The sequence below is a fragment of the Arthrobacter sorbitolis genome (assembly GCF_054510995.1).
This window is the reverse complement of record NZ_JBTNDM010000009.1, coordinates 55,786-111,364: the sequence shown is the minus strand read 5'-3', so window position 1 is coordinate 111,364 and position 55,579 is coordinate 55,786. Positions and strand designations below refer to the sequence as shown.

At 70.8% G+C, this 55,579-nt stretch carries 51 protein-coding genes, 1 tRNA gene, 1 other RNA gene and 2 riboswitches (1 of these 55 cut by a window edge); of the genes, 29 read left to right on the top strand and 24 right to left on the bottom strand.

Annotation, left to right across the window (positions count from 1 at the left end):
- Window positions 1–12: 12 nt before the first annotated feature.
- The 4 genes from ACX80K_RS14490 to ACX80K_RS14475 all read left to right on the top strand — a co-directional run bounded on the left by ACX80K_RS14490 (window position 13) and on the right by ACX80K_RS14475 (window position 2,068).
- On the top strand, window positions 13–216 hold the full coding sequence (locus ACX80K_RS14490) for a helix-turn-helix domain-containing protein (protein WP_104180526.1): 204 nt from the start codon (window positions 13–15) through the stop codon (window positions 214–216).
- Window positions 217–387: 171 nt separating this feature from the next.
- A complete protein-coding gene (locus tag ACX80K_RS14485) occupies window positions 388–885 on the top strand; it encodes a DUF2975 domain-containing protein (RefSeq protein ID WP_459272598.1) in 498 nt (165 codons plus the stop codon).
- Window positions 885–1,193: a helix-turn-helix domain-containing protein gene (locus ACX80K_RS14480; RefSeq protein WP_459272597.1), complete on the top strand. Its 309-nt coding sequence runs from the start codon at window positions 885–887 to the stop codon at window positions 1,191–1,193. Before ACX80K_RS14485 ends, ACX80K_RS14480 begins: the two co-directional genes overlap by 1 nt.
- Window positions 1,190–2,068: an oxygenase MpaB family protein gene (locus tag ACX80K_RS14475; RefSeq protein WP_459272596.1), complete on the top strand. Its 879-nt coding sequence runs from the start codon at window positions 1,190–1,192 to the stop codon at window positions 2,066–2,068. Before ACX80K_RS14480 ends, ACX80K_RS14475 begins: the two co-directional genes overlap by 4 nt.
- 93 nt (window positions 2,069–2,161) lie before the next feature.
- On the opposite strand, the gene ACX80K_RS14470 is transcribed toward ACX80K_RS14475, so the two are convergent.
- Window positions 2,162–2,761, bottom strand: coding sequence for a hypothetical protein (locus ACX80K_RS14470; protein ID WP_459272595.1), 600 nt, complete (start codon window positions 2,759–2,761; stop codon window positions 2,162–2,164).
- 243 nt (window positions 2,762–3,004) lie between these two features.
- Between ACX80K_RS14470 and ACX80K_RS14465 the strand changes: the two genes are divergently transcribed.
- Window positions 3,005–4,294, top strand: coding sequence for an adenylosuccinate synthase (locus ACX80K_RS14465; RefSeq protein ID WP_459272594.1), 1,290 nt, complete (start codon window positions 3,005–3,007; stop codon window positions 4,292–4,294).
- Window positions 4,295–4,376: 82 nt separating this feature from the next.
- Here the strand turns inward: ACX80K_RS14465 and ACX80K_RS14460 are convergent, their stop codons facing one another.
- Together ACX80K_RS14460 and ACX80K_RS14455 are read right to left on the bottom strand one after the other, a co-directional pair.
- Entirely contained in the window at window positions 4,377–5,156 is a 780-nt protein-coding gene (locus ACX80K_RS14460; RefSeq protein ID WP_459272593.1) for a SurA N-terminal domain-containing protein, read from the bottom strand.
- Between the two features lie 120 nt (window positions 5,157–5,276).
- Window positions 5,277–5,783 carry a DUF427 domain-containing protein gene (locus tag ACX80K_RS14455; protein ID WP_459272592.1) on the bottom strand — a complete coding sequence of 169 codons (507 nt, stop codon included), beginning with the start codon at window positions 5,781–5,783 and terminating at the stop codon, window positions 5,277–5,279.
- 81 nt (window positions 5,784–5,864) lie between these two features.
- Between ACX80K_RS14455 and ACX80K_RS14450 the strand changes: the two genes are divergently transcribed.
- The 10 genes from ACX80K_RS14450 to ACX80K_RS14405 all read left to right on the top strand — a co-directional run bounded on the left by ACX80K_RS14450 (window position 5,865) and on the right by ACX80K_RS14405 (window position 18,070).
- Window positions 5,865–6,671 carry a carbon-nitrogen hydrolase family protein gene (locus tag ACX80K_RS14450; protein ID WP_459272591.1) on the top strand — a complete coding sequence of 269 codons (807 nt, stop codon included), beginning with the start codon at window positions 5,865–5,867 and terminating at the stop codon, window positions 6,669–6,671.
- A gap of 40 nt (window positions 6,672–6,711) precedes the next feature.
- Window positions 6,712–7,779, top strand: a complete 1,068-nt coding sequence (locus ACX80K_RS14445) for a LacI family DNA-binding transcriptional regulator (RefSeq protein WP_459272616.1) — start codon at window positions 6,712–6,714, stop codon at window positions 7,777–7,779.
- A gap of 117 nt (window positions 7,780–7,896) precedes the next feature.
- A complete protein-coding gene (gene araB / locus ACX80K_RS14440) occupies window positions 7,897–9,615 on the top strand; it encodes a ribulokinase (protein WP_459272590.1) in 1,719 nt (572 codons plus the stop codon).
- A complete protein-coding gene (locus ACX80K_RS14435; protein WP_459272589.1) occupies window positions 9,612–10,325 on the top strand; it encodes an L-ribulose-5-phosphate 4-epimerase in 714 nt (237 codons plus the stop codon). The genes araB and ACX80K_RS14435 overlap by 4 nt, the downstream gene beginning before the upstream one ends.
- Window positions 10,322–11,836 (top strand): L-arabinose isomerase, encoded by a 1,515-nt coding sequence (gene araA / locus ACX80K_RS14430; protein WP_459272588.1) that lies wholly within the window; start codon window positions 10,322–10,324, stop codon window positions 11,834–11,836. Before ACX80K_RS14435 ends, araA begins: the two co-directional genes overlap by 4 nt.
- 57 nt (window positions 11,837–11,893) lie before the next feature.
- Entirely contained in the window at window positions 11,894–13,009 is a 1,116-nt protein-coding gene (gene chvE, locus ACX80K_RS14425; RefSeq protein ID WP_459272587.1) for a multiple monosaccharide ABC transporter substrate-binding protein, read from the top strand.
- A 112-nt stretch (window positions 13,010–13,121) separates the two neighbouring features.
- Entirely contained in the window at window positions 13,122–14,651 is a 1,530-nt protein-coding gene (mmsA, locus tag ACX80K_RS14420; protein WP_459272586.1) for a multiple monosaccharide ABC transporter ATP-binding protein, read from the top strand.
- Between the two features lie 4 nt (window positions 14,652–14,655).
- Window positions 14,656–15,891 (top strand): multiple monosaccharide ABC transporter permease, encoded by a 1,236-nt coding sequence (gene mmsB, locus ACX80K_RS14415; protein ID WP_459272585.1) that lies wholly within the window; start codon window positions 14,656–14,658, stop codon window positions 15,889–15,891.
- Between the two features lie 215 nt (window positions 15,892–16,106).
- Window positions 16,107–16,661: an RNA polymerase sigma factor gene (locus ACX80K_RS14410; protein WP_459272584.1), complete on the top strand. Its 555-nt coding sequence runs from the start codon at window positions 16,107–16,109 to the stop codon at window positions 16,659–16,661.
- Entirely contained in the window at window positions 16,658–18,070 is a 1,413-nt protein-coding gene (locus ACX80K_RS14405) for a hypothetical protein (protein ID WP_459272583.1), read from the top strand. The genes ACX80K_RS14410 and ACX80K_RS14405 overlap by 4 nt, the downstream gene beginning before the upstream one ends.
- Here the strand turns inward: ACX80K_RS14405 and ACX80K_RS14400 are convergent.
- From ACX80K_RS14400 to sfnG, 3 genes are read right to left on the bottom strand one after another with little or no spacing between them, the layout of a single operon-like run.
- Window positions 18,060–18,563 carry a CoA-binding protein gene (locus ACX80K_RS14400; RefSeq protein ID WP_459272582.1) on the bottom strand — a complete coding sequence of 168 codons (504 nt, stop codon included), beginning with the start codon at window positions 18,561–18,563 and terminating at the stop codon, window positions 18,060–18,062. The two genes, ACX80K_RS14405 and ACX80K_RS14400, sit on opposite strands and share 11 nt — an antisense overlap.
- Window positions 18,560–19,939 carry an O-acetylhomoserine aminocarboxypropyltransferase/cysteine synthase family protein gene (locus ACX80K_RS14395; protein ID WP_459272581.1) on the bottom strand — a complete coding sequence of 460 codons (1,380 nt, stop codon included), beginning with the start codon at window positions 19,937–19,939 and terminating at the stop codon, window positions 18,560–18,562. Before ACX80K_RS14395 ends, ACX80K_RS14400 begins: the two co-directional genes overlap by 4 nt.
- Window positions 19,939–21,105: a dimethylsulfone monooxygenase SfnG gene (gene sfnG, locus ACX80K_RS14390; RefSeq protein ID WP_459272580.1), complete on the bottom strand. Its 1,167-nt coding sequence runs from the start codon at window positions 21,103–21,105 to the stop codon at window positions 19,939–19,941. Before sfnG ends, ACX80K_RS14395 begins: the two co-directional genes overlap by 1 nt.
- 5 nt (window positions 21,106–21,110) lie before the next feature.
- Window positions 21,111–21,216: riboswitch (SAM riboswitch) on the bottom strand.
- 102 nt (window positions 21,217–21,318) lie between these two features.
- Here sfnG and ACX80K_RS14385 point away from each other — a divergent pair.
- Both ACX80K_RS14385 and ACX80K_RS14380 read left to right on the top strand, forming a co-directional pair.
- Window positions 21,319–21,555 carry a hypothetical protein gene (locus ACX80K_RS14385; protein WP_459272579.1) on the top strand — a complete coding sequence of 79 codons (237 nt, stop codon included), beginning with the start codon at window positions 21,319–21,321 and terminating at the stop codon, window positions 21,553–21,555.
- Between the two features lie 83 nt (window positions 21,556–21,638).
- Window positions 21,639–21,849, top strand: a riboswitch (cyclic di-AMP (ydaO/yuaA leader).
- Window positions 21,850–21,854: 5 nt separating this feature from the next.
- Window positions 21,855–22,796 (top strand): LysM peptidoglycan-binding domain-containing protein, encoded by a 942-nt coding sequence (locus ACX80K_RS14380; protein ID WP_459272578.1) that lies wholly within the window; start codon window positions 21,855–21,857, stop codon window positions 22,794–22,796.
- 101 nt (window positions 22,797–22,897) lie between these two features.
- On the opposite strand, the gene acs is transcribed toward ACX80K_RS14380, so the two are convergent.
- The 4 genes from acs to ACX80K_RS14360 all read right to left on the bottom strand — a co-directional run bounded on the left by acs (window position 22,898) and on the right by ACX80K_RS14360 (window position 27,652).
- The gene (gene acs / locus ACX80K_RS14375) at window positions 22,898–24,850 is read right to left on the bottom strand and encodes an acetate--CoA ligase (RefSeq protein WP_459272577.1); all 1,953 of its coding nucleotides are present in this window, start codon (window positions 24,848–24,850) and stop codon (window positions 22,898–22,900) included.
- A complete protein-coding gene (locus tag ACX80K_RS14370; protein ID WP_459272576.1) occupies window positions 24,841–25,704 on the bottom strand; it encodes an ABC transporter permease in 864 nt (287 codons plus the stop codon). The genes acs and ACX80K_RS14370 overlap by 10 nt, the downstream gene beginning before the upstream one ends.
- The gene (locus ACX80K_RS14365; protein ID WP_459272575.1) at window positions 25,701–26,741 is read right to left on the bottom strand and encodes an aliphatic sulfonate ABC transporter substrate-binding protein; all 1,041 of its coding nucleotides are present in this window, start codon (window positions 26,739–26,741) and stop codon (window positions 25,701–25,703) included. Before ACX80K_RS14365 ends, ACX80K_RS14370 begins: the two co-directional genes overlap by 4 nt.
- A 98-nt stretch (window positions 26,742–26,839) precedes the next feature.
- Window positions 26,840–27,652: an ABC transporter ATP-binding protein gene (locus ACX80K_RS14360; protein WP_459272574.1), complete on the bottom strand. Its 813-nt coding sequence runs from the start codon at window positions 27,650–27,652 to the stop codon at window positions 26,840–26,842.
- Window positions 27,653–27,935: 283 nt separating this feature from the next.
- On the opposite strand from ACX80K_RS14360, the gene ACX80K_RS14355 reads away from it, so the two are divergent.
- Complete coding sequence (locus ACX80K_RS14355; RefSeq protein ID WP_459272573.1) at window positions 27,936–28,352, top strand: CoA-binding protein; 417 nt, start codon at window positions 27,936–27,938, stop codon at window positions 28,350–28,352.
- A gap of 16 nt (window positions 28,353–28,368) precedes the next feature.
- Here the strand turns inward: ACX80K_RS14355 and ACX80K_RS14350 are convergent, their stop codons facing one another.
- Window positions 28,369–29,253: a DUF1206 domain-containing protein gene (locus ACX80K_RS14350; protein WP_459272572.1), complete on the bottom strand. Its 885-nt coding sequence runs from the start codon at window positions 29,251–29,253 to the stop codon at window positions 28,369–28,371.
- 136 nt (window positions 29,254–29,389) lie between these two features.
- On the opposite strand from ACX80K_RS14350, the gene ACX80K_RS14345 reads away from it, so the two are divergent.
- From ACX80K_RS14345 to ACX80K_RS14335, 3 genes are all read left to right on the top strand, one after another.
- A complete protein-coding gene (locus ACX80K_RS14345) occupies window positions 29,390–29,956 on the top strand; it encodes a DUF1990 family protein (protein WP_459272571.1) in 567 nt (188 codons plus the stop codon).
- A 278-nt stretch (window positions 29,957–30,234) separates the two neighbouring features.
- Window positions 30,235–31,146: a hypothetical protein gene (locus ACX80K_RS14340; RefSeq protein WP_459272570.1), complete on the top strand. Its 912-nt coding sequence runs from the start codon at window positions 30,235–30,237 to the stop codon at window positions 31,144–31,146.
- Between the two features lie 61 nt (window positions 31,147–31,207).
- Window positions 31,208–31,921 carry a class F sortase gene (locus tag ACX80K_RS14335; protein ID WP_459272569.1) on the top strand — a complete coding sequence of 238 codons (714 nt, stop codon included), beginning with the start codon at window positions 31,208–31,210 and terminating at the stop codon, window positions 31,919–31,921.
- A gap of 340 nt (window positions 31,922–32,261) precedes the next feature.
- Here ACX80K_RS14335 and purL read toward each other — a convergent pair whose 3' ends face one another.
- The 5 genes from purL to ACX80K_RS14310 form a co-directional block, all read right to left on the bottom strand.
- Entirely contained in the window at window positions 32,262–34,559 is a 2,298-nt protein-coding gene (purL, locus tag ACX80K_RS14330; RefSeq protein WP_459272568.1) for a phosphoribosylformylglycinamidine synthase subunit PurL, read from the bottom strand.
- The gene (purQ, locus tag ACX80K_RS14325; RefSeq protein WP_459272567.1) at window positions 34,560–35,357 is read right to left on the bottom strand and encodes a phosphoribosylformylglycinamidine synthase subunit PurQ; all 798 of its coding nucleotides are present in this window, start codon (window positions 35,355–35,357) and stop codon (window positions 34,560–34,562) included.
- On the bottom strand, window positions 35,354–35,614 hold the full coding sequence (purS, locus tag ACX80K_RS14320; protein WP_459272566.1) for a phosphoribosylformylglycinamidine synthase subunit PurS: 261 nt from the start codon (window positions 35,612–35,614) through the stop codon (window positions 35,354–35,356). The genes purQ and purS overlap by 4 nt, the downstream gene beginning before the upstream one ends.
- Window positions 35,615–35,778: 164 nt before the next feature.
- On the bottom strand, window positions 35,779–36,411 hold the full coding sequence (locus ACX80K_RS14315) for a serine protease inhibitor (protein ID WP_459272565.1): 633 nt from the start codon (window positions 36,409–36,411) through the stop codon (window positions 35,779–35,781).
- Between the two features lie 83 nt (window positions 36,412–36,494).
- Complete coding sequence (locus ACX80K_RS14310; protein WP_459272563.1) at window positions 36,495–37,379, bottom strand: 3-methyladenine DNA glycosylase; 885 nt, start codon at window positions 37,377–37,379, stop codon at window positions 36,495–36,497.
- Window positions 37,380–37,598: 219 nt separating this feature from the next.
- Between ACX80K_RS14310 and ACX80K_RS14305 the strand changes: the two genes are divergently transcribed.
- Window positions 37,599–40,772 carry a S8 family serine peptidase gene (locus ACX80K_RS14305; protein ID WP_459272561.1) on the top strand — a complete coding sequence of 1,058 codons (3,174 nt, stop codon included), beginning with the start codon at window positions 37,599–37,601 and terminating at the stop codon, window positions 40,770–40,772.
- Between the two features lie 330 nt (window positions 40,773–41,102).
- On the opposite strand, the gene ACX80K_RS14300 is transcribed toward ACX80K_RS14305, so the two are convergent.
- On the bottom strand, window positions 41,103–42,389 hold the full coding sequence (locus tag ACX80K_RS14300; protein WP_459272560.1) for an aspartate kinase: 1,287 nt from the start codon (window positions 42,387–42,389) through the stop codon (window positions 41,103–41,105).
- A gap of 227 nt (window positions 42,390–42,616) precedes the next feature.
- Between ACX80K_RS14300 and ACX80K_RS14295 the strand changes: the two genes are divergently transcribed.
- Both ACX80K_RS14295 and ACX80K_RS14290 read left to right on the top strand, forming a co-directional pair.
- Window positions 42,617–43,549, top strand: a complete 933-nt coding sequence (locus ACX80K_RS14295; protein ID WP_459272559.1) for an ABC transporter ATP-binding protein — start codon at window positions 42,617–42,619, stop codon at window positions 43,547–43,549.
- Entirely contained in the window at window positions 43,546–44,679 is a 1,134-nt protein-coding gene (locus ACX80K_RS14290) for an ABC transporter permease (RefSeq protein ID WP_459272558.1), read from the top strand. Before ACX80K_RS14295 ends, ACX80K_RS14290 begins: the two co-directional genes overlap by 4 nt.
- Window positions 44,680–44,691: 12 nt before the next feature.
- Here the strand turns inward: ACX80K_RS14290 and recR are convergent, their stop codons facing one another.
- The 5 genes from recR to ffs form a co-directional block, all read right to left on the bottom strand.
- Entirely contained in the window at window positions 44,692–45,288 is a 597-nt protein-coding gene (gene recR, locus ACX80K_RS14285; protein WP_459272557.1) for a recombination mediator RecR, read from the bottom strand.
- Window positions 45,289–45,426: 138 nt separating this feature from the next.
- Window positions 45,427–46,101, bottom strand: coding sequence for a dihydrofolate reductase family protein (locus ACX80K_RS14280; protein WP_459272556.1), 675 nt, complete (start codon window positions 46,099–46,101; stop codon window positions 45,427–45,429).
- Between the two features lie 115 nt (window positions 46,102–46,216).
- Window positions 46,217–50,161, bottom strand: a complete 3,945-nt coding sequence (locus ACX80K_RS14275) for a DNA polymerase III subunit gamma and tau (RefSeq protein WP_459272555.1) — start codon at window positions 50,159–50,161, stop codon at window positions 46,217–46,219.
- Complete coding sequence (gluQRS, locus tag ACX80K_RS14270; protein WP_459272554.1) at window positions 50,158–51,111, bottom strand: tRNA glutamyl-Q(34) synthetase GluQRS; 954 nt, start codon at window positions 51,109–51,111, stop codon at window positions 50,158–50,160. The genes ACX80K_RS14275 and gluQRS overlap by 4 nt, the downstream gene beginning before the upstream one ends.
- Before the next feature lie 27 nt (window positions 51,112–51,138).
- Window positions 51,139–51,234: signal recognition particle sRNA small type (gene ffs / locus ACX80K_RS14265), an RNA gene on the bottom strand.
- A gap of 125 nt (window positions 51,235–51,359) precedes the next feature.
- Between ffs and ACX80K_RS14260 the strand changes: the two genes are divergently transcribed.
- Window positions 51,360–51,444 (top strand) — tRNA-Ser (locus ACX80K_RS14260).
- Window positions 51,445–51,492: 48 nt separating this feature from the next.
- Here the strand turns inward: ACX80K_RS14260 and ACX80K_RS14255 are convergent.
- Window positions 51,493–52,410, bottom strand: a complete 918-nt coding sequence (locus tag ACX80K_RS14255; protein WP_459272553.1) for an oxygenase MpaB family protein — start codon at window positions 52,408–52,410, stop codon at window positions 51,493–51,495.
- A 159-nt stretch (window positions 52,411–52,569) separates the two neighbouring features.
- Between ACX80K_RS14255 and ACX80K_RS14250 the strand changes: the two genes are divergently transcribed.
- Complete coding sequence (locus tag ACX80K_RS14250) at window positions 52,570–53,073, top strand: glutathione peroxidase (RefSeq protein ID WP_459272552.1); 504 nt, start codon at window positions 52,570–52,572, stop codon at window positions 53,071–53,073.
- A gap of 55 nt (window positions 53,074–53,128) precedes the next feature.
- Here ACX80K_RS14250 and ACX80K_RS14245 read toward each other — a convergent pair whose 3' ends face one another.
- Entirely contained in the window at window positions 53,129–54,049 is a 921-nt protein-coding gene (locus ACX80K_RS14245; protein WP_459272551.1) for a Cof-type HAD-IIB family hydrolase, read from the bottom strand.
- 85 nt (window positions 54,050–54,134) lie between these two features.
- Here ACX80K_RS14245 and ACX80K_RS14240 point away from each other — a divergent pair, with 85 nt between their 5' ends.
- The 3 genes from ACX80K_RS14240 to ACX80K_RS14230 all read left to right on the top strand — a co-directional run.
- Window positions 54,135–55,070, top strand: coding sequence for a ribokinase (locus ACX80K_RS14240; RefSeq protein ID WP_459272550.1), 936 nt, complete (start codon window positions 54,135–54,137; stop codon window positions 55,068–55,070).
- Window positions 55,071–55,137: 67 nt separating this feature from the next.
- Entirely contained in the window at window positions 55,138–55,437 is a 300-nt protein-coding gene (locus tag ACX80K_RS14235) for a type II toxin-antitoxin system VapB family antitoxin (RefSeq protein ID WP_459272549.1), read from the top strand.
- Window positions 55,430–55,579 carry the 5' end (the start) of a LytR C-terminal domain-containing protein gene (locus ACX80K_RS14230; protein ID WP_459272548.1) on the top strand. Its footprint extends 546 nt past the window's final position, so only the first 150 of its 696 coding nucleotides appear in the window; the start codon lies at window positions 55,430–55,432; its stop codon lies beyond the right edge, outside the window. The genes ACX80K_RS14235 and ACX80K_RS14230 overlap by 8 nt, the downstream gene beginning before the upstream one ends.

Genomic DNA, 55,579 nt, shown 5'->3' with positions numbered 1-55,579 from the left:
AGTGGGGCTGAGATGGCCACGAGCGCGAGTACGGGTCAGTTGTTCACGGTGGCGGAGGTGGCCGCCATGATGCGGGTCTCGAAGATGACCGTCTACCGGATGGTGCAGTCGGGCACCATCCACAGCATCCGGTTCGGCCGGTCCTACCGGGTGCCGCAGAGCGCGGTACGGGACTACATCGACGCGGCGAACCCGGGGTCCGACTACACGATCTGATCGCTGCACGGCGCGTCGCGGACGTCCCCGCGGCAGGCGCGCAGGACGGCGCAGCAGGGCAGGTCACGAGTCGTGGCCGTGCCGGACCGAGATGCACCCCTCTATCGACATCGTTGTGAAAGGTGTCGATTAACGATAGCTTCGTACTGACAATCAGTAGAAGGAGCTGTCATGGGAAAACTCACCGTCCTCGCGCTGCGCATCGTGCTGTGCATGATGTTCGCCGGGTCCGTCGTCATCCAGGCGGTCATGGTGCCGTTGCTGGGCCTCGACCTGGAGCAGGCGGACCCCGACGTGGCGCTGATCCGGACGCCGCTCGTGGTGCTCACCGTGCTGGTGATCCTCGCCCTGCAGGTGGCGATGGTCTGCGTCTGGGGGCTCCTGACCATGGTGCGGCGGGAGACCGTGTTCTCGGGCGGGGCCTTCCGGCTGGTGAACGTGGTGATCGGGGCGTTCGCGGCGGCCAGCCTGCTGACCTTCGGGCTCGGCGTCGCGCTCGCACCCGGTGAGGCCGTGGCACCCGGGGTCGTCCTGCTCATCGGCGGAGTGGCCGTGTCGATCGCAGCCGTGGCGCTGATCGTGCTCGTCCTCCGGGCGCTGCTGGCGCAGGCGGTGGACCGGGACGCCGAGGCCCGCCAGCTGCGCACCGAACTGGACGAGGTGATCTGATGCCGATCGTGGTGCGTATCGACGTCGAACTCGCGAAGCGGAAGATGAGCGTGGGCGAATTCGCGGAGCGCGTGGGCCTGACGCCCGCCAACGTGGCCGTCCTGAAGAACGGGCGGGCCAAGGCCGTCCGCTTCAGCACCCTCGAGGCCATGTGCCGGGTGCTCGGCTGCCAGCCCGGGGACCTCCTGGAGTGGACCGACGACGCCGCGGACGGTGCCGCGGACGATGCCGCGGACGATGCTCCGGACGAGAGCGGGGATCACGCCGGCACCGACAGCAGGGCCGCCCTCCGTGTGGAGGGCGCATGAAGGGCATGTCCCGGTTCTTCCCGGCGGCACCCGGGCCCGGTGCCGCCGGCGACGCGGGCCTCCTCGGACCCGACTCGACCGCCTGGTGGATCGCCCGCGAGCGGCTGATCGTCGCCGGCGGGCCGGCGGCGCTCCTGCTGCAGGTGGCGCATCCGCTGGTGGCCGAGGGGGTGCGCGCCCACAGCGGGTTCGCGGGCGATCCGCTGCAGCGGCTGCGCGGGACCCTCGACGCCGTCCTCACCGTCACGTTCGGCGACCGGGCGCAGGTGCGCGCCGCCGCCGGGCACGTGGCCCGCAGGCACCGGCCCGTCCGCGGCACCCTCCCTGTCCGCGGCGGGTCGATCCCGGTCGGGACGCCCTACAGCGCGACCGATCCGGATCTGGCCCTCTGGGTGTTCTCGACGCTCGTGTGGACCGCCCTGGAGGTGACCGATGCCTTCCACCGGCCGGTCCCTGCGGCGGAGCGGGAGGCGTACTACCGGGACATGCGGCAGCTCGCGCATGTCTTCGGCGTCCCGGACGCGCTCCTGCCGCCGGACTACGCGGGGCTCGACCGGTACCTGGCGGAGCAGGTCCGCACCACGCTCGACGTCGGGGCGGCGGGGAGGCAGATCGCCCGGCAGGTCCTCGCGCCCGAGCCGCCGATCGTACCGTGGCCACTCCGCCGCGTCCCCTCCGTCCTGGCCGCGGGCGTGCTGCCGGCCGTCCTGCGGGATGCCTACGCGCTCCCGTGGCGACGGCGTGAACGCGTGGTGTTCGCCGTCGCCCGCCGGGCCGCCCGGCTCGCCGTCCCCCTGCTGCCGGCGAGGATCCGGTACTGGCCGCACTACCGCGTCGCGAGGGACCGGGTGGCCGGCGGCCGGGTGGACCGCTGAGGTCGGGCGGCCGGCCGGGCGGCGTAGCCTCCGACGGCCGGGCAGGCACTCGGTCTGTCGGGCGGCCGATCGGTCGGGCGATCGGTGGGGCGGTCAGCCCGGACGGCGGATCGTCGTCGTCACCGACACCAGCTGCGGGCGCGGAGGGGCGGAACTGAAGCCGAACCGGACCGGCGGGAGCACCGGCGCCAGGGTGCCGAGATCGGCGCCGCGCCAGGTCGCCGTCGCGCCGGAGATGGCCCGCGCCGACGTGACGCCGTAGTACTCGGTACGTCCCTGCCCGGCGGACCCGGCCGTCGCGACGCCCTTCACGAGCCGTGACGCGACCGGGTTGATCAGCGCGAGCCAGCGGGGATGTGTGGCCAGGCGCTTCGGGACGAGGCCCAGGAACCGCCCGAGGACCGTGGCGCCCCCGATCCCGGCACGGAGCTGCAGGTCCCCGGCGTCGACGACGAGCCGGTCGCTCGTGAGCGTCGAGGTGACGGGCGTGAGCACGACGTCGTCGAACGCGTAGGTGGCCTGCACGTAGTCGGAGATCTCCCTGCCGGGCGCGAGCAGCGTCCGCCGGCCGGAGGCGTCCTCGAGCATGACGTCCGTGAACGCCCCGAACGGCGAGGCGGCCCACCGGCCGACCACCAGGCGGGTCCCCGAGGTGGTGCCGATGCCGGCGATGTGTCCTTCGAAGCGGTCCATCCCCCCATTCTGCATGCGGAGCCTCAGGCCCCACCACGGGCGCCGCACACGCTCCGCCCGGAGCGCCCCGGCCCCGCGGTCGCCATCCGCGGCTTTTTGCGGCGCCTCCCGGGCGGCTCGGCTAAACTCGGACGGTAAGAGCCCCAGTGGTCGCACGACGTGCGGCCGGTTGGGGCGTTCTGATGCACGGCGTCCTTACCGCGGTTGCGCGGCGGGAACCCGTGCCGAATGGGGGAGGATCCCATGCCAGCAATCGTGATCGTCGGAGCTCAATGGGGCGACGAGGGCAAGGGCAAGGCCACGGACCTGCTGGGCGGCCGGGTCGACTACGTCGTGAAGCCGAACGGCGGGAACAACGCCGGGCACACCGTGGTCGTCAACGGCGAGAAGTACGAGCTGAAGCTCCTTCCCGCCGGCATCCTCAGCCCCAACGCCGTCCCGATCATCGGCAACGGGTGCGTCATCAACCTCGAGGCGCTCTTCGAGGAGATCGACGGACTCGAGGCCCGCGGCGCGGACACCTCGAAGCTGCGCGTGTCGGCGAACGCCCACCTCGTCGCGCCCTACCACCAGGTGCTCGACAAGGTCACCGAGCGTTTCCTCGGCAAGCGCGCCATCGGCACCACCGGCCGGGGCATCGGTCCCGCCTACATGGACAAGGTGGCCCGCCTCGGCCTGCGCGTCCAGGACGTGTTCGACGAGTCGATCCTGCGCCAGAAGGTGGAGGGCTCCCTCAAGCAGAAGAACGAGCTGCTGGTGAAGGTCTACAACCGGCGCGACGTCGAGGTCGAGGAGGTCGTGGAGTACTTCCTGTCCTTCGCGGAGCGGCTCAAGCCCCTCGTCATCGACTCCACCTTCGTGCTCAACGAGGCGCTCGATGCCGGCAAGGTGGTCCTCATGGAGGGCGGCCAGGCCACGTTCCTCGACGTGGACCACGGCACCTACCCGTTCGTGACGTCGTCGAACCCCACCGCGGGCGGCGCGTGCGTGGGCTCGGGCATCGGGCCCACCCGCATCTCCCGTTCGATCGGCATCATCAAGGCGTACACCACGCGCGTGGGTGCAGGTCCCTTCCCCACGGAACTGTTCGACGACATGGGCATGTACCTGCAGACCAAGGGCGGTGAGTTCGGCGTCAACACGGGCCGTCCGCGCCGCTGCGGCTGGTACGACGCCGTCCTGGCGCGCCACGCCTCGCGCGTCAACGGGTTCACCGACTACTTCGTGACCAAGCTCGACGTCCTGACGGGCATCGAGAGCATCCCCGTGTGCGTCGCGTACGACGTCGACGGCGTGCGGCACGACGAGATGCCCATGACGCAGACCGAGTTCCATCACGCCAAGCCGATCTTCGAGCACTTCGACGGCTGGACCGAGGACATCACGGGGGCCCGGACCATCGAGGACCTGCCGGACAACGCGCAGACCTACGTGCGGGCGCTCGAGAAGCTCTCCGGCACCCGCTTCTCCGCCATCGGTGTCGGCCCGGACCGCGACCAGACCATCGTGGTGAACGACCTCATCGGCGGCTGACACCGCCCGCGACGACGGCCCCCGGATCCGGATCCGGGGGCCGTCGCCGTGTCGGAGCCGGGGTCCCGGCCCGGCGGCCGTCCTACAGATTGACCGTGATGTCGGCGCCCTCGCGGAGCTCCCCGATCAGGGACTGTGCCGCCTCGGAGGTCTTCTCGCCCGCTAGCTGCTCCTCGATCTGCGGGCGCACCTCCTCGAGCGGAGGGATCGGCGTCGCGGTCTCGCCGCTGGCCGCCTGCTGGGCGACGGCGGCGTCGTACGTCTCCTGGATCTCCTGATCCGTGGGCTTCGTGTCGCCGGCCTCCTCGGCCAGCAGCGCGTCGAGCTTCACCTGGTTGTCCAGCTGGGTGTCGAACGCGGCATCGTCGAGGCCCTGCTCGGCGAAGGCTGCCCGCAGCTCCTCCTCCGAGCCCAGCTGGCTCGACGCGAGGAGCGTGTCGATCGCGGCGGTCCTGGCTTCCGCCGTCGCCTCGATGCCGCGCTTGTCCGCTTCCTGGCGCAGCAGCTCGCTGCTGACGAGGTTGTCCGCCACGGTCGTCCTCAACTGGTCCTGGTCGACCTCCTCACCGCCGGCCGCGGCCTGCGACGCCGCCTGCTGGAACTGCCCCTCATAGGCCGTGGTGAAGTCCTCCCGGCCGATGTCCGTGCCGTTCACGACGGCGACGACCTCGGGGATGCCCTCGAGATCCGGTGCGGGCTGCGCTGCCTCCTCCGGAGCGGCCGACTCGACCGACGCCTCGCTCGACGCGGCCGAGCCCTCCGGATCCCCGCCCTGGGCGCTGCAGCCGCCGAGGACCGCGATCGAGCCGATGAAGGCGGCAGCCAGCAGGCGCCGTCCCTGGATAGTTCGAGTGATGGTCATGCGGACCCGTCCTTGCGTTGCGTGCGATGGTCAGCCTGCGACTGTAGCATCGCGACCTGCCCGTGCACCGACCGCGCCCTTGGTGCGAGCTGGACGCCCGCGGCCACCGAAGGGGGGGCTTCACCAGCCCCAGGTGCCCGCGCCGCCCTTGAACGGTCCGACGATCGCCGCCGTGATCCAGCCGCCGTAGAAATCGCCCTCCTGCGCCTGCACCGTCTCGCCGGCCACGGTGCAGCTGTCCATCTGCGACGGGTAGATGGCGGCGCGGGTCGCCAGCTCCTCGTAGCCGCGCACGGGCGAGGGGTAGGTCCAGGCGCCGCGCGGACTGCGCGCTGACCCGGCCACGACGTCGAAGTAGCTCGCCGCCCCCTTGAACTCGCAGTGCGTGGTGCCCTCCACCGGGACCAGGACGCCCGGGGCGAAATCAGGGATCGGCAGGTAGTAGACCGGCGGGTGGCTCGTCTCGAGCACCCGTACCGCATCGCCCGTGGTGGCGATCAGCCGTCCGCCGAACCGCACCTCGATCGTCGCCGCCGTCCGCTCCACCCTCGGCGGCCTCGGGTAGTCCCACACGGACTCCTGGCCGGGCCCGGGCGGGGTCCGCTTGCGCTGCATCGGGTTCCTCATGGGGAGAAGGCTACTCCGGCAGGCCGTCCGGGGAGTCTGTACGCTGGTCGAAAGGCACGGCACACACGTGAGGGCGGGAACATGTTGGTCAGCGTTGGGCAGTTCCGGCCGGGTGGGGACACCCCGGCGAATCTGGCGGTCATGCGGGAGCTCGCGGCCGAGGCCTCCTCCCAGGGGTCGGAGCTGATCGTCTTCCCCGAGGAGTCCATGTTCTCGATCGGCGCGGTCGAGGGCCCGCTCCAGCAGGCGGTCGAGGCCAACTGGACCTCGTTCGTGCAGCAGCTGTCCTTCATCGCCGCCGAGCACTCCCTCGGGATCGTCGCCGGCGGCTACGAGCCCAGCGGCGAGGAGCGGCCCTTCAACACCCTCGTCCTCATCGACGCGACGGGCCGGATCGTCGACACCTACCGCAAGCTGCACCTCTACGACGCCTTCAGCTACCAGGAGTCCACGCGCATCAAGCCGGGCGACGGCGGCATCACGGTCGCCCAGCTCGGCGACGTCCGGGTGGGCCTCCTGACGTGCTACGACATCCGGTTCCCCGAGCAGGCGCGCGCCCTCGCCGACGCCGGGGCCGACCTCCTCTGCGTGCCGGCGGCCTGGTTCAAGGGCGAGCACAAGATCGAGCACTGGGAGACGCTGCTCAAGGCCCGGGCCATCGAGAACACGCTCTGGGTGGCGGCCGCCGGCACGTCCAGCGGCCACACGATCGGCCACTCCGCCATCATCGATCCCATGGGGGTGCCGCAGGTCCACCTCGAGGACGAGGAGCGCGGCGTCGTCACCACCGAGGTCTCACGCCGCAGGGTCGACGACGTCCGTGAGTTCCTGCCGGTGCTGCGGAACCGGCGCTTCGGCGAGAACAACACCATTGTCGACTCCCACTGACGCGGCGGGCTCCGCGGCGACCGGTTCCGCGGAGCGGCGCATCCGGTCGGCGGACCCCGTCCGTGCCGCGAACATCCGCGACGTCGCACGCAGGGCGGGGGTCTCCCACCAGACCGTCTCCCGCGTGATCAACGGGCATCCGAGCCTCCGGGCCGAGACCCGCGACCGCGTGCTGGCGGCCATGGACGAGCTCAGCTTCCGCCCCAACCGGGCCGCCCGCGCGCTCGTCACCAGCCGGTCCACCACCATCGGCGTGCTCGTGAGCAAGGGCTTCGAGTACGGGCCGGCCGCGAGCCTGCACGCCATCGACAGCGCCGCGCGCGAGGCGGGGTACGCCGTCGACGTCGCGCACCTCGACGACGCGGAGGCCGGCTCCATCCGCGCGGCCCTCGACCGGCTCCTGGCCCACAACGTGGACGGGCTGATCATCCTGGCGCCGCAGACGCAGACGCTCACGGAGATCGAGCGCCTGTCCATCACGCTGCCGTTCGTGACGGTCCACTCCGCGCGGGCGCACGACGACCATCGGCTCTCCGTCGACCAGTCGGGCGGGGCCGCGCTCGCGACCCGCCACCTCCTGCAGCTCGGGCACCGGCGGATCGTGCACATCGCCGGCCCCGACGGCTGGTTCGAGACCGAGGCGCGCGTGCGGGGGTACCGGGGCGAGATGGAGGCCTGGGGGTCGAAGGCGGAGGTGCTGCTGTCGGGGGACTGGACGGCCGAGTCGGGCTACCGCGCGGGGCTCGTCCTGCTGGGGGATCCGGGTGTCACCGCGATCTTCTCGTCGAACGACCAGATGGCACTCGGGCTGCTCCACGCGTTCCGCGAGCACGGACGGCGTGTGCCGGAGGACGTCAGCGTGGTGGGCTTCGACGACGTCCCGGAGGCCGCCCACTACTGGCCGCCCCTGACCACGGTCCGGCAGGACTTCCCGGAACTGGGCCGGCGCTGCGTGGCGCGGCTGCTGGGCCTCATCGGCGAGGACGGAACCGGAGCAGGCGTCCGCGCGGCCGCCGGTGCCGTACCCGACGTCGTCCCGGAGCTCGTGATCCGCTCCTCGACGGCGCCCGCGACACCCCGCGAGCGGTTCCTCCCGCCGGATCGTTGACACGCCCCACCTCCGCACCCCACACTGGGATCCGCGAATGTGAACGGTCACATACCGCGACGACGATCCACCAGAGCACTGCTTCGCGGTCTCGAGAAGAACGAAGAGGTCCTTCCCTTGAGTGACTCCACCCCGGGCGCATCCGGAACGTCCGCCGACGCCCGCCGGCCCACCTACGTCATCGGCGTCGACTACGGGACCCTGTCGGGGCGCGCCGTCGTGGTCCGCGTCTCCGACGGGGCCGAACTCGGCGCCGCCACGCTCGAGTACCCGCACGCCGTCATGGACTCGGTGCTCGCGGCCACGGGTGAGCAGCTCCCACCCGAGTGGGCCCTGCAGGTGCCCTCCGACTACGTCGACGTCCTCCGCGACGCCGTTCCGGCCGCCGTGCGGGAAGCCGGCATCGACCCGCAGGACGTCATCGGCATCGCCACCGACTTCACGGCCTGCACCATGGTGCCCACCCTCGCCGACGGGACGCCCCTCAACGAGGTGCCGGGCTACGAGGGCCGCCCGCACGCGTACGTGAAGCTGTGGAAGCACCACGCCGCGCAGGGCCAGGCCAACCGTATCAACGAGCTCGCCGCCCGGCGCGGCGAGGCGTGGCTGCCCCGCTACGGCGGACTGATCTCGAGCGAGTGGGAGTTCGCCAAGGGACTCCAGCTGCTCGAGGAGGACCGCGAGCTGTACGACGTCATGGAGCACTGGGTCGAGGCCGCCGACTGGATCGTGTGGCAGCTCACCGGGGAGTACGTCCGGAACGCCTGCACCGCCGGGTACAAGGGCATCTACCAGGACGGCGCCTACCCGTCCGAGGACTTCCTCGCCGCCCTCAACCCCGATTTCGCCGGGTTCGCCCGCGAGAAGGTGGAGCACACCATCGGCGCCCTCGCGTCGCGGGCGGGGACCCTCTCCGAGGAGGCCGCGGGGTGGACCGGACTGCCGGCGGGCATCGCCGTCGCCGTCGGGAACGTCGACGCCCACGTCACCGCGCCTGCCGCCCGTGCCACGGACCCCGGCCAGATGGTCGCGATCATGGGCACCTCGACCTGCCACGTCATGAACTCCGACCGCCTGGGCGAGGTGCCCGGCATGTGCGGCGTGGTGGACGGCGGCATCGTCGAGGGCTTCTACGGCTACGAGGCCGGCCAGTCCGGCGTCGGCGACATCTTCGCGTGGTTCGTCGCGAACCAGGTGCCCGGGGAGATCCGCGACGCCGCAGCGGCACAGGGCCGGAGCGTGCACGATTACCTGACCGAGCAGGCCCAGGCCGAGCCCGTCGGAGCGCACGGCCTCGTGGCCCTCGACTGGCACTCCGGCAACCGCTCCGTGCTCGTGGACCACGAGCTCTCCGGCATCGTCGTGGGCCTGACGCTCGCCACGAAGCCGCACGAGGTCTACCGCGCCCTGCTGGAATCGACCGCGTTCGGCACCCGCACGATCGTCGAGACCTTCAACGCCTCGGACGTGCCCGTGACCGAGTTCGTCGCGGCGGGCGGCCTCATCCGCAACCCGTTCCTCCTTCAGGTGTATGCGGACGTGCTCGACATGCCCATCTCCGTGATCGGCAGCGCGCAGGGGCCGGCGCTCGGCTCGGCCATCCACGCCGCCGTCGCCGCGGGTGCCTACGAGGACATCCACGCCGCCGCCGCGGCGATGGGCCACCTCGACCGCGCCGCCTACACGCCCGACCCGGAGCGTGCCGCCGCCTACGACGCCCTGTACCGCGAATACACCGAACTGCACGACTACTTCGGGCGCGGCGGCAACGACGTCATGCACCGGCTGAAGGCGCTCCGGCGCTCGGCCCGCACGCAGCAGGCCGTGACCGCATGAGCACGTTCGATCCCGCGGTCGAGGCCGCCATCACCACCGTCCGCCAGGACGTCGCGACACTGCACGCCGAACTCGTGCGCTACGGGCTCGTGGTCTGGACGGGCGGCAACGTCTCCGGCCGGGTGCCCGGCGCGGACCTGTTCGTCATCAAGCCCTCCGGCGTCGGCTACGACGAGCTGACGCCCGACAACCAGATCCTCTGCGACCTCGACGGCAACGTCGTCGAGGGCACCCCGGGATCGGAGCGGTCGCCGTCGAGCGACACGGCCGCGCACGCCTACGTCTACCGCCACATGCCCGACGTCGGGGGCGTGGTGCACACGCACTCCACCTACGCCGTGGCCTGGGCGGCACGCGGCGAGCCGATCCCGTGCGTCCTCACCGCCATGGCGGACGAGTTCGGCGGCGACATCCCCGTGGGACCCTTCGCCGTCATCGGTGACGACTCGATCGGCCGCGGCATCGTCGACACGCTCACCGGCCACCGCTCCCGCGGCGTGCTCATGAAGAGCCACGGGCCGTTCACCATCGGCAGGGACGCGAAGGACGCCGTCAAGGCCGCCGTGATGCTCGAGGACGTGGCGCGCACCGTCCACATCTCCCGTCAGCTCGGGGCGCCCCTGCCCATCGAGCCCGAGCACGTCGACTCCCTTTTCGACCGGTACCAGAACGTGTACGGTCAGTCCTCGACCCCAGGAGCCCCTGCATGAGCCCCCTCAGCACCACCCTCGACGCCTACGAAGTCTGGTTCCTCACCGGCAGCCAGGACCTCTACGGCGAGGAGACCCTGCAGCAGGTCGCGGAGCAGTCCCAGGAGATCGTCCGGATGCTCGGCGACTCCGGCCTGCCCGTGAAGGTGGTCTGGAAGCCGACGCTGAAGGACTCCGCCTCGATCCGGCGCATGGCGCTCGAGGTCAACGCCACCGACGCCGCGATCGGCGTGATCGCCTGGATGCACACCTTCAGCCCGGCGAAGATGTGGATCGCGGGCCTCGACGCCCTCCGCAAGCCGCTGCTGCACCTGCACACCCAGATCAACGTGGCGCTGCCGTGGGGCGAGATCGACTTCGACTTCATGAACCTCAACCAGGCCGCCCACGGCGACCGCGAGTTCGGGTACATCCAGACGCGCCTCGGCGTGCCGCGGAAGACCGTCGTCGGGCACGTCTCCGATCCGGGCGTCTGCGCGAAGGTCGCGACCTGGCAGCGGGCCTCCGCAGGCTGGGCCGCCGTCCACGAGCTGAAGGTCGCCCGGTTCGGCGACAACATGCGCAACGTCGCCGTGACGGAGGGGGACAAGACGGAGGCCGAGCTGCGCTTCGGCGTCTCGATCAACACGTGGGGCGTCAACGACCTCGTTGCGGCCGTCGACGCCCAGTCCGAGGACGACGTCGACGCCCTCGTGGCCGAGTACGAGGAGGCCTACGACGTCGTCCCCGAGCTGCGCCGCGGCGGGGAGCGCCACGAGTCGCTGCGCTACGGGGCGCGCCAGGAACTCGGGCTGCTGTCCTTCCTCGAGGACGGCGGCTTCGGCGCCTTCACCACCAACTTCGAGGACCTCGGCGGGCTCCGGCAGCTGCCGGGTCTCGCCGTGCAGCGGCTCATGGCCCGCGGCTACGGCTTCGGCGCCGAGGGCGACTGGAAGACCGCGGTCCTCGTCCGGGCGGCGAAGGTCATGGGCGCGGGGCTGCCGGGAGGGGCGTCCCTCATGGAGGACTACACGTACCACCTCGTGCCCGGGGAGGAGAAGATCCTCGGGGCGCACATGCTCGAGATCTGCCCCACCCTGACCACCTCGAAGCCCTCCCTCGAAGTGCACGCGCTCGGCATCGGCGGCAGGGAGGACCCCGTCCGCCTCGTGTTCGACACGGACGCCGGTCCCGGCGTCGTCGTCGCGATGTCGGACATGCGGGACCGCTTCCGCCTCACGGCGAACGCCGTCGAGGTCGTCCCGCCGGACGCCCCGCTGCCCCACCTGCCGGTCGCGCGCGCGGTGTGGAAGCCGGAGCCCAGCCTCGAGACGTCGGCAGCGGCCTGGCTCAGTGCCGGCGCCGCACACCACACCGTCCTCACCACCGCCGTGGACCTCGAGGTCTTCGAGGACTTCGCGGTGATCGCCGAGGTCGAACTGCTGCGGATCGACGCCGACACGAGACTCCGTGACTTCCAGCGCGAACTGCGCTGGAACGCGGCCTACTATCGGCTGGCGCAGAAACTCTAGGACCTCCTCCTGAAAGCCGGCACCGTTGCCGGAAACCACTCACAAGAAAGTTCCACCATGAATCGGAAATACCTGGCCGGCATCGCGGCCGCCAGCATCCTCACCCTCAGCCTCACCGCCTGCGGTGGCAGCAGGGGCGGCGGCGACGCCGCGGCCGAGGGCGGATCCAACGAGGGCGCCAAGATCGGCGTGGCCATGCCGACGCAGCAGTCCGAGCGCTGGATCGCCGACGGCGAGAACGTCAAGAGCCAGCTCGAGGACCTCGGCTACGAGGTGGACCTCCAGTTCGCGAACGACGACATCCCCACCCAGGTCTCGCAGATCGAGAACATGATCAACGGCGGCGTGAAGGCCCTCGTCGTCGCCTCGATCGACGGCACCACCCTCACGAGCGTCCTCGACCAGGCCGAGTCGCAGGACATCCCGGTCATCGCCTACGACCGCCTCATCAACGGCTCGGACACCGTGGACTACTACACGACCTTCGACAACGAGGAGGTCGGCGTGCAGCAGGCCACCTCGCTGCTCACCGGTCTCGGGATCCTCGACGCCGAGGGCAAGGAGACGGGCGAGGAAGGGCCGTTCGACGTCGAGCTCTTCGCCGGCAGCCCGGACGACAACAACGCCACGTTCTTCTGGGACGGCGCCATGAAGACCCTGCAGCCGTACCTGGACAGCGGCGTGCTGCGCGTCCCCAGTGGCCAGACCGACTTCGAGCAGGCCGCCATCCTGCGCTGGCTGCCCGACACGGCGCAGGACCGCATGGAGGACCTCCTCACCGTCGGCGGCGGCGAGCAGCTCGAGGGTGTCCTCTCCCCGTACGACGGCCTGTCCATCGGCATCATCTCCGCCCTGACCTCCGGCGGCTACTCCGCGGACGACCTCCCCGTCGTCACCGGCCAGGACGCCGAGGTCGGCTCGGTGAAGTCGATCATCGCCGGCGAGCAGTACTCGACGATCTTCAAGGACGTCCGCGAGCTCGGCAAGCAGGCCGTCACCATGGTCGACGCCCTCATGAAGGGCGAGGAGCCCGAGGTCAACGACACCGAGACGTACGACAACGGCGTCAAGGTGGTCCCGTCCTACCTGCTCGAGTCCGAGATCGTCACGGTGGACAACTACGAGGCCTCACTCGTCGACACCGGCTACTACACCGAGGACGACCTCAAGTAGCCGTCCCGCACCACCCCTGACACCTGTGGCTCCGGACCGTGCTGGTCCGGAGCCGCAGGTGCCCTCGCCCGGCCGCTGCCGGGACCTCCACTCGACTAAGCGAGGCCTGACCATGGCGGAGAACATCCTCAGGATGCGCCGCATCACCAAGACCTTCCCAGGCGTGAAGGCACTGCAGGACGTCAACCTCGACGTCGCGCGCGGCGAAGTCCACGCGATCTGCGGGGAGAACGGGGCCGGGAAATCGACCCTGATGAAAGTGCTGTCCGGCGTCTACGCGCACGGCACGTACGACGGCGACATCGAGTTCGAGGGCTCCGTCGTGGAGTTCAAGGACATCCGCGACAGCGAGCACGACGGCATCGTCATCATCCACCAGGAACTCGCCCTCTCACCGTTCCTGTCCGTCGCCGAGAACATCTTCCTCGGCAACGAACGCGAGAAGCGCGGGTTCATCAACTGGAACGAGACCAACGTGGAGGCGGCCAAGCTGCTCCGTCGCGTCGGACTGGATCTCAATCCGGTGGTCCGCGCCGGTGACATCGGTGTCGGCAAGCAGCAGCTCGTGGAGATCGCGAAGGCACTGTCCAAGAACGTCAAGCTGCTGATCCTCGACGAACCCACCGCCGCCCTCAACGACGAGGACTCCGCGCACCTCCTCGGGCTCGTGAAGGGCCTCCGTGCCGAGGGCATCACCTGCATCATCATCAGCCACAAGCTCAACGAGATCCGTGAGATCGCCGACTCCGTCACGATCCTCCGCGACGGCCGCACCATCGAGACGCTGAGCCTCCACGACGGTTCGGTCACGGAGGAGCGCATCATCAGGGGCATGGTGGGACGCGACATGGAGAGCCGCTACCCCGAGCGCACGCCCGCCATCGGCGAGGAGGTCCTGCGGGTGGAGGACTGGACCGTGCACCACCCGCAGGAGAGCTCCCGGGTGATCGTCGACGCGGCGAACCTCAACGTCCGGGCGGGCGAGGTGGTCGGCATCGCCGGACTCATGGGCGCCGGGCGGACCGAGCTCGCCATGAGCATCTTCGGGCGGAGCTACGGCTCGCACATCACGGGCACCCTCTACAAGAACGGGACCCCGATCACCACGCGCACCGTCGGCGAGGCGATCCGGCACGGCATCGCGTACGCCACGGAGGACCGCAAGCGGTACGGGCTGAACCTGATCGACGACATCAAGCGCAACGTCTCCGGTGCCGCCCTCGGCAAGCTCTCGAAGCGCGGCTGGGTGGACAGCGGCAGGGAAGCCGTCGTCGCGGGCGACTACCGGAGGTCGATGAACATCAAGGCGCCTACGGTCACCGCCATCACGGGCAAGCTCTCCGGCGGGAACCAGCAGAAGGTGGTGCTCTCCAAGTGGATGTTCTCGGACCCCGATGTCCTGATCCTCGACGAGCCCACCCGCGGGATCGACGTCGGCGCCAAGTACGAGATCTACACGATCATCAATCGCCTCGCCTCCGAGGGGAAGGCCGTCATCGTCATCTCGTCCGAGCTGCCCGAGCTCCTCGGCATCTGTGATCGCATCTACACCCTCGCCGAGGGCCGCATCACTGCGGAGGTGCCCATCGGGCAGGCGACACCGGAACTCCTCATGCAGTACATGACCAAGGAAAAGGACTGATTCCATGGCTACCACCGTCAAGGACCCCGCAGTGACCGCACCTCCGCCCCCCGTGAAGCACGGGCTGGCCTTCCTCACGAGCCGGCTGCGGCAGATCGGCATCTTCGTCGCGCTCATCGTGATCGTCGCCCTGTTCCAGGTGCTGACCGGGGGCGCGCTGCTCATGCCGGACAACGTCTCCAACATCATCGTCCAGAACAGCTACATCCTGCTGCTGGCCATCGGCATGGTCATGATCATCGTCGCCGGGCATATCGACCTGTCCGTCGGGTCCGTGGCGGCCTTCGTCGGCGCGATGTCCGGCATCATGATCCAGGACTGGGGCTTCACCTGGTGGGTGGCCTTCATCGCCTCGCTCGTGATCGGCGGGCTCGTCGGCGCCTGGCAGGGCTTCTGGGTGGCCTACGTGGGCATCCCCGCGTTCATCGTCACCCTCGCGGGCATGCTCGTGTTCCGCGGACTCACGCAGATCGTGCTCGAGAACCAGCGCATCACCGGGTTCCCCGAGGAGTACCGCCAGCTCGGCGGCGGCTTTCTCTTCCCCGGGCTCTTCCCGCCGGAGACGAACCTCCTCGACTGGACCACGGTGGTCCTCGGCGTCGTCGCCGTCGTCCTTCTCGTCGCCAGCCAGCTCCGGGGCCGGGCCACGCGCGCGCGCCTGAAGCTCGAGGACGAGCCCGCGGCCTGGTTCTACACCAAGCTCGCGTTCATCGCCGCCATCATCCTGGGCCTGACCTACCTCCTGGCAGGCTCCCGCAGCGGGACGCCGATCGTCCTCGTGGTCCTCGGCATCCTGATCGTCGCCTACAGCCTGGTCATGAGCAACAGCGTGTTCGGCCGCCACATCTACGCTCGCGGCGGGAACCTGCAGGCCGCACAGCTCTCGGGCGTCAACACGAAGCGCATCGACTTCATGCTGTTCGTCAACATGGGCGTCCTGGCGGCGCTGGCCGGCCTCATCTTCACGGGTCGGCTCAACTCCGCCGGCCCGGGTGCGGGCAACCTCTTCGAGCTCGATGCCATCGCTGCCGCGTTCATCGGCGGCGCCGCGGTGACCGGCGGCGTGGGCACCGTGATCGGTGCCATCACCGGCGGCCTCATCATGGGTGTGCTGAACAACGGGATGTCCCTGCTGGGCGTCGGCATCGACGTGCAGCAGTTCATCAAGGGCATGGTGCTCCTGCTCGCGGTCGGGTTCGACGTCTTCAACAAGCGCCGTGCCTCCAACGCCCTGAAGTAGGACCCCCGGAAGACGACGGGAAGAAGTTCACGCATCGGCGTAACTTTTCCGTCCCTCCCGTCGATTACCCCTGTGTAAGCGCCGCACCGAGGCTTATCCCCCAACGGGCCTCGGTGCGGCCTTTTTCTTGCCCCGGCCCTGGTGCGTCCGCGGTCGGGCGCGTGGACGCACCGCTACGATGGGTGTCGCCGTCCCGCTCGAACAAGGAAGAGACCGTGGTCACACCGCTGCCTGATGATGCGCTCGACCGCGCACAGGCCGGCGAACCCGCGGCCCTCTCCCAGATCTACCAGGCGATGGGCCCTGCCGTGCTCGGCTACTTCGCGGGCCGGGGGGCGGACGACCCCGAGGCCCTGACGCAGGATGTCTTTCTCACGGTGTTCTCGAAACTGGACTCCGTCTCCGGCGGACCGCGGGGGCTGCGCACGTTCACCTTCTCCGTGGCGCACGCCCGTCACGTCGACGAGGTGCGGAGGAAGCTGCGGGCGCCGGTCCTCGTGGGGTACGAGGCCGACGGCGACCTGCGGACCACCGACTCGGCCGAGACGGTGGCGCTGGGGAACCTCGACGCCGGAGGGGCGACCGGCATGCTGGCACAGCTCAACGCCGAGCAGCGTGATGTGCTCCTGCTGCGCATCGTGGCGGAACTGCCGATCGAGCAGGTCGCGGAGATCCTCGGGAGATCCGCGGGATCGGTCAAGCAGCTGCAGCGGCGGGGACTGCTGAAGCTGAAGGAACTCGTACGACCCAACGAATCGGAAGCGCTATGACTGGACGTGACACCCCGTCGCCGGACTCCGTGCTGCACCTCCTCGAGGAGGCCGGCATCCCCGAGGACCCCGCACTCGTCCATGCCGTGCGGACCATCGGCGCGCTCGGTGGGCAGCACGCACCGGACGCCTCCGCCGAGCTGGCACAACTGATGGCGGACGGCGGCACGGCGCCGAGGAGCCGCCGGAACAAGCGCCGCATCACCTTCATCGGAGGTGCCCTGGCCGTGTCGATGGGTGCGGGCATGTCCGGGGTCGCGGCGGGGACGCTCCACCTCCGCGCAGGGCTCGACGAGGCCGTCGATTCGATTACCCGCTTCTCGGTCCGCAACGACGCCGACCACGCGGGGGACGCATCGACCACGCTGGCCGACGGCCCGGCGGGGCGGGTCCCGGCCGTCGTCGCCCCTCCCCGGAGGGGCGGGCTCGATGCGCCCGGAATGCCGGGTCCTGGGCCGGGCCCCGCGCCCGGTCCTGCGTCCGCACCCTCCATCGAGGCCTCGGGCCCCGGTGGTTCCACCGGTCCGGGCGGCATCCCCGGGTCCGCGTCGTCCGGAGCAGTATCGTCCGGAGCAGTGGCGGGTACCGGCGTCGGGGGATCCGCTGCCCCCGCCGCGGCTCCCGTCGCCTCGGAGATGAGGCACCCTGCCGGAGCGGTCGTGCTGACGCCGACCCAGGGACCCGGACCCGCGGTTCCGGCCGGTCCACCCGCACGGCAGGCAGTGCCCGGTGCGAAGGGGACCGACGTCCCGAAGGCCGGTCCGGGCAAGGCGGGTCATGACAGGACGGACCCGGGCAAGGCGGGTCATGACAGGACGGGCCCGGTCGAGGCGGGTCACGACGTGACGGGCCCGACCAGGATCGGACGGGACGGGACGGGTCAGGACACGGGCGAGGACGAGGCGGAGGACACCGGGCGGCGCCAGGACGGGAAGGTCCGGACGGGCGACCGCGACACGGTCGCCGACAAGTACCAGGAGCAGGAGCCGCCGGCGCAGCCGCGCATGTCGTGGCTGCGCGCGCCCGCGGGGCCGCCCGACACGTTCGCCCTCGTCGAGGCCCCGGTGACCTGGGGTCCCGAGGAGCTGGTCCTGTTCCTCGCCGAGACGGCCGTGGACCCTGCGGCCCTGCCGGAGGATGACGTGGCGGCCGATCCCTGGAACGGCGACGTACCGGCCGAGGACCTTCCGGAGACCGACGACCCCACCGTCGTGCAGCCCGCGGACGCGTTACCCGACCCTGCCGTCCCGGAGGCGCCCGACGAGGCCGTCGTGCCCGCGGCCGCGCCGCCCAGACCTGCCGTCCCGGAGGCGCCCACCGAGGCCGTCGTCCGGCCCGCGGACGTGGCTCCGGAAGCGACGGTGCCGGCGGTGCCGGGACCCACCGTCGCGCAGCCCGCTACGAGGTGATCTGCCGCTTCGAGGAGATGACGCCGGTGTTGAACCCGGCGAGGTTGAGTCCTCCGTGGAAGCGTGCGTGCTCGATCTTGATGCAGCGGTCCATGACGACGTCCAGGCCGGAGGTCTCCGCCTCCCGGGCGACGTCCTCGTGCCAGGAGCCGAGCTGCAGCCACAGCGTCTTCGCGCCGACGTCGAGGGTCTCCTGCAGCACGGACGGCAGGTCGTCGTGCTTGCGGAACACGTCCACCACGTCGGGCACCTCGGGGAGGTCCTTGAGCGACGCATAGGCAGGCTGACCCAGGATCTCCTTCGCCACCGGATTGACGAAGTACAGGCGGTACGGCGAGGAGGACTGCAGGTAGGTCGCCACGAAGTAGGAGGCCCGCGAGGGCTTGTCCGACGCTCCGACGATCGCCACCGACCGCGCGTTCCTCAGTAGGGCGAGACGTTCGGGTGCCGAGGGCCCCTCCCAGGTCCGTGCCGGTGTTCCTGTGCCGCTCATGCTCCCACTCCCACTGCCCGCGACGCCGATGCGTCGTCGTCGTCCTGTCCCGCCGCTTCCTGCGGAAGGTCGTCGAAGGATGCGTCCGGCGAGTCCACCGCGATGTCGAGTGCCTGGTCGAGATCCCACAGGATGTCGTCCAGGTCCTCGAGTCCCACCGAGATGCGCACCAGGTCCTCGGGGACGCCTGCCGCGGCGAGCTGCTCGGCCGAGAGCTGCTGGTGCGTCGTGGAGCCGGGGTGGATCACGAGCGTGCGCGCATCGCCGACGTTCGCGAGGTGCGAGGCGAGCTGCAGCGACTCGATGAATTTCTGCCCGGCCTTGCGCCCGCCCCTGATGCCGAAGCTGAACACCGATCCGGGGCCCTGCGGCAGGTAGGTCTTCGCGCGTTCGTGGTGCACGTGCGTGGGGAGGCCCGCATAGTTGACGTACTCCACGCGGGGGTCGGCCTGCAGCCATTCGGCCACGGCCTGCGCGTTCTCCAGGTGCTCGTCCAGGCGCTGCGCCAGGGTCTCCACGCCCTGCAGCAGCTGGAAGGCCGACATGGGCGAGAGCGCCGGGCCGATGTCACGGAGCTGCTCGGTGCGCAGCTTCGTCAGGAACCCGTATTCGCCGAAGTTCGCCCACCACTGGATGTTCCCGTACGAGGGCACGGGCTCGGTCATGGTGGGGAACTTGCCGTTGCCCCAGTCGAACCGGCCGCTCTCCACGACCACGCCGCCGAGCGTGGTGCCGTGTCCGCCGATGAACTTCGTGGCCGAGTGGATGACGATGTCCGCGCCGTGCTCGATGGGCCGCACGAGGTAGGGGGTGCTCAGGGTGGAGTCGACGATGAACGGGACGCCGGCATCGTGCGCCACCTTCGCCAGCCCTGCGAGATCCGCGATCTCGCCGGACGGATTGGCGATGACCTCGGCGTAGACGGCCTTGGTGTTCTCCCGGATGGCGGCGGCGTAGTCCGCGGGGTCGGTCCCGGGTACGAAGGTGGTCTCGATGCCGAAGCGGCGCAGCGTGACGTCCAGCTGCGTGACGGTCCCGCCGTAGAGCTGCGAGGCGGCGACGATGTGGTCGCCCGCCTGGCACAGCGCCGCGAAGGTGATGAACTCGGCGCTCATGCCGGACGCCGTCGCCACCGCGCCGATGCCGCCCTCGAGGGAGGCGATGCGTTCCTCGAACGCCGCGACGGTGGGATTGCCGATGCGCGAGTAGATGTTGCCGTACTTCTGCAGCGCGAAGAGGTTGGCGGCGTCATTGGTGTCCTTGAACACGAACGACGTCGTCTGGTAGATCGGTACGGCGCGCGCGCCGTGCGTGGCGTCGGGGGTGCCGCCCGCGTGCAGGGCACGCGTACGGAAGCCGAAAGAACGTTCTGCCATCAGATACCTGCCTTGGTGGGTTCGTGGACTGGGAGAGTGGCCTCAGGATCGAAGTCGACCCCCGCCGCGCGCGCGGCATCCGCCTCGAGCTGCCGGACGATCGGGAGGATGTCCGTGCCGAAGGCCGCGACCTCCTCCTGGAAGTGCAGGTAGCAGGTGAGGAAGAGGTTCACGCCGATCTTCTTGTACTCGACGATGCGCTCGGCGATCTGCTCGGGCGTACCGATGAGCTGTGTCTTGAAGCCGTCGTTGTACTGGACGAGGTCCTCGAACGTGGAGTCCGCCCACATGCCCCTGCCGTCCTTCGTCGAGGCTCCGGCTTCCTGCACGGCGTCGCGGAAGCCCTCGACGGCAGGCCGATGCGCCTTCTCGACGATCTCACGCAGCGTGTCCCGGGCCTCCTTCTCGGAGTCGCGGGCGATGACGAACCCGTTGAGCCCGTACCGGGGGTGCCGCCCGGCCTCGGCGGCGGACGCCTGGACGCCCGCGATGTTCTCCTTGAAGCCCTCGAGGTCCTTGCCGTTCGAGAAGTACCAGTCCGCCACCCGACCCGCCGTGGCCTGGGCCGCCGTCGAGTTGCCCCCGAAGAAGACCTCGGGGTGCGGGCGGCCGGGCACGTCCACGGGGGCGGGGCTCAGCGTGAAGTCCCGGATGTCGTAGTACCTGCCCGACTGGCTGTACCCCTCCTCGGTCCACAGGCCGCGCAGCACCCGGATGAACTCCTCGGTGCGGACGTAGCGTTCGTCGTGCTCGAGCCATTCCAGGCCGAAGTTCACGAACTCGTCCTTCAGCCAGCCGGAGACGATGTTGACGGCGGCACGGCCGTTCGAGATGTGGTCGGCGGTGATGATGAACTTCGCCAGGACGCCCGGGTGCCACATGCCGGGATGGACCGCGGCGATCACCTTCAGCTTCTCCGTGGCGGCGAGGAGGGCGAGGGAGAACGACGTCGCCTCGTGCTGCTTGTCCGCTCCGTACGACGCGGCGTAGCGGGTCTGCGACAGGGCGTATTCGAACCCGGCGTCCTCGGCGATCCGGGCGAGCTTCCTGTTGTAGTCGAAGTCCCAGCTGGTGCGCTGCTCGATCGTCGAGACGACCAGGCCCCCGCTGACGTTCGGCACCCAGTAGGCGAATTTCAGGGGGGTTGAAAGGTCGGCGACGCTCATCGGATCCTCCATCGGTCTGGCAGTAGCACCCTTCTGTCGCCGCGTCGGATGCGGAGGCCAGGGTTGCTGCGGCGTCAGTGAGCCAGATCTCTCAGCCGCTCGGGATGGTCAGATCGAGTCTGACACCGAGCCGCCGGGGAACCAAACAATGTGTCCCCGTGTGAGCGAGCCCCGCCGCATGCCGCGCCCGTCCCTCCCGCATAGGGTGGGGGGATGGAGAGCTGGAGGGCGGCGGAGCGTACCCACGAGCAGGGATTCTGGAGCACGCTCCTCTGTGTCGGGGCGGCGCTGACGGCCGCGCTGTCCGGCAGCCTCGTGGCAGCGGCCATCGGCGCTGATCCGACGGCGAGCGCCTGGTTCTACCTGCAGCAGTCGGTGCTCCTCGTCCTCAGTGCTGCATGCACGGGGCTCGCGTTCCGTCGCCGGCGATCGGCCCGTACCGGGGGGTAGGGTACGCGGCGTTATGTGAATGTGACAAAACGTCCGAGCAGTGGCTATGTTCGTCGGGTGCCTCCGCCTATGTGAGGCGCTCCTGGACGAAATGCCGAGCCCCGCCGTCGTCCCGGATACGTTCGCACACATCACGGCGGGGACGGGGGAACCACAGTTCCAGTGGGCGCGCAGCAACACCTGCCGACGTCCTTGGGGTTAAGTCGCATCGCAGCAGCTGATCAGCTGGTGCACGCGCCCGGGTGACTCCCATCCGAACCCGACAGCTCACCCCGCAGGCATGGGAGAGGTATACATCCATGTCACGAAAGATCTCTTCGGCGCGCCACCGCGCCGCAATCGACGGCAATCTCGCACTGCAGGGCCTGTCCCGCGCCGCGAAGGCCCACGCCACCATGGTGGGGCGTCCCGTTGCCGTCGTCGCCGTCACGTCGGGCCTCGCGCTCAGCGTCGTCGGCACCGCCCACGCCGGGTCCTACACGGAGCAGGCCGCGACGCCGGCACCGGCAGCCGTGGCAGCCCAGGCCGCTCCCGCCGTCCAGGCCGCTCCCGCGGCTCCGGCCGCTGCAGCCGACGCGACCCACACCGTCGTCGCCGGCGACACCCTCGGCGGCATCTCGGCGAGCTACGGCGCGGACCTGACCGCGGTCCTCGCGGCCAACGGGCTCTCCCTCGCGTCCGTCATCTTCCCCGGTGACTCCATCGTGATCCCCACGGGTGGAGCGGCAACCGCGCAGACGGTCTCCGTTCCTGTCGCGGTCGCTCCTGCGGCTCCCGTGCAGCAGGCAGCGGTCGTCGCCCCGGCGCCGGTCGTCCAGCAGGCTGCGGCCGTCGCCCCGGCTCCTGCTCCCGCCCCGGCCCCGGCCGTGTCGGAAGCCCCCGGTTCGGGCGTCTACCTGGCCTCGGCCGAGGTCACCCCGGCAGCCGGCGGCGCCGGTGGGACCCTCCTGGCGTCGGCCCAGTCGCAGCTCGCGGCCGGAGCGGTCCAGGACTGCACCGTGCTCGTCGAGAACGCGCTGCACGCAGCCGGGATCGCCGCGGGCGACCTCGGCCCGTCGCAGTTCTTCCAGTACGGCGCGACGGTGGCGACCCCCGCCCCCGGCGACATCGTCATCACCGGTGGCCACGTGGCCATCTACGCCGGTGGCGGCCAGGTCATCAGCAGCGGCATGAACGGGTCGAACCTCACCATGCAGCACCCTCTCTCGGACCTTCCGGGAGCATCCTTCGTCCGGGTCTGATTCCTGAACGAACCACACGCGGGAAGCGGCAGGTGCTTGGACGGGGCGCCTGCCGCTTCCTTCTTTAAGCGGGATCCGTCCGGGCGGGCGGCGGGCGGGTTTCAGCCCCGCGCCGCCAGGACGTGCTGGATCCCGGGGATGCACCCCTCGTTCTGCAGGGACGTGGTGTCCCCGAGGGGGCTGCCCTCGTAGAGTTGCGTCAGCAGGCGCCGCATGATCTTCCCGGACCGCGTCTTGGGGACATCGGGCACGACGACGACGGCCGAGGGCCGCGCGATCGGTCCGATCGCCTCCGCCACATGGGCGCGCAGCGTCGCAGCGACGTCGGCCCCATGGTCCGCGCCGGCGGTGAGGACCACGAAGGCCGCGATGGCGTGACCCGTCAGCGGATCCGGGATCGGGCATGCGCCGGCCTCCGTGACGAGAGGGTGGGCGACGAGCGCCGATTCGATCTCGATGGTGGACAGGCGGTGCCCCGAGACGTTGATGACATCGTCGACACGGCCCAGGATCCAGGTGTCGCCGTCGTCGTCGTACCGCGCGCCGTCGCCCGCGAGGAACCAGCCCCGGCTCGCGAACTTCCGCCAGTAGGCGTCGAGGTAGCGCTGCGGGTTCCCCCACACCGTCCGCGCCATGGCGGGTCCGTGGCGGTCGACGACGATGAGACCCTGCTCGCCGGGCGGGACGGCCCGGCCGTCCTCGTCGACGATCCGCGTGCTGACCCCGGGTAGGGCACGTGCCGCGCAGCCGGGCTTGAAGTCGGTGTCGGTAGGGCTGGGGGAGAGCACCGTGGCGCCGGTCTCGGACTGCCACCAGGTGTCGACGACGGGCACCTCGTCCCGTCCGAGGTTCCTGCGGAACCAGCGCCACGCCTCGGGGTTCACGGCCTCGCCCACGGTGCCGAGCACGCGGATGCTCGAGAGGTCGTAGCCCGGCGGCACGCCGTCGGGGAACCAGCCCATGAGCGAGCGGACGAGGGTGGGTGCGGTGTAGTAGCTGGTGACGCCGTACCGTTCGATGATCTCGAAGTGGCGGCCCGGGTGCGGCGTGTTCGGGGTGCCCTCGAAGATGACCTGCGTGGCACCGTTGGACAGCGGTCCGTACAGCTCGTACGTGTGCGCGGTGACCCAGGCGAGGTCCGCCGTGCACCAGTGCACGTCCTGCCCGCGCTGCAGCGGGTTGGGGTGGCTGAAGAGATGCTCGAAGCTCCACGATGCCTGCGTCAGGTAGCCTCCCGAGGTGTGCACGAGGCCCTTCGGCTTCCCGGTCGTCCCCGAGGTGTACATGATGAACAGCGGCGTCTCGGCATCGAACGGCTCCGGCTCGTGGTGTGGCGAGGCCGTGTCGACGACGTCGTGCCACCAGATGTCCCGGCCCTCCGTCCAGGCGACGTCGGATCCCGTCCGGCGGACCACGAGGACGTGCTCGATGCTGTTCTGGCCCGCGACCGCGGCGTCGGCGTTGTCCTTGACGGGGACGGCCGTGCCCCGCCGGTACTGGCCGTCGGTGGTGACGAGGAGCCTTGCCCCGGTGTCCTCGACGCGGAAGCGGAGCGCCTCGGCCGAGAACCCGCCGAACACGAGGGAGTGCACGGCCCCGATCCGGGCGCACGCGAGGGTGATGACGACCGTCTCGACGAGGACCGGCAGGTAGACGACCACGCGGTCGCCCGCCCCGATGCCGAGGGCGAGGAGCGCATTCGCGGCCCGCGACACCTCGTCCTGCAGCTGGGCGTAGGTCACGGTGCGCCTGTCACCGGGCTCGCCCTCGAAGTGCAGGGCCACCCGCCCGCCGTTGCCGGCGCGCACGTGCCGGTCCACGCAGTTCGCGGCGACGTTCAGCGTCCCACCCGCGAACCACTCGATGACGGGCACGCTGAGCGTCCCGTCCTCCTGCGGGGTCGCCTGGCGGAACGTGTGCAGGGTGTCCCACGGCGAGTCCCAGTCGAGCCGGAGGGCCTGCTCCGCCCAGAACGCCAGCCGGTCGGCCTCGTCCTGGAGCTCCGCGGGACCGTCGGGCGCCGCGGTGTGCGGTACCGCACCGCCTACGCCCACCGGCGCACCGCCCAGCGCTCGGCGATGCCGAGGAGCGCGTCCGTGGTCTTGCCGATGACCGCGAGCAGGATGATCGCGAGGATGATGCGGTCCACGCGGCCCGTCTGCTGGGAGTCGGTCAGCAGGAAGCCGAGCCCCATCGACGACGCGATGAGCTCCGCGGCGACGAGGAACAGCCAGGACTGTGCGAGGGCGAGCCGGAGTCCGGAGAACAGGGCGGGGACGACGGCGGGGAGCTGCACCGTGGTCAGCAGGCGGACGCCGTTCAGGCCGAAGGCGCGCGCGGCCTCGACGAGGTTGCGGTCGACGTGCCGCAGCCCCAGGTAGAGCGTGGTGAACACGGGGAAGAACGCGCCGATGCTGATCAGCGTGACCTTGGAGTCCTCGTTGATGCCGATCCACAGGACCAGCAGGGGCACCCATGCCAGGGACGGGACGGCCCGGAGCGCCCCGACCGTCGGGGTGAGCAGGACGTCCGCGATGCGGGAGAGACCCAGCAGGGCCCCGGCCAGCACGCCGAGCACTGACCCGATGAGGAACCCGAGGACCACGCGCTGCGTGGAGATCAGGATGTGGGTGGCCAGCTGCCCGCGCTCGACGAGGTCGACGGCGGCCGCGAGGACCGACGCCGGCGACGGGAGCTGCGACGGACGGAAGAACCCCGACACCGTGCTCAGGTGCCAGGCGAGCAGGATGAGCGCGGGCACGATGAGCCCGAGCAGGAGGACGCCGGCCCGGCGGGCCCCGCCTCGACCCTGCCGCTTCGCACCGTCCCCGGTCACAGGAAGACCCTGGGCCTCCAGCCCCTGCCTGCTGACCGGAACGGCGACCTGGTGCGGAACGTCTTGGCTCATGAACCGGATCCGATGGAGTCCGGGTCGGCCTTCTCGACGAGGGAGGCGTCGAACAGGGACCCGAGGGCGTCGTCGATCTGCTGCTGGCTCTGTACGTCGCCGGTCTCCACGAACACGGGACCGATCTTCTCGAGGACGCTGCGCTGCGCGTCGCCCGGCGCGGGATCGACGTCGAGGTTGGTGCGGTCGATGATGACCGAGTCGGCGACGGCCGGATCGATCGACGCGACCTCCGCGAGGATGGCCGCGGTCTCCTCGGGGTTCTCCTTGGCCCAGGCGCGGGCCTTCTCGTAGGCGTCGACGACGGTCTGCGCGACGTCGGGCTTCTCGGCGAGGAAATCCTCCGTGGCGTTGAGGAAGCCGTAGGTGTTGAAGTCGATGTCCCGGAAGAACAGCTGCGCGCCGTCCTGCTCGGCGGCGGCCATGATCGGATCGAGGCCGGACCACGCGTCGACGGCGCCGCTGGCGAGCGCCGCCCGGCCGTCGGCGTGCTGCAGGTTCTCGATGGTGACCTCGGATTGGTCCACGCCCGCGGCCTCGAGGGCCTGCAGCAGGAAGAAGTAGGGGTCGGTGCCGCGGGTCGCCGCGACGGACTTGCCGCGCAGGTCCTCGACGCTCGTGATGCCGGAGTCGGGGAGGGTCACCAGGGCGGCCCATTCCGGCTGGGAGTAGATGTCGATCGCCTTGATGGGTGAGCCGTTCGAGCGGGCGAGCAGCGCGGCGGAGCCGGCGGTGGACCCGACGTCGATGGCCCCGGCACGCAGGGCCTCGTTGGCCTTGTTCGACCCGGCGGACTGCACCCAGTTGACGGTGATGTCCTGGTCGGCGAGCTCGTCCTCGAGCCAGCCCTGGTCCTTGATGACGAGGCTCAGCGGGTTGTAGGTGGCGAAATCGATGTTGAGTGCACCGCCCTCGGTGGCAGTGCCGTCGGCCGCGGCCTGCGTGTCGGCGGCGTTCTCGCCGGCCAGGCAACCGGTCAGGCTGACGGAGAGGGTGGTCGCGAGGGCGAGGGTCGGCAGGAGGGCACGGCGGTTCATGGTGGTCCTTCGATCGAGCGGATGGAACGGGGAGGGGAAGGCAGGAGCCCGTCGCACGGCGACGGGGATCCGGGTGGGGAAGCGGGTGGGGACCGGGACTAGTGCCCGGTGACGCCCAGCATGGAGAGCAGCGAGCTGCGGAGCGCGCCGAGGTCCGCGGAGTTCCGGTCCCGTGGACGGGAGCCGGGCACGGGTACGAGCTCGGCGACCGTGGAGCCCGCCGCGTCTCCGTCGCTGCGTCCGAGGACGAGGATGCGGTCGGCGAGCTGGAGGGCCTCGTCGACGTCGTGCGTGACGAGCAGCACCGTGGTGGGCTGTGCGCGGTGGATGTCGAGGAGGAGGTCCTGCATCTTGATGCGCGTGAGGGCGTCGAGGGCGCCGAAGGGTTCGTCGAGCAGGAGCACGCCGGGATTGCGTGCCAGTGCACGCGCCAGGGAGGTGCGCTGGGCCATGCCCCCGGAGACCTCGCGCGGCCGGTGCTTGGCGAAGGTGTCGAGACCCACGAGCTTCAGCAGTTCGAGGACCTTCGCCTTGCCGGCGCTGGCACTGGAGGATTTCGGCAGGCCGATCGCGACGTTGGCCTGCAGGGTGTGCCAGGGGAGCAGCCGGGGTTCCTGGAAGGCGACGGCGCAGCGCTCGTCGATGCCCGTCACAGGGGTCCCGTCGATCAGGACCTCGCCGCTGTCGGGGATGTCGAGCCCGGCGGCCGCACGGAGGAGCGTGGACTTCCCGCATCCGCTCGTCCCGAGGATGGCGAGGATCTCGCCGGCCTTCACCTCCACGGTCACGTCCCGCAGCACCGTGCGCCGATCCGCGGGCGAGCCGAAGCTGCGGCCGAGGCCGGCGAAGTGCACGCCGAGGGCCTGCTTGGTGGAGGTATGGGTGCTGCCGGGTGCCAGAACTGCGGTCATGGTGTCTCCATCGGTCCTGGCGGTAGCACCCTACGGACCGAGCCTTCGCCACCGTCGTGCGGTGGTTCCCGCGGCTCGGACCTCGTTATCGTCCGACGTCAGGGGACGTCGGACGACCAGGGTTGCTGCGGCTTCACTGATCCAGGTCTCTCGGCCGCTCGGGATGGTCACTCCCATGAAACGCCCGCGGCATATCGGGAGCAAAATAGGGCGTGTAACAAAGGCTGTAACAAAACGCGGTGGCCGACGCCGCGACGGACCCGCACGAGGAGCAGGAGGCGCCGTGGCGCACGCGAACGACCCGCAGGTGATCAAGAGGCTCCTGACCGAGCCCGGGCGGTGGGCGGTGGTGGGGTTGTCGAACAATCCGCGCCGGGCCGCCGTCGGCGTCTCACGTTTCCTGCTGGACCGCCTCGGCATGCAGGTGGTCCCGGTGAGCCTCAAGGGCGACGACGTCCACGGGCAGAAGGGCTACACCCGCCTGGCGGACGTCCCGGGGACCATCGACGTCGTCGACTGCTTCGTGAACTCCACCCGCGTGGGTGCCGTGGTGGACCAGGCCATCGCCGTCGGCGCGCGCGCCGTCTGGCTGCAGCTCGGCGTCATCGATGAGGACGCTGCCCGCCGCGCCGCGGAGGCGGGGCTCGACGTCGTCATGGACACGTGCCCCGTCATGGAGGCGCCGGCCCTCGGTCTCTAGCCTCCGTCGCGGGTGCCTACAGGCGCTGGTACTTCGACCGGACGGCCAGGAAGACGCCGTAGGCCATCAGGCCCAGCGCTACGGCGCCGAGGAGCCAGACCCCGAAGGGCTGGTCACGCAGCGTCTTGAGGGCGCCGTCGAGACCCGCGGACTGCTCGGGGTTGTTCGTCGCGGTGGCGACGACGACGAGGACCCCGAGGACGCCGAGCGCGAAGCCCTTGGCGATGTAGCCCACGGTCCCGAGGACCAGGACGGCGGTGCCCGCCCTGCCGGAGGGCAGCCCCGAGAGCTCTCGGCGGAAGCGGCGGGTGGCGCCGCTGTAGACGAAGTAGCCGCCGACCACGAGGAGGCCCACGCCGATCGCGAGGAGGAGTGCCGCGCCGGCCGGGTTGGACATCAGGGTCGCGCTCAGGGACCGCGAGCTGCTGCTGCTGTTGCTCGAGCCGCCCAGCGCGTACTGGCCGAACGCCCCGCCGATCACCCCGTACGCGGCAGCCTGGCCGCCGCTCTTCAGCCGCGCCTTGAGGCGGTCCTTGTCGCTCCGCCCCTTCGCACCGAGGAAGACCTCGCTGAGCTGGAAGAGGGCGAGCGCCACGCAGCCGATGAAACAGAACCACAGGAGCGCCGTCCCACCCGGGTTCCCCGCGAGCTGCCCGATGGCGCCGCTCTGGTCCGCGCTCCCGGAACCGCCGCGTGCGAGCCCGAGCGCGATGAGTCCGATCATGAAGTGCAGGATGCCGGCGGCCACGTAACCGGCGCGGGCAGCGAGCTCGAAGCCCCGCGAGTTCACGGCCTCCTCGGCGGCGTCCGTCGCCTTCTCGCCCGCGCCCCTGTGGTCGCTGGTCGTCCTGTCGTGCTTGTTCCCCTTGTTCTGCTTGTTCGACGCCATCCCTGATGCCATCGTGGTCCGCCTTCCTCGCCGGTCCGGACCTCCATCCTGCCACCGCCGGCCGGAGTCCGCGCGGTTTTCGGGCTAGGTTGGTCGAAAGACACGGGCGGCGGGAGGCCGTCGCCGTACCTGCAGGGAAGAGGCACGCATGGACCGGTTCACCTACGAGGAGCGGGGCGCCACGGACCGGCCGTTCCCCGAGCCGTTCGAGGGCGGTTGGCCCTCCGGCTACACCGTGATGGTGGAGTCCCGTGAGATCCCGGCCGACGACCCCTCCGCGGCGTTCGTCGCCCTGACCGAGGGCATCCTGGCGTGGGAGCTGCACCGGCGCGCGGGGCTCACCATGGAACCGGATGCCGAGCGGGCCGCCCCCGGCGTCCGCGTCGTCTCGGGCTTCGGCGTCGGGCCCGCCCGGATCAAGGCGCCCTGCCGGGTGATCTGGTCACGGGTGCCACTGCTCGACGGCGCCGGCCGGGCCGTTCCCGGCCAGCGCGGGGGGTTCGGGTACGGCACGCTGCCCGGCCACCCGGTGAAGGGGGAGGAGGGCTTCTACGCCGAACTGACCGCCGATCACCGCCTGTTCTTCGTCTGCTCCGCCTACAGTCTGCCGGCCACACCCTTCTTCAGGCTCGCCTCGCCCGTGACCAGGCTGACGCAGCGGTACGTGCTCTCGAGGTACGTGAAGGCCGCGCGTGAGTTGGCGGTCGGGGCGTAGCCACCGCTGCATCCAGGGCGCCGACGATACCAAACCGTTATACGGCGGATGTCGGGCTTTTCGTTGCCCAGGTCACGTAATCACCCTAGGTTGAGGAGTACAGCGGTCGCCCAGCCCGTTCCCAGGATCATCGGGAGCGGACGGACGCGGCGATCAGCGGATCATGGATAGTGTGCGCGGCGCCCTCCTTCGCGGAGGACGCCGCTTGCGTGTGGGGCCGCAAGCTGCGCCGTCGGGGATGGCCCGGGGGATACTACGTGTTTCAGGAGACGCGCATCATGATCGTTGCAAAAAAGTGGGTTGCTGCCGGATCGACGGCCACCCTTCTCGCCGGTGGACTGTTCCTCGGCGCTCCTCTGGCGTCCGCCGCACCCGGTGACGCCGCCTGCCTGCAGGCATCCACCCAGTTCAACGCGGCGCTCGGTGCTGCCGGCGTCGACGTCACCTTCGTCAACCAGTTCGAAGTGGCGACCGCGGCCGTCGTCGCGGCCGGCCAGAACCTCGAGCTGGCCACGCAGGCCGCACTGGCCTCGCAGGCCGCGATCGACGCCGACGCCCTGCTGGCACAGGCCGAGACGGACTACAACCTCGCGTTCGATCTGGTCGTTACCGAGCAGACCCAGTACGACGTCGCGCTGGCTGCTGCCGGGGGAGACACCGCCGACGCGGACGTCGTCGCCGCGCAGGAGGAACTGACGGTGGCCCTGGCCGGTCAGGCGACGGCGCTGAACAACGCGGAACTCGCCGCGGCCGCCTACGACGCTGCCGTCAACACGCCCGAGATCCAGGCGGCAACCGCCGCCCTGGAGGCTGCCGCTGTCGAGGCCGATGCCCTGCTCGCCCAGCTCAGCGGGAACGAGGCCCTCGCGGCCGAGCTCCTCGAGCTGTTCAAGGGTTTCCTCGCGGCCTGTGACGCCAGCGCCATCGGCGTCGACCCGGTCGTCCCCGTCGTCCCGGCCGTCGTCACGCCCGTCGGCCAGGCGCCCGTCGCCCCGGTCGCCGTCGTCCCCGCCCCGACCGGCACCACTGCTCCGACCGGCACCAACAAGGGCCTGAACGTGCAGACCGCTGTCGTGACCGAGGACGACAGCGCAGCCGTCGCCCTCCTCGCGGCACTGCTGGCCGTCGGCGTCGCGGTTCCCGTGGCGACCGCAGCCCGCATGCGCCGCCTCGAGCGCGTACAGCGCTAGCACGCAGGCCGTTCCGCTGCGGGGCGTCCCTCCTCTCTTCGACCCCAGGACGGCGCGACGCATGGACCACCACCCGATGCCGGACCTCCCCGCCGCCCAGGAGCCCGCGCCCACGCAGGAGCCGGGGCGGAAGCGCGGCGGCAGGCGATGGCTGGCGCTCCCGCTCGTAGCAGCCGCGGGCCTCGCGCTCGCCGTCTCGGTGCTGCCGCCCGACTCCGCCGGAGTGCCCTCCGCTGCTCCGTCGTCGTCCACCTCCGCCGTGGCGACGCCGTCTGCGACACTCCCGGCGCCGTCCGCCGCTCCGGTGGCGCCCGCGAAGGATCCCGGGCCGGCAGCCGCACGGCCCACCGGGTTCTCCTTCCCCGCCGCCGGGATCGACATGGCCGTCCTGCCGCTGACGCCCAGCGACGCGGACCTCGCCTCACAGACCCTGGTGCCCCCGCTCACGATCGACGCCTACTGGCTGACGTCCTACGGCGTGCCCGGTGCGGGCTCGAACAACACCACCTACATCGCCGGCCACAGCTGGGACGGCAAGGACGCCCCCTTCAACGGGCTGAGCGACGAATCCCTGCTGGGGAGCGAGTTCACCCTCACGACCGAGACCGGGAACCTCACGTACGTCGTCGACTCCGTGACCACGCACGACAAGGACACGCTGAAGGACAGCGAGATCTGGAACATCGTGCCGAACCGCGTGGTCCTCATCAGCTGCTACACCGAGGACCCCTGGGGCAAGAACGTGGTCGTCACGGCGATGCCGAAGGTCGCCTGACGTCGGCGGCTGACATCGTCGCCTGACACAGCTCGCTGCTCGCGGCGTCGCCTGACTGTCGATCCCATACCCGGGGGACGGGGTCATCCCCGGGGGAACGCCGCCCCGGGTCTGGCCGCCCGGCGCGGCGGCCCGAAGGCGGTGTGCGCCGCCGTTGTCAGAGCCGTGGCGGCGGTGCATCCCCGGGGGAACGCCGCCCCGGGTCTGGGCACCCGGCTCGGCGGCCCACCTGACCGGAACGCCGTCGTTGTCAGAGCCGCGGCGGCGGTGCAATTCCGGGGGAACGCCGCCCCGGGTCTGGGCGCCCGGCTCGGCGGTCCGAGCAAGGGAAGCCGCAGCGTCAGCCGAAGTACTTCGGCAGGGTCGCCTCGTGTGCCTCGCGCAGCATGTCCAGCGGGAGGTTGAAGTAGCCCTGCACGTCCAGCGCCCGGTTCTCCGTGTCGACCACGCCGATACGGCTGGTGGGGAAGTTCCGTGCCGTGCACATGTCGTTGAAGCGCACCTCCTCGGAGCGGGGGACACTCACGACGGCGCGCGCCTGGCTCTCGCTGAACAGGGCCGTGAACGCGTCGATGCCGTCGCGCTCGCACACCTCGTCGATGCCGATGCGTGCACCGACGCCGAAGCGCAGCGCCATCTCACTGAGGCCGGCGGCCAGCCCGCCCTCGGAGAGGTCGTGGGCGGCGTCGATCATGCCGTCCCGCGAGCAGTTGACGAGGATCGCAGCGAGCGTCTGCTCGGCGGCGAGGTCCAGTGCGGGGGGCTGTCCGCCCAGGTGGCCGCGCAGGTTCGCCCACTCGGAACCGTCGAGCTCGTCCGCCGTCGTGCCCAGCAGGTAGATGGCCTGGCCGTCCTCACGCCAGCCCGACGGCGTGCGCCGCGAGACGTCGTCGAACACACCGAGCACGCCGACCACCGGGGTGGGGTGGATGGCGACGCCGCCCGTCTGGTTGTACAGGGAGACGTTGCCGCCGGTCACGGGCACGCCGAGCTCCTGGCAGGCGTCCGCGAGGCCGCGCACGGTCTCGGCGAACTGCCACATCACCTCGGGGTCCTCGGGGGAGCCGAAGTTCAGGCAGTCCGTGACGGCGAGGGGTACCGCGCCCGACGTCGCCACGTTGCGGTAGGCCTCGGCGAGGGCCAGGCGCGCGCCCTCGTAGGGGTTGAGGTACGAGTACCGGCCGTTGGCGTCCGTGGAGATCGCGACGCCGAGCCCCGTCTCCTCGTCGACGCGGATCACGCCGGCGTCGTCGGGCATGGCGAGCGCCGTGTTGCCCTGGACGTAGCGGTCGTACTGGTCGGTCACCCAGTTCTTCGCGCACATGTTGGGCGACGCCATGAGTTCGAGGACGGCCTCGCGCAGGTCGGCGGGCCGCTCGGCGGCGGAGGAGGCGGCGAAGGCGTCGGCCTGGACGCCGTCGAGCCATTCGGGGCGGTGGTAGGGGCGCTCGTAGACGGGTCCCTCGTGCGCGACGGTGCGGGGGTCGACGTCGACGATCTTCTCGCCGTCCCACTCGATGATGAGGCGCCCGGTGTCGGTGACCTCGCCGAGCCACGAGTACTCCACGGCCCACCTGTCCATGATCGCCTCGAAGGCCGCCGCGTTCTCCGGCGTCACGACGGCCATCATGCGTTCCTGCGACTCCGACATGAGGATCTCACCGGGGGTGAGGGACGGATCGCGCAGCAGCACGTTGGTGAGTTCCACATGCATGCCGCCGTCGCCGTTGGAGGCCAGTTCCGACGTCGCGCAGGAGATGCCCGCGGCGCCGAGGTCCTGGATGCCCTCGACCACGGAGGCCTTGAACAGCTCCAGGCAGCACTCGATGAGCACCTTCTCCGCGAACGGGTCGCCGACCTGCACGGCGGGGCGCTTGGAGGGCTTCGAGGAGTCGAACGATTCCGAGGCGAGGACCGAGGCGCCGCCGATGCCGTCGCCGCCGGTGCGGGCGCCGAAGAGGACCACCCTGTTGCCGGCGCCGGACGCGTTCGCGAGCCGGATGTCCTCGTGCCGCAGCACGCCGACCGCGAGGGCGTTGACGAGCGGGTTGCCCTGGTAGACGGAGTCGAAGACCACCTCGCCGCCGATGTTCGGCAGCCCGAGGGAGTTGCCGTACCCGCCGATGCCCGCGACGATCCCGTGCACGAGGCGCGCGGTGTCGGGGTGGTCGATCGCGCCGAAGCGCAGCGGATCCATGACGGCGACGGGGCGGGCGCCCATCGAGATGATGTCGCGGACGATCCCGCCGACGCCGGTCGCCGCGCCCTGGTAGGGCTCCACGAACGACGGGTGGTTGTGGCTCTCCACCTTGAACGTCACGGCCCAGCCGTTCCCGATGTCGACGACGCCTGCGTTCTCGCCGATGCCGACGAGCAGGTGCTCCTTCATGGCGTCGGTGACCTTCTCGCCGAACTGGCGCAGGTGCACCTTCGAGGACTTGTAGGAGCAGTGCTCGCTCCACATCACGGAGTACATGGCGAGCTCGGCACCTGTGGGCCGGCGACCGAGGATCTCCTCCACGCGCCGGTACTCGTTGTCCTTGAGGCCGAGTTCGGCCCAGGGGAGTGCCTGCCCGGGGGTCGTCTCCGCGATGGCGACCGTATCGATGTTGAACCTGCGCGTCGTCCCTGCAGTCACTTAGCCCACCAGTTTCTTGAGTACCGAGGTGAAGATGCCGAGTCCGTCCGTGCCGCCGCGCATGTCCACGGCGCCGCGCGCCGAGGAGTCCGGGCCGAAGCCCGCCTCGACGGCGTGCTCGGGATGCGGCATGAGCCCGACGACGTTGCCTGCCGCATTGGAGATGCCGGCGATGTCCCGGCGCGAGCCGTTGGGGTTGCCGTCGACGTAGCGGAAGACCACGCGGCCCTCCCCCTCGAGCTCGTCGAGGGTGCGGTTGTCGGCGACGAACTGCCCGTCCTGGTTCTTGAGGGGGATGACGAGCTCCTCGCCCTCCGCGTACTCCGAGGTCCAGAACGTCCCGGCGTTCTCCACGCGCAGGCGCTGGTCGCGGCAGAGGAAGTGCAGGGAGTTGTTCTTGATCATGGATCCCGGCAGCAGGTGGGCCTCGGTCAGGACCTGGAACCCGTTGCAGATGCCGAGCACGGGGAGGGCATCAGCACCGCCCGAGGCGGCGGCGGTGATCTGTTCCATGAGCGGCGCGAAGCGGGAGATGGCTCCGGCGCGCAGGTAGTCGCCGTAGGAGAACCCGCCGGGAATGATGACGGCGTCGACGCCCTGCAGGTCGTGGTCGCCGTGCCAGAGCTGGACGGCGCTGCCACCGGCGAGCCGCACGGCGCGGGCGGCGTCGCGGTCGTCCAGGGTGCCGGGGAATGTGACGACGCCGACCGTCACTCCGCTGAGGGGGCCGTCCCCGGTGTCCGGGGCGAGCGGCTGGGGTCCGCCGATGAGGGGGGTCTCGATACTCGAGGCGCTCACTGGCCGTCCTCCTCGAGAACCTCCACGCGCGTGACGTCCTCGATGACGGGGTTGGACAGCAGCGTGGTGGCGGCGTGGCGGGCCTGCTCGAGGACCTCGTCCGTGACGTCACCGTCCACGGTCAGTTCGAACCGCTTCCCCTGGCGGACGCCGGCGAAACCGGTGAGGCCGATCCTGGGGAGCGCTCCTGCGATCGCCTTACCCTGCGGGTCGAGGATCTCGGGCTTGGGCATGACGTCGACGACAATCCGGGGCATCCGGCAACTCCTGTGCGTGAGCAGTGGGTAAGCAGTAGCCCGGAAGTGCCGTCTCACGCCGTGTCTGGACCATCTGGGTCGACACCGGCGCTCCGCGAGCTTGCGGTGCAAGTCTACCGGGGTTTCGCCGCACCCCCGTTCCCGGGACGGGCCGTGGACGGGCCCTACTGCGCGCCGGCCGTCCCGAGGAGGTCCCGCGCCTTCTCCCAGCGGGAGATCTCGCAGCCGTCCGTCAGGGCGAAGGACGCCAGGACCGACGTGCCGTTGAAGTCGCCGGTGATGCTCGCGGTCTGCGGCCCGCCGTACTGCTGCGTGCAGGTGATGTCCTTGTTCGGGCGCGCCGTGAAGAACGCGGTGCCGAGCCGGGCGAGGGCCGCGCAGCCCGCGTCCGCGTCGGGAAGGGTCGAGGCGGGGCCGGGTGCACCGTCGACGCACTCGAGGACGTACTGCACGGGTTCCGCGCCGGCATCCTGCTGGACGGAGATGGTGAGCAGGGCGTTGTCCGCGGGGACGGCACTGGGGGAGCCGGTGGGGGAACCGGTGGGGGAACCGGTCGGGACGGGCGTCGCCGAGGGGGTCGCGGAGGGCGCTGGGCTGCCGTCCCCGCTGGGGGAGCCGGTGGACGAGGGCTGGGGCGTGGAGGACTGCACGGCGGTCTCCTGATCTGTCGGTTCGGCCGTCGGTCCGCCCGGGGTGCAGGCCGAGAGGGCGAGGGAGAGGGCTGCGAGGGGGAGTGCGAGGCGCACGGCGGCGCGCTCGGCTCGGCGTCGGTCCGACGTCGTATCGGTGGTCTTCACGGGGTCCCCTTCGGCTGGCTTCCCAGCGTAGCGGCTGGTGAAAGCACAACGAAGGACGACGGCGGGGAGTCCCGCCGTCGTCGTCAGTCGGGGGCGAGGGAGCGTTCGAGCTGCTGCAGGAGCGTCCTCCGGAGCGCCTGCGACTCCTCGGCGAAGCCTCGCTGCAGGCGCACGTACTCCGCCTTGCCCTCGGCCGTCTCGATCCTGATCGGCGGGAGACCCCACGCGGCGAGGTCGTAGGGCGATGCTTGCATGTCCATGACGCGGATGCGCCAGGACAGCTCGAAGCAGTCCATGGCGAGCTCGCTCGGCAGCAGGGGGGTGAGCTTGTACGCCCACTTGTAGAGGTCCATGTTCGCGTGGAGGCAGCCCGGCTGCTCGAGGTCGCGCTGGGTCCCGCGGGTGGGCGCGTGCTCGTTGAGGGGCACGGCTTCGGGGGTGTAGAAACGGAAGGCGTCGAAGTGCGTGCAGCGGATGCGGGAGGAGTCGACGACCTCGTCCGTCCCGTCGGCGCCCAGGCGCAGCTCGAGGTACTCGTGCCGCACCCCGTTGACGGCCGACCGGTAGGCCATGGCCCACTCGTGGAGGCCGAAGCAGCCGAACTGGGCCGGTCGTGCCGCTGTGCGGCCGAGGATCAGCCGCGCGAAATCGATGGCGTCCTGGCGTTCTCCGGTGAACCTGCCGACATCCACGCGCGCCCCGTCGTCGTCGGCGGTGTAGTACTTCCAGCCGGCGCGCTCCGCTGCTGCCGGCCCCGTCAGGACGGTCCCTGCTCCGGGGTGCCAGCGCAGGAGCTGCCCCGGCTTCTGGTTGTAGTAGGTGAAGAGGAAGTCCTCCACGGGGTGCTTCGCCCCGCGGGACCGCCGTTCGAGGTAGGGCCCGGCGAAGCGCTCCGCGCGGTCCTGGTGCTGCCGTTCCCGGGCCCGCCATTCGGCCTCGGGAAGGCGGGCGGAGGCGACGGCGGGCATTCTTCCATTATCACCCGGGCCCGGATTGGTAAATGTGCTGTGTAAATTCTGGGAAACGCGCCGGAATGAGTCTGGTCAGGGTGTGTTGCCTCGGGTAAGTTTGTGCTCGCCACGGCGTCTGTGAGCGTTATCACAGGTGGGGGGTCCTATCCAGGAGACCGTGGCATCGGGGGAACCGGCCGCGGCCGGCCCGCACTTGACGAGAGGCACTACCTTCTTATGACACAACGGAGACAAGCCGGGCAGGGGCGCAGCACCCTGCGCGCCGCCACGGCTATCGTGCTGGGCCTGCCGTTACTGGTGACATCGACGGCCGTTGCGCCCGCCGCCTTCGCGGCACCTGTCCCGGCCACCTCGGTCACGCCCCAGAAGGCGCCGGCCAAGGAGCTGGACCCCGCGCAGTACCCCGACGGCAAGTACATCGTCGTGCTCGCCGACAAGCCCGTCGCCACCTACGAGGGCGGCGTGGCCGGCATGGCACCGACGAAGCCCCAGGGCGGCGCGAAGCTCGATGCCGCCGCAGCGAACGTGCAGCAGTACTCCGCGTTCCTCGAGACCAAGCAGCAGGAAGTCGCCGCCGAGAAGAACGTCGACATCAAGCGCACCTACACGGCTGCGATCAACGGCTTCGCCGCGGACCTCAGCACCGACCAGGCCGTCGAACTGGCCAAGAGCGACGAGGTGCTCCTCGTGGCACCGGACGTCGAGAACGCGCCGGACTACTCGAGCATCGACTTCCTCGGCCTGAGCGGTAACAAGGGGATCTGGAAGAGCCAGTTCGGCGGCGAGAAGAACGCCGGCGCCGGCACCGTCGTCGGTGTGATCGACACGGGCTACGCGCCCGACAACCCCTTCTTCGCCGGCAGCCCCGTCAAGCCGCTGAAGGGCAACTCCCAGCCCAAGGTGGGTGAGCCCTACCTCGACGCGACCGGCGAGATCGCCATGCTCAAGTCCGACGGCAGCACCTTCGTCGGCGACTGCCAGGTCGGCGAGGGGTTCGACGGCACCCTCTGCAACTCGAAGGTCATCTCGGCCCAGTACTTCGCGGACGCGTTCCTCGCGAGCGTGCCCGAAGCCGACCGTGCGCCCCAGGAAGTCCTCTCGCCCGTCGACATCGACAACCACGGCACGCACACGGCCAGCACGGCCGCCGGCAACGCGGGCGTGACCCAGACCGTGGACGGCCGCAACTTCGGCGTCTCCTCGGGTGTCGCCCCGGCGGCCAAGATCTCCGTCTACAAGACCTGCTGGGAGGACAACGACGCCGACACCGGTGGCTGCTACTCCTCCGCCGCCATCGACGCCATCAACCAGGCCATCCTCGACGGCGTCGACGTCCTCAACTACTCGATCTCGGGCAGCACGACGACGACGACGGACCCCGTGTCCCTGGCGTTCCTCTCCGCCACGTCGGCGGGCATCTTCGTCGCCGCATCGGCCGGCAACTCCGGCCCCACGGCCAGCACCGTCAACCACGGCGCCCCGTGGATGACCACCGTCGCCGCCAGCACGTTCAACAACGAACTGCAGGGCACGGCCGAGTTCTCCGACGGCACCAAGTACCGCGGTGCCTCGATCATGCGCGCCGGCGTCCCCGCCAGCCCGGTCGTCCTCGCCGCCAACGCCGCTGCGGCGGGTGCGGCGTCGCCCCAGCTGTGCGGCCCCAACACCCTGGATCCCGCGAAGGTCGCCGGCAAGATCGTGGTCTGCGACCGCGGCGTCGTCGACCGCACCGCCAAGAGCGCCGAGGTCAAGCGCGGTGGCGGTGTGGGCATGATCCTCGTGAACCTCATCGATTCCTCGACGGACACCGACCAGCACGTCGTCCCCACGGTGCACGTCAACGCCCCCGAGGCCCTCGAGCTGAAGGCGAAGGTCGCGGCCAACCCGTCGCTCACGGTCGCCCTGAAGCCCACGGACACCACGGGCAAGCCCCTGCCGCCCGCACCGCAGGTCGCAGGGTTCTCCTCGCGCGGCCCGCTGCTCGCCACCGATTCCGATCTCCTGAAGCCGGACATCACGGCTCCCGGCGTGGCCGTCCTCGCGGGCGTCTCCACGGTCGGCTCCAACGGCGCGCAGTTCGGCTTCCTGTCCGGGACCTCCATGGCATCGCCCCACGTCGCCGGTCTCGGCGCCCTGGTGCTCAGCAAGAACCCCGCCTGGTCCCCGGCCACCGTGAAGTCCGCCATGATGACCACCGCCTACCCGCTGAAGACCGCCACCGGCGGCGTGGAGACGGACGTCCTCGCCGTGGGTGCGGGCCACATCAACCCGGCCTCCGTCCTCAGCCCCGGACTGGTGTACGACCAGAGCGCCGACGACTACCTGCGCTTCATCGCGGGCACCGGCGTGGACCTCGGCATCGACGGCATCGAGCCCGTCGCCGCCAAGGACACCAACGTCCCGTCGTTCGCCCTCGGCAACCTGACCGGCCGTACCGAGGTGACCCGTACGGTCACCGCCGTCACCCCCGGCATCTACCGCGCCACCGCCAGTGTCCCCGGAGTGAAGGTCACGGTCACGCCGTCGATCCTCAACTTCAGCGCCGCCGGCGAGACGCGCACGTTCAAGGTCTCCTTCGAGAACCAGAACGCGCCGTTCGGCAAGTTCGCCGCCGGGTCGCTCACCTGGGCGGGCCAGGGCAAGAAGGTCACCTCGCCGGTGGCCATCCGGCCCCAGGCCGTCAACGCTCCCGCAGAGGCCGCTTTCACCTCCGCGGGTCCCGACGGCAGCGGCGCGTTCGAGGTCACCTCGGGCACGAACAACCCCATCAGGATGACGCTGCTGGGCCTCGCCAAGGCGGACTCCACCGCGATCAACCTGGTCCCCGGTGGCCTCGCCAACGCGAACAACGCGTCCAACGCCGTCAAGGACGTCACCGTCCCCGCCGGCGCCCCGGTCGCCAAGTTCTCCGTCCTCTCCGGTGACCCGACCGCCGACTTCGACATGTTCCTCATCACGCCGGCCGGCACCGTCACCCAGGTGGCCACGGCCGACGCGAGCGAGACGATCACGCTCGAGAAGCCGGCTCCCGGCACCTACCGCATCATCGCGAACCTGTACGCCAGCACCGGCAACGCGCCGACCGCCGGCACCATCGACGCGGCGGTGCTGACGGGCACGGAGAAGAACGCGACGCTGACCCCCAACCCGCTCGTCCTGGCGAACGGCACCAAGGGCTCCGTGACCCTCAACTGGACCGGCCTCGCCGCCGGCTCCTACGTGGGCCGCGTGACCTACGAAGGGTCCTCGGCCGTGACCTATGTGACGGTCACCGTCGGCGGGTCGGGCACCGCCCCGGCCCCGGCGCCCGCAGCGCTGCCCACCGTTGCTCCGGCGGACAAGCTCATGACCGGTCCTCGCGAGGCGACCACCCCGACCGGCGACAAGTAGACACCCAGCAGTACCCGCCCGGAACGGACTGAAGGCCGGTGGATCATCGATCCACCGGCCTTCTCCATGTCCGCGGTCCCTGGACGCCGTGGGCGGGAGGGTGCGAGCGAGGCTTCGTTCCCACTGAGCGGGGTCGGTCGGTGGGAATGGTCGAACATTCCCACCGGGAATGCCTTCACAGTGGGATCGAGGACCGGGTGGGGTCGCGGACCGGGTGGGATCGACGACGGCGGGGACCGCCACCGCGACGGAGAGCGGGCTCCCCGACGGCGGGGACCGCCACCGCGACGGAGAGCGGGCTCCCCGACGGCGGCGGATCGGACTACGGGGCTAGCGGCCGGTCCCGGCGTAGACGGTGGCCGTGGCGTCGCCGTCGAGCTCGAAGGCCGCGTGGACGGCGCGGACGGCGTCGTCGAGCAGGTCGGCTCCCGTGACCACGGAGATACGGATCTCCGACGTCGAGATCATGTCGATGTTCACGCCGGCGTCGGAGAGGGCGCGGAAGAAGCGGTACGAGACGCCCGGGTTGGATCGCATGCCCGCGCCGATGAGGGAGAGCTTGCCGATCTTCTCGTTGTACTCCACCGCCTCGAAGCCCACGCGGTCCTGTGCCTCGGCGAGCGCGGCCAGGGCCTCGGCGCCGTCGACGATCGGCAGGGTGAAGGAGATGTCCGTGCGGCCCGAGCCGTGCGTCGAGACGTTCTGGACGATCATGTCGATGTTCGTGTTGGCGCCCGCGACGATCCCGAAGATCTCGGCCGCCTTGCCCGGGATGTCGGGCACGCCGACGACGGTGACCTTCGCTTCGGAGCGGTCGTGCGCTACGCCGGAGATGATGGGCTGTTCCAAGGGTTCTCCCTCTTGAATCTTGATCTGGTCGTCGGGGCTGGGCAGGACCCAGGTGCCCTCGTTGTGGCTGAAGGAGGAGCGGACGTGCAGGGGGACCCCGAAGCGCCGTGCGTACTCGACGCAGCGCAGGTGCAGGATCTTCGCGCCGGACGCGGCCATCTCCAGCATCTCCTCGCTCGAGATGGTGTCGATCTTCTGCGCGGACGGGACGACGCGCGGGTCCGCGGTGTACACGCCGTCGACGTCGGTGTAGATCTCGCAGACGTCCGCGTCGAGGGCCGCCGCGAGCGCCACGGCCGTGGTGTCCGATCCGCCGCGGCCGAGGGTGGTGATGTCGTTGCTCTCACGGCTCATGCCCTGGAAGCCGGCGACGATCGCGACGTCGCCCTTCTCGATGGCCGTCAGGATGCGGTGGGGGGAGACGTCGATGATGCGGGCCTTGCCGTGGATGGCATCCGTGATCATGCCGGCCTGGCTGCCGGTGAAGGACTGGGCGGAGGCGCCGATCCCGTGGATGGCCATGGCGAGCAGGGCCATCGAGATGCGCTCGCCCGCGCTCAGCAGCATGTCCATCTCGCGGGCGTCGGACGTCGGGCTCACCTGGGCGGCGAGGTCGAGCAGTTCATCGGTGCTGTCGCCCATGGCGGAGACGACGACCACCACGCGGTGGCCTGCGGACTGCGTCTCCACGACCCGCTGCGCGACCCGCTTGATGCCCTCGGCGTCGGCGACGGACGATCCGCCGAATTTCTGGACTATGAGGCTCATGCACTCGCTCACTGGGGATGACGGCGGCAACTCGCCGTACTGGCTGGGAATCCAGGGGCGGCAGCACCGGCGCCTCGGGGGCGCGGACGGGAGTCCGACGCCCGTGCCAGTCTAGCGGGGGGCCGTTTGCGCGCTCAAAGTCCGGGTCCGATTAAGAACGGGCCGCAGGACGGTGGTTCCGGACCGTCCTGCGGCCCGAACGCGGCGGTGTCGCCTACGCTCATACCATGACTGACGACTTTGGGGGAATCGTTGTCGAGGGGGTTGCCAGGAGCTTCGGCTCCGTGCAGGCGATCCGCGACATCGATTTCGTGGCCCCGCCCGGGGAGGTGACCGCTCTGATCGGTCCCAACGGCTCCGGCAAGACGACCCTGCTGCTGATGATGGCGAGCCTCCTGGCGCCCGATCTCGGCACCATCCGCGTGGCGGGCTTCGATCCCGTCACGCAGCCCGCCGAGGTCAGGAGCCGGATCGGCTGGATGCCGGACACCCTCGGCGTCTGGGAGTCCCTCACCGCCTTCGAAGTGCTGAGGACCGTCGGCGCCCTCTACGGCATGAGCGCCGCGGACAGTGCCCGGCGTGCCGACGAACTGCTGGTCACCGTCCACCTCACCGAGTTCGGCCGGCAGCCCGCCCGCGTCCTCTCCCGGGGCCAGCAGCAGCGGCTCAGCCTCGCCCGCGCCCTGATCCACGACCCGCAGGTGCTGCTCCTGGACGAACCCGCCTCCGGACTCGACCCCGGGTCGCGGGTGGAGCTGAGGTCCCTCCTGCGCTCCCTGGCCGCCGCCGGCAAGACCGTCGTCGTGTCGAGCCACGTCCTGTCGGAGCTGGACGAGATCGCCGACCGCGCCGTCTTCGTCAGCCGCGGCCGGTCGGTCAAGAGCCAGACGCTCGACGAGGCCGGCAGCCAGGCACGCCGCTACTACGTCCAGGCGGAGCCCATGACGGCGCTCGCCGCGGCTCTGCAGAGCTACGGGGTCCGCTTCGAGACACGCGGGGACTCCAGGCGCGAGGAGTTCCTCGTCCAGCTCGGCAGCACGGCGGAAGCCTCCTGGCTGCTCCGCACCCTGGTGATGGCCGACGTCGTCGTCACCGCCTTCGCACCTGCCGGGGGAGCCCTCGAGGAGACCTACATGAGCCTGGATACGGACCGACTATGAGCACAGTGACCGAACCCTCGACGCCGCACCCTGTCCACTCCCCGACCACACTGCCCTTCCGGTCCGCGGTCCGTACCGTGTTCTCGCTCGAGATGCGGCAGCGCCTGCGGGGCAAGGGCTGGTACTGGATGCTCGCCATCTGGTTCGTCGTGATCGCGTTCATCTTCGTGCTCGGCACGGCGTTCCTCGCCACGACGGACAACGAGGGCGGGATCCTCTTCGACCTGGTGGTCGGCTTCGTGCTGCTCTTCGGCCTGCTCGTCGCGCCGGGGCTGTCCGCGAACGCCGTCAACGGGGACCGGGCGGGCGGCACCCTCGCGATCCTGCAGGTGACCCTCCTGACCCCCGGGCAGCTGCTCTTCGGCAAGTGGCTCGCCTCCTGGGTGGGATCGCTCGCCTTCCTCGTCCTCAGCAGCCCCTTCATCCTCTGGGCCCTGGCGCTGGGCGGAGTGGACGCCGCGGAGGCGCTGGTCTCCCTGCTCATGCTGGCGGTGGAGCTGGGCGTCGTCTGCGCCGTCGGTGTCGGCGTCTCGGCGCTGGCCAACCGGCCCCTGTTCTCGATCGTCAGCACGTACATGCTGGTCGCCCTGCTGGCGGTCGGCACCGTGATCGTCTTCGGCCTGAGCACCACGCTCGTGATGGAGGAACGCACCGTGCGGTCGTCGTACTACACCTACCCCGAGAGCAGCCTCGACAGCGTCGGCGTCCCGGACCCGGAGGCGGAGGCGGTGTGCCAGTCCCAGACCTACACCGCCGAGCTACCGAACACGCAGTACATCGCGTGGATCCTCGCGGCCAATCCGTTCGTGGTGGTCGCCGACGCCGTGCCGTACAAGATCCCGGACGTGCCCGGGACCACGGCCCCGGGGCCGGGCGGGACGGGCAGCTTCTACTCGCCGGGCGTCATGGAGACGGTGAGCCAGGGTGTGCGCTCGGCACAGGCGGGGCCCGACCTCGACGTCACCTGCGAGGAGTCGATGCTGGGACGCCAGCCGCTGCCGCAGGGGGTGCCGATCTGGCCCCTCGGCCTCGGACTCCAGCTGCTCCTCGCCGGCGCGCTCCTGCTCATCGGCCGTCGGAGGCTGACGATGCCTGCCCGGCGCCTCGCGCAGGGGACGCGCATCGCCTGATGCGGGGTGGGGTCAGGACATGGCCCGGCGGCCCTCGAACGCCCGTCCGAGGGTCACCTCGTCGGCGTACTCCAGGTCTCCACCCACCGGCAGGCCGGAGGCGAGCCGGGTCACCGGGATCCCGATGGTCTTGAGCATGCGCACGAGGTAGGTGGCCGTCGCCTCCCCCTCCAGGTTGGGATCGGTCGCGATGATGATCTCCTGGACCTTCTCGTCCGAGAGTCGGGCGAGCAGCTCGCGGATGCGCAGCTGGTCCGGGCCCACCCCGGCGATCGGATTGATCGCGCCTCCGAGGACGTGGTACCTGCCGCGGAACGAGCGGGTGCGCTCCACGGCGATCACGTCCTTGGATTCCTCGACCACGCAGATCATGGACGGATCGCGGCGCGGGTCGCGGCAGATGACGCACCTGTCCTGTTCCGCGACGTTGCCGCACACGGTGCAGAACTTCACGCGTTCCTTGACGGTGGTGATCGCCGTGACGAGGCGCTGCATGTCCTCGCTGTCCGCCTCGAGGATGTGGAACGCGAGTCGTTGCGCCGATTTCGGTCCTACCCCGGGCAGGCGTCCGAGCTCGTCGATCAGCTCCTGCACTGCGCCTTCGTACACGGTGTTTCCCTCTTCTGCTGATCCGGTCGGCCGGCGACGTCGACGCCCTCGGCATGCTGCGCGCCCGCCCGCGGAGGGCGGGTGAGCGCTCTTCCATTGTCCGCCCTGCGGAGCCGGGGTCGGGTCACTGCGGCGCGATTACGCCGTGGGCATCGCCCGGTCCGTCGGGCGGGTGAGGACCAGATGGAGGACGCCGGACGGAGAGGGGGTCGCCTCGATGTCGAAGCGTCGTTCGAGCCCCTCCAGCCCGTCCCACAGCCGTTCGCCACGGCCCAGGACGATCGGCACGAGGACGACGTGCAGGTAGTCGATCAGATCGGCCTCGAGGAATTGCCGGACGGTGGTGACGCCGCCGCCGATGCGGATGTCGAGGCCGCCGGACAGGGCGCGGGCCTGCTCGAGCGCGGAGACGGGATCCGCGTCCACGAAATGGAAGGTCGTGCCGCCGTCCATCTCGAGGACCGGCCGCGGATGGTGCGTGAGCACGACGACGGGGGTGTGGAAGACAGGGTCGTCGCCCCACCACCCCTTCCACTCCTCGTCCTCCCAGGGGCCGCGTTGAGGGCCGAACTTGTTGCGCCCCATGATCTCCACGCCGATCCCGGACCCCCACGACGCCGCGAACGCGTCGTCGACGCCGAGGGATCCGGCGCCGTCGCCCGGGAGGCCCATCTCGCGGAACGTGCGCGTGCCGACAGCCCACTGCATCAGCCGTGGACCGGCGTGACCGAACGGCGCGTCGAGTTGCTGGCCCTCACCCGTGCCGAATCCGTCGAGGGAGATCGAGAAGTTGTGGACGCGGACGAGTGACATGTCATCTCCTGGTGCTGGTCGTTCGCCAGAACCCTAGACCCACCCATCCCGATCGCTCAAGAGCGAGGGCCGCTGGTCCTCCGACCAGGCCCGGTCCGGCCGGTACGGGAGCAGGTCACTGGCCGTCGATGCTGCGTTCCTCGACGAGCCGTCCGTTGAGGATGCGTTCGATCGCCGTCCGGCCCACGAGTCCGGACTCCTCGAGCGTCTCGTCGTCCGCGCTGGGCTCGTCCTCGATGAACCGGCGGGCGGCGGCACCCCTCGCGGCCGCGGCTTCTTCGGCCCGCTTCCGTTCGGCCTCGTCGAGGAGCTGCTGGTATCGGCTGATCGGTTTCTGCCGGATGTCCTCGGCGGGAGCCGGGCGGTCGGGTGCACCAGTCGCGTTCGGTCCGGTGGCCGGGGCCGGTCCGGTGGGCGCGTCCGGGACAGGGCCGCGTGGCGCGCCGCCTGCCAGGCCTCGCGGAGGTGCGGGTGACGACGGCGCGGAGGAGGCGGGTGGCGTCGGGGCCCCGGGAGGGCTCCACACCACAGAGCGCGACGGCGCCGGTCCGGCGGCATGAGCCGCTGCGCCAGCGGCGTGCTGCGGTCCGGTCGCAGGAGCTCCTGTGGAGGCGGGCGCGGCCTGGGCCGGGACGTCCGGACGCGCTGCCGGCGGCGTGCTTGTCGGACGTGCCGGACGTGCCGGTGCAGCCCCCTGCGGCTCCCTGGGCGTGCGGTCGTACGGATCCTCGGGCACCGGGCCCCAGTCGCCCCCCGGGTCGAAGGCCTCCTCGGGCGGCTCGACCAGCGCCCAGGAGTCATCGGACATCGACGGATCCCACGCGCTGACGGCCTCGGACGCGGGAGGCTCGGAGGAGGCGGTCCGGCCTGCACCGCGACCGTCCCCGCGGCGGGGTCCCGAGCCGCTGGTCCGGTTCTGTTGGCCTGTGCTCTCCCCGGTCCTGTCCCGTGGCCCTGGAGTGCCGCCCGACCGGGCTCCTCCGGGTGCCGGCCGCACCGCCGGATGGCTGCCGGAGCGGGATGGCATGGCGGGCGCCTGTCCGCCGGTCGCGGAAGCATCGCCCGACGCGGTACCTGCGGGCGGGGACGCCACAGGAGCAGCTGCCGGAGCCGCTGCCACAGGTGTAGGTACACCGGGGACGGAAGCGCCGGGAGCGGCAGCGGTTCGCGGCGCGGCCACGGATTCCGGCACACCCGGGACGGCAGCGCCGGGGCCGGCAGCGGCCGGGGTGGTTGTCGCTGGTGGTGATGCCGCCGCTCCTGATGCATCGGGCACGGAAGCGCCGGGCGACGACGATGCTTCAACAGGCATGTCGCCGCGCTCCTGCGCGTTGCCGGGCGGGGACGGTGCGGCAGGCTGCGTGTCGCCGCGCTCCTGCGCGTTGCCGGGCGGGGACGGAGCAACTGCAGGCTGCGTGTCGCCGCGCTCCTGCGCGTTGCCGGGCGGGGACGGAGCAACTGCAGGCTGCGTGCCGACGCGCTCCTGGGGGTTGCCGGGCGAGGGCTGGTCGCTCACTCGGCCGACACCGGGGGTGGAGCGCCCGGCCGTCCCGTCGACCCTCCCTGCGTCGGCAGGAGCCTGCGCTCCGCCGGGCCGGGCGCCTTCGGCAGCAGTGCGGGCGGCCGCCGGCGCGGGAGGAGCGAGGCCCGGGTTACTCCCCGGAACCGCCTGGCTGGCCGGTACTTTTGGGCCCGACTCACCCGCCCCGCCGGCGTCGTGGACCGCCTCGATGGAACACGTCAGTCCGAGGACCTTGTGGATGGCCTGCTTCACGTTGTCCATGTGGGGTCCCCGCTGGAACCCGATGGCGTTGCCCTGGTTCGCGAAGGCGAGGACCAGCTGGTTGCCCTCGAAGGACCGCGGCTTCGCGGAGACGTTGACGATCAGCCAGGTGGCCCGCTTGATCCGTGCGACCTCGTCCATGATCTCGGGCCAGGCGCGGCGGATCATCTCGACGCTGCCACCGGACGCGCCCGGCTGACCCTGCTGACCCGACTGGCCCTGGTCCGGGCGCCGGGCATCCTGCTGCGGCCGGCCCGGGCCTGACTGGCCCGGTCCTGACTGGCCCGGTTCTGACTGGCCCGGTTCTGACTGTGGTCGACCGTGCTCCGGAGTGCTGCGGGACGGTTCCTGTGGCGCTGCCGGGGGTGCTTCCTGCGGTCGGGAAGGCGCACCCCACGACGGCGCGGTGCTCTCGCCACGGGCCGGCGCCCCGTCCTCCGGTGCGCCGGGGACGTCGGGACGCTGACCGTGCCCGGCAGGCGCCTGCCGGGGAGCCGAGGGGCCCTGTCCCTGCGCGTCGTCTCCCGCAGGACCGCGCTCGCCGTCGGACTGCCCGCCGCCCAGGGGGGCCGGTGCCGAGGGTCGATCCGGCGAGGGGCCCGACGCAGCAGGAGAGGCCGGAGGTGCGGCAGGAGCGGCAGGGCCGGCAGCGGCGGACTCCGCGACGGCGGTCCGCTCGGTCGCCGGCTCGTTCGTCCGCCCGTCCGCCTGTACCTCTGGATCCGGCGCTCCGGGGGGCGCGGCAGCCGCCGGTACGGCGGGCGACGCCGGGTCCCCGGTTCGTGCGGGCTCGCCGGTCGTCGGCTGTCCGGCCGGACGGCCCTTCTGCTCGGCGAACGCGGAGTCGGTGGACACGCCCCAGCTGCCGCCCCAGTCGGGCGACGAATCCTCAGGGGCCCCCGCCCCTCCCGGCCGGCTGCCGCGGGACGCGGCCGGGACGGCGGGGGAGTGGGCGCCCGCGACACCGCCCGCGACACCGGCCGCCGGAGCTGCCTGGTCGTTCGAGGGCAACGACCAGCGGGCCGCAGCCTCTTCGGCCGTCCTGGGGACATCGAGACGCGGGCGGGCGGGCGCCTTCGGTGCTTCCTCGGGCTCTGCCGCGGGAGTGCCGGCGGCGTACTCGAGGCGGCGTTCGATGCGGTCGACCCGGGCGAGGGTGCCGCGCACGGTGGCGTCCGCTGCCGGGAGCAGCAGCCGTGCGCAGAGCAGCTCGAGATGCAGCCGGGGCGAGGTGGCGCCCGTCATCTCGGTGAGTGCGGTGTTGGTGACGTCGGCTGCGCGGGAGAGTTCCCCGGCGCCGAGCTGGTTCGCCTGGGCGCGCATGCGGTTCAGCTGGTCGTCCGGGACGCCGCGGAGGATCGACGATGCTCCCTCGGGCACGGCGTTGATGACGATGAGGTCGCGGAAACGCTCCAGCAGGTCCTCGACGAAGCGGCGGGGGTCATGTCCCGTCTGGATCACGCGGTCGACGGCGTTGAACACGGTGGCGGCGTCCTCGGCGGCGACGGACTCGACCACGTCGTCGAGGAGCGTGGCGTGCGTGTAGCCGAGGAGCGAGACGGCGAGCTCGTAGTCGAGCCCGTTCTCGCCGGCACCGGCCATGAGCTGGTCGAGCACGGAGAGGGAGTCGCGCACCGACCCTCCGCCCGCGCGGATCACGAGCGAGAGCACGCCGGGTGCCACCGGCACGTTCTCCTGCCGGCAGAGCTGCTCCAGGTAGGCCATGAGGGGTTCCGGCGGGACGAGCCGGAAGGGGTAGTGGTGGGTGCGCGAGCGGATGGTGCCGATCACCTTGTCGGGCTCCGTGGTCGCGAAGATGAACAGGATGTGCTCCGGCGGCTCCTCGACGATCTTCAGCAGGGCGTTGAAGCCCGCCGACGTGACCATGTGGGCCTCGTCGATGATGAAGATCTTGTAGCGGTCACGGACGGGTGCGAAGGTCGCGCGTTCGCGGAGGTCGCGGGCGTCGTCCACGCCACCGTGGCTGGCGGCGTCGATCTCGATGACGTCGAGGCTGCCGGATCCGTTGCGGGCCAGGCCGACGCAGCTGTCGCACGTCCCGCAGGGCGTGGAGGTGGGGCCCTGGGCGCAGTTGAGGCAGCGGGCGAGGATACGGGCCGACGTGGTCTTGCCGCAGCCGCGGGGCCCGGAGAAGAGATAGGCGTGGTTGATGCGGTCCTTGTCGATGGCCGCCATCAGGGGTTCGGTGACATGCTCCTGGCCGATGACATCCGCGAAGGTCTCGGGACGGTAGCGACGGTAGAGGGCTGTACTCACGGATGAACCTTATCGGTTGGTGCTGACGGTTTGCATGCCGGGCCGGCGGAGGGGGGGATCAGCGTTGCGGGGTCCACGATCCAGGGATCACGTGGCAACCGGACGGGGTCGAAGGACGCGAGGGCCGCCTCGAGCGATCCTCCGGGAAGGCCCAGCGAGGCGAGGATGGTGTCCAGCACGGCACGCGGCGACCGGCCCAGCCCGGCGAGGTCCTCCAGTGTCACAGCGCCGTCCCGTTTTGCCAAGCGGCGTCCTCGGGTGGTCACCGCCAGGGGCACGTGGGCGTAGGAGGGAGCCGGCAGCCCGAGCAGCGACCCCAGGTAGGCCTGCCGCGGAGCGGACTCGAGCAGGTCCGCTCCCCGCACCACCTGGTCGATGCCCTGGGCCGCATCGTCGACGACGACGGCGAGGTTGTAGGCGATCACGCCGTCGTTCCGCCGCAGCACGAAATCGTCCACCGGGGCCGTGACCTGCCCTGCCAGCCGGTCGTGGACCGTCCAGGTTCCGACGGCGGAGGCGAGGCGCAGCGCCGGACGCCGTTGCGCCCGCCGTCGTTCCCGCTCGTCCTCGCCGAGTCCCCGGCAGGTGCCCGGGTAGAAGCCGGGGCGGCCGTGCGGGGCGCTCGCCGCGTCCGCGACGTCACGGCGCGAGCAGAAGCACTCGTACACCAGCCCCTGTGCCTGCAGCATGTCGAGGGCCTGCCCGTAGCGGTCGGACTGCTCGCTCTGGCGGAGGACGGGTGCGTCGGAGGAAAGCCCCAGTGCGGCCAGTTCGGCGAGCTGCTCCGCCTCGGCCCCGGCCCGGACGCGGTCGAGGTCCTCGACCCGGATCAGGAAGCGCCGGCCCGTCGACCGGGCGAACAGCCAGGCGACGACGGCGGTGCGGAGGTTCCCGACGTGCAGCCGTCCGGAGGGGCTGGGGGCAAACCGGCCGGCACCCTTGCCTGCCACGTCCGACCTCCCGCTGCGCTCGCTTAAAGTGAAGACCCCCCATGCACCTGCCAGAGCCCGCTTACCCTTGCTACCTTCCGGTCCTGGGGGAGTTCACAGGATGACACCACATGAGGGGCCGGGAAAGAGTCTACACAGGAGCATGCGTGGCTTTCGAATCGGCGGCGGGTGTCGGCCGGGCGGCCTGCGCGAGGGGGCGATTCGGCAGGATGCCCTTGTATGGGTATTCTGGTATCTGCTCCAAATGAGGAGGATTCGCCTAGCGGCCTATGGCGCACGCCTGGAACGCGTGTTGGGTTCACGCCCTCGGGGGTTCAAATCCCCCATCCTCCGCTCGAAGCACACAGCTGGACCCCGGCCCCATGGCCGGGGTCCAGCTGGTTAAGCCGTCGACGGGTCGGCGGAGCCGGTCACGCGGCGGATGCGCTTCTTCGCGGCCGCCTCCGCAGGGCCCTCGGGGCCGAGCCCCAGCCGGATCACTCCGAGGACGATCCTCACCGCCGTGCGGATCGGCAGGGGGATCGGACCCAGCGACGGCACCCGCAGGCCGAGCATCTCGCGATGCCTCGGTTCGAGGGTGGCCACCGCCCCGGCGAGCAGGATCTGGTAGCCGAGCCGCTGGGAGCGCGGGAGGGGTGGGCGGCGGATGTAGGTCAGCGCCTCCTGCACCTGGTCGCTGTTCGTGAGTTCACCGTCGAACGCCGCGAGTTGCGATCGGAGCTCCGCCTCGGACCGGGGCGGGTCCTCGAGGCCCATCAGGTGCCCCGCGTGGGCCCATTCCGCCACGTACCGGTCCACGCCCCCCGGGATGGGGCCGCCGTACGCGGCGTGGGCGGCGACGAAGGCGTCGGTGAAGGCCAGGTGCACCCAGCGGGTGAGATCGGGGTCGGCGGCGGAGTAGGGCCGTTCCGCGCCCCGGCTGTCGGTGTACGTGCCCTTGACGCGGGTGTGGAGGCGCTGGACGAACGCCGACCCCTCCTGGGCTGCGGCCTTCGACCCGTAGGTGACGGTGAAGATCCAGCGGATGGTGTTGGCGAGGCGGCCGAGAGGCTCCTCGCGGAAGCTGGAGTGCGCATGGACACCCGCCATCGCCCCGGGGTGCAGCGCCTGCAGCAGCAGGGCGCGGATGCCCGCCACCGTGGGGGTCATCGAGCTGTGTACCGTCCAGACCGCCGAACCGACGGGGAAGTAGCCGGCGTCGTCGCCCTTCTCGAACTCGAACTGCCACTGCGGGATGCTGGGATCGCCGTCCGTGAAGGTGGTTCGGAGCTGCAACTTCCACGTGTCGATGATTCCCATGCGACGACCTATCCTGTTGATGACGTGCGGCCTCCCCGGCCGTCGTACCTTCCAACGTATCCCCGCGCCCGTTTGCTCCTGCTCCGCCCGCCGACCCGGGACCATCCGTGCGGCGGAGCGGAACGAAGCAGGAGGACCATCACCCACCAGGGAGCAGCCATGTCCTCGTCGGACCTGTACCAGATCGATCTCACCATGAACGACGGCACCCGGAAGTCCTTCGGCGACTACCGCGGGCAGCCCGTCCTGGTGGTGAACGTGGCGTCGAAGTGCGGCTTCACCCCCCAGTACGCCGGGCTCGAGGAGCTCTACGGGAAGTACGCGGAGGAGGGGCTGGTGGTGCTCGGCATGCCCTGCAACCAGTTCATGGGCCAGGAGCCGGGCAACGACGGCGAGATCGCCGAGTTCTGCTCCACGACGTTCGGCGTGACGTTCCCGCTGCTGTCGAAGGGCGACGTCCGCGGGAAGGACCAGCACCCGCTCTACGGGCAGTTGACGAAGTTCCGGACCGGTGTCCTGCCCGGGCTCGTGAAATGGAACTTCGAGAAGTTCCTCGTCAACCGCGAGGGGGACGTCGTCGCGCGCTTCGCCCCCACCGTGGAGCCTGACGCCCCCGAGGTCGTCGCGGCGATCGAGGACGTCCTGGCGCGTCCCGCCGCCTGACGCGTCCCCACCGCGCGCACGCGGGCGCGGTGGGGAGGCGCGGGGGCGCCGCGCGTCAGCCCAGGGAGGCGACGCAGCGTGTGAGGAAGGCGGCGCCCGCCTCCTCGTGAATCAGCGTGCCCTCGGTGAGCACCTCGTAGGGCTTGGCGGGGATCCCGTCGGCGGGTCGCACGTCCACGTGCGCGACGTCGAACCCCTGGTCGTGCAGGTAGTCCGCCATCGCGTAGTCGGTGCGGGAGTCGCCGACCGTCCGCCACGTCCGCGGGATGTCCATGAGCGGGGCGATGAGCGTGAGGGCGCGCTCGGCGCCGAGATCCTTGCCGACGCGCACGGATTCGATGTCCGTGGAGATGATGGTCGGATCCACCCGGAAGTGGATGTCCCCGCCGCTGTCCGGCTCCTCGCGGTCCAGCCGGCAGGCACCCATGTCGTGGCTGTGCATGATGTCGAGCGCGTCGCTGTCGAAGGCGCGTTGCCCCTCGAGGTAGTCGGCGTTCGTCGCGTCGAGCGACTGCTCGACCGACACCATGGCGAGCTTGGTCTCGTCGAAGAACATGAGGGCCGAGTACTTCTCCTCCACGAGGTCCCGGACGTCGTCGGCGAAGCTGGTCGGCAGGGCGAGGTCGCGGTCGACGAAGACCTGGCCTGCGCCGTCGGCGGTGAACGAGAACCACGTGGCTCCCTTCTCGCAGACCGCGTGGAAGGTGATCCCGGCCGGGATGCCCCGGGCGAGCATCGGCTCCATGACCTGTTCCCTGATGAAGGAGTCCGAGCGGCCGGTGTTGAAGACGACGGGCCATCCGGCGGCGGCGAGCGTCAGCAGGTCGGCGATGATACCGGCCGGCACGGTCCGCGTGACGGGGCTCGCCACCGGCCCGTCGACGTCGAGCAGCAAGCCCTGGGCAGGCCTTCCCGCGCCGGGCGCGGGGGCTGAGGGAGCGTCGGGGAGCAGGTCGATCGGGGCATCCGTAGGCATGGTCCCATTATGTTCCCGAGCTGCACCCGACCCGTAGTCGGCCCCTGTCCGGGCGCCCTGCGAGTCCCGTGGGAGACTGCTGGGCATGAGTACCACCCCGGGCATCGTCGTCGTGGGGTCCGTCAACGCGGACCTCGTGGTCACCCTCGAACGCCGTCCCCGACCCGGCGAGACCGTCCTGGGCCGGACGATGACCGTGCTGCCCGGCGGCAAGGGCGCGAACCAGGCGGTGGCCGCGGCGCGGCTCGGCGCCGACGTCGTCCTGGTCGGAGCCGTGGGAACGGACGCGTATGCGGGCACTGCGCTCTCGGCGCTGACCGAGGCGGGCGTCGACCTGGGCGCGCTCCGGCGGATCGACGGCAGCACCGGTATCGCCGTCGTCGAGGTCTCCGACGACGGCGAGAACACCATCGTGGTGCTGCCCGGCGCCAACGCGCACATGACGCCGCAGCTCGTCGCCGTATCGGCCGATGTCATCGGCGGGGCCGCGGTCGTCGTCGTCCAGGGCGAACTGCCGGCCGGCGCGACCGAGGCGGCCGTCCGGGCCGCGTCCGGGCGCGTGATCGTCAACCTCGCGCCTGTCGTCCCGGTCGACCCGGCGGTGCTGCTGCGCGCGGATCCGCTGGTCGTCAACGAGCACGAGGGGGCACTGGTCCTGGCACAGCTCGGGGGCGGGGAGGCGTCGGGTCACCGGGCGGTGGTGGAGGCACTGCTCGGGCGCGGCTTCGCGTCGGTGGTGCTGACGCTCGGCGCCGCGGGCGCACTCGTGTCCGACGGCGGTCCGGTCCTGGCGGTGGCCGCGCCCCGCGTCGACCCGGTCGACACGACCGGTGCGGGCGATGCCTTCGTCGGTGCCCTCGCGGCGCGGCTCGCGGCCGGTGATCCGCTCGAGGACGCCGTCCGGTTCGCCGTGCGGGTCGGTTCCTACGCCGTCCAGCACGCGGGCGCGCAGCCCTCCTACCCGACGCTCGACGACAGGCTTCCCGCACTGCCCGCGGACGTGCCGCGGCACGACCTCTGAGCCCCGGGGATGGCGCCGTCGTGCCCCTCACGTTCCATTGGCCGAAGCAACGACCTAGGCTGTAGCAGTGATCTTCAAAGCAGTGCGCGACGGACGGCCCTACCCGGACCACGGACACGTGACCCCCAAGGACTGGGCCGAAGTGCCTCCCCGGCAGGTGCGGCTCGATGAACTCGTGACCACCAAGACCACCCTCGATCTCGAGGCGCTCCTCGCGGAGGACTCGACGTTCTTCGGCGACCTCTTCCCCCACGTGGTGCTGTGGAACGACGTCATGTACCTGGAGGACGGCCTGCACCGCGCGGTCCGGACCGCCCTGCACCAGCGGAGCATCCTGCACGCGCGAGTCCTCGTCCTCGATGACTGAGCAGGAGTCGCCCCGGCGGCAGCGGCCGGAGGACTCGCCGCGCCAGCAGCGGGCGAAGGCCAGGCGGGATCCGACCGAGTGGCACGGCCACCGCATCGTCACCGAGACCGATCTCGGCACCGTCTTCGAGGAGGACGACGCC

What these genes read in the sequence shown, in the direction of transcription:
- ACX80K_RS14490 (WP_104180526.1), top strand. Translation starts at nt 13, where the DNA reads ATGGCCACGAGCGCGAGTACGGGTCAGTTGTTCACGGTGGCGGAGGTG.
- ACX80K_RS14485 (WP_459272598.1), top strand. Translation starts at nt 388, where the DNA reads ATGGGAAAACTCACCGTCCTCGCGCTGCGCATCGTGCTGTGCATGATG.
- ACX80K_RS14480 (WP_459272597.1), top strand. Translation starts at nt 885, where the DNA reads ATGCCGATCGTGGTGCGTATCGACGTCGAACTCGCGAAGCGGAAGATG.
- ACX80K_RS14475 (WP_459272596.1), top strand. Translation starts at nt 1,190, where the DNA reads ATGAAGGGCATGTCCCGGTTCTTCCCGGCGGCACCCGGGCCCGGTGCC.
- ACX80K_RS14470 (WP_459272595.1), bottom strand. Translation starts at nt 2,761, where the DNA reads ATGGACCGCTTCGAAGGACACATCGCCGGCATCGGCACCACCTCGGGG.
- ACX80K_RS14465 (WP_459272594.1), top strand. Translation starts at nt 3,005, where the DNA reads ATGCCAGCAATCGTGATCGTCGGAGCTCAATGGGGCGACGAGGGCAAG.
- ACX80K_RS14460 (WP_459272593.1), bottom strand. Translation starts at nt 5,156, where the DNA reads ATGACCATCACTCGAACTATCCAGGGACGGCGCCTGCTGGCTGCCGCC.
- ACX80K_RS14455 (WP_459272592.1), bottom strand. Translation starts at nt 5,783, where the DNA reads ATGAGGAACCCGATGCAGCGCAAGCGGACCCCGCCCGGGCCCGGCCAG.
- ACX80K_RS14450 (WP_459272591.1), top strand. Translation starts at nt 5,865, where the DNA reads ATGTTGGTCAGCGTTGGGCAGTTCCGGCCGGGTGGGGACACCCCGGCG.
- ACX80K_RS14435 (WP_459272589.1), top strand. Translation starts at nt 9,612, where the DNA reads ATGAGCACGTTCGATCCCGCGGTCGAGGCCGCCATCACCACCGTCCGC.
- araA (WP_459272588.1), top strand. Translation starts at nt 10,322, where the DNA reads ATGAGCCCCCTCAGCACCACCCTCGACGCCTACGAAGTCTGGTTCCTC.
- chvE (WP_459272587.1), top strand. Translation starts at nt 11,894, where the DNA reads ATGAATCGGAAATACCTGGCCGGCATCGCGGCCGCCAGCATCCTCACC.
- mmsA (WP_459272586.1), top strand. Translation starts at nt 13,122, where the DNA reads ATGGCGGAGAACATCCTCAGGATGCGCCGCATCACCAAGACCTTCCCA.
- mmsB (WP_459272585.1), top strand. Translation starts at nt 14,656, where the DNA reads ATGGCTACCACCGTCAAGGACCCCGCAGTGACCGCACCTCCGCCCCCC.
- ACX80K_RS14405 (WP_459272583.1), top strand. Translation starts at nt 16,658, where the DNA reads ATGACTGGACGTGACACCCCGTCGCCGGACTCCGTGCTGCACCTCCTC.
- ACX80K_RS14400 (WP_459272582.1), bottom strand. Translation starts at nt 18,563, where the DNA reads ATGAGCGGCACAGGAACACCGGCACGGACCTGGGAGGGGCCCTCGGCA.
- ACX80K_RS14395 (WP_459272581.1), bottom strand. Translation starts at nt 19,939, where the DNA reads ATGGCAGAACGTTCTTTCGGCTTCCGTACGCGTGCCCTGCACGCGGGC.
- sfnG (WP_459272580.1), bottom strand. Translation starts at nt 21,105, where the DNA reads ATGAGCGTCGCCGACCTTTCAACCCCCCTGAAATTCGCCTACTGGGTG.
- ACX80K_RS14385 (WP_459272579.1), top strand. Translation starts at nt 21,319, where the DNA reads ATGGAGAGCTGGAGGGCGGCGGAGCGTACCCACGAGCAGGGATTCTGG.
- ACX80K_RS14380 (WP_459272578.1), top strand. Translation starts at nt 21,855, where the DNA reads ATGTCACGAAAGATCTCTTCGGCGCGCCACCGCGCCGCAATCGACGGC.
- ACX80K_RS14370 (WP_459272576.1), bottom strand. Translation starts at nt 25,704, where the DNA reads ATGAGCCAAGACGTTCCGCACCAGGTCGCCGTTCCGGTCAGCAGGCAG.
- ACX80K_RS14365 (WP_459272575.1), bottom strand. Translation starts at nt 26,741, where the DNA reads ATGAACCGCCGTGCCCTCCTGCCGACCCTCGCCCTCGCGACCACCCTC.
- ACX80K_RS14360 (WP_459272574.1), bottom strand. Translation starts at nt 27,652, where the DNA reads ATGACCGCAGTTCTGGCACCCGGCAGCACCCATACCTCCACCAAGCAG.
- ACX80K_RS14350 (WP_459272572.1), bottom strand. Translation starts at nt 29,253, where the DNA reads ATGGCATCAGGGATGGCGTCGAACAAGCAGAACAAGGGGAACAAGCAC.
- ACX80K_RS14345 (WP_459272571.1), top strand. Translation starts at nt 29,390, where the DNA reads ATGGACCGGTTCACCTACGAGGAGCGGGGCGCCACGGACCGGCCGTTC.
- ACX80K_RS14340 (WP_459272570.1), top strand. Translation starts at nt 30,235, where the DNA reads ATGATCGTTGCAAAAAAGTGGGTTGCTGCCGGATCGACGGCCACCCTT.
- ACX80K_RS14335 (WP_459272569.1), top strand. Translation starts at nt 31,208, where the DNA reads ATGGACCACCACCCGATGCCGGACCTCCCCGCCGCCCAGGAGCCCGCG.
- purS (WP_459272566.1), bottom strand. Translation starts at nt 35,614, where the DNA reads ATGCCCCGGATTGTCGTCGACGTCATGCCCAAGCCCGAGATCCTCGAC.
- ACX80K_RS14310 (WP_459272563.1), bottom strand. Translation starts at nt 37,379, where the DNA reads ATGCCCGCCGTCGCCTCCGCCCGCCTTCCCGAGGCCGAATGGCGGGCC.
- ACX80K_RS14305 (WP_459272561.1), top strand. Translation starts at nt 37,599, where the DNA reads ATGACACAACGGAGACAAGCCGGGCAGGGGCGCAGCACCCTGCGCGCC.
- ACX80K_RS14300 (WP_459272560.1), bottom strand. Translation starts at nt 42,389, where the DNA reads ATGAGCCTCATAGTCCAGAAATTCGGCGGATCGTCCGTCGCCGACGCC.
- ACX80K_RS14295 (WP_459272559.1), top strand. Translation starts at nt 42,617, where the DNA reads ATGACTGACGACTTTGGGGGAATCGTTGTCGAGGGGGTTGCCAGGAGC.
- ACX80K_RS14290 (WP_459272558.1), top strand. Translation starts at nt 43,546, where the DNA reads ATGAGCACAGTGACCGAACCCTCGACGCCGCACCCTGTCCACTCCCCG.
- ACX80K_RS14280 (WP_459272556.1), bottom strand. Translation starts at nt 46,101, where the DNA reads ATGTCACTCGTCCGCGTCCACAACTTCTCGATCTCCCTCGACGGATTC.
- ACX80K_RS14255 (WP_459272553.1), bottom strand. Translation starts at nt 52,410, where the DNA reads ATGGGAATCATCGACACGTGGAAGTTGCAGCTCCGAACCACCTTCACG.
- ACX80K_RS14250 (WP_459272552.1), top strand. Translation starts at nt 52,570, where the DNA reads ATGTCCTCGTCGGACCTGTACCAGATCGATCTCACCATGAACGACGGC.
- ACX80K_RS14245 (WP_459272551.1), bottom strand. Translation starts at nt 54,049, where the DNA reads ATGCCTACGGATGCCCCGATCGACCTGCTCCCCGACGCTCCCTCAGCC.
- ACX80K_RS14240 (WP_459272550.1), top strand. Translation starts at nt 54,135, where the DNA reads ATGAGTACCACCCCGGGCATCGTCGTCGTGGGGTCCGTCAACGCGGAC.